Source organism: Microbacterium oxydans (assembly GCF_900095745.1).
Lineage (GTDB): Bacteria > Actinomycetota > Actinomycetes > Actinomycetales > Microbacteriaceae > Microbacterium > Microbacterium oxydans_B.
Map to the genome: position 1 here is coordinate 170,036 of NZ_FMIR01000017.1, position 56,390 is coordinate 226,425.

A 56,390-nucleotide genomic window follows, 5' to 3' on the forward strand; every position below is an offset into this window, starting at 1 on the left:
TCTGATACTGCTGGCGATGGGCGCACTGCTCTGGCTCGCCGGAACGCAGTTCGCCCGGCTCATCGGCGACCTGGTGTCGCAGGGCGGTCTGGAGAACACCGCCGCGGAGTTGGTGGGATGGTTGCAGACGCTCGGCTTGGATGAGGAGGCCTCGGATGCCGCGGCCTCGATCCTCGATCCGGAGACGCTGCTCGGCGTTGCGCGCAGCATCGGAGGCACCGTCCTCAGCGTCGCGACGGCCCTGTTCTTCGTCTGCGCCTACATCATCTTCATGGCGATCGATGCGGCACGCTACGGTCGTGCACCGGCTCTGTTCGGCGCGACCAAGGGCGCCGTGCTCGCGCGGATCTCGCATCTCAACTCCGGCGTCCGGCGCTATTACATCGTCAATGCCACGTTCGGCGCGATCGTCGCGGTCATCGACGGCCTGGCTCTGTGGTGGATGGGCATCCCGGCTCCGGTGGTCTGGGCGATCCTCGCTTTCGTCACGAACTTCATCCCGAACGTCGGCTTCGTCGTCGGGCTCGTCCCCCCGGCGATCCTCGCCTTCGTGGTCGGCGGCTGGCCGCTTCTGCTCGGCGTCATCGTGGTCTACAGCGTCGTCAACGTGGTGCTCCAGGTGCTCGTGCAGCCGAAGTTCGTCAGCGACGCCGTCGACCTCAGCCTCACGCTGAGCTTCTTCTCGGTCATCTTCTGGACGTTCATCATCGGGCCGCTCGGCGCGATCCTCTCCATCCCCCTCACGCTGCTCGCACGCGCTCTCGTCTTCGAGGGAGACCCCGAGGCGACGTGGGTGCGCTGGCTTTCGGGAGACCGCACAGCCGTACCTCCGGAACCTGAGCCCGAGCAGCTTCCCGTCGTGCGCACGCGACGCCGGCGCCGTGGGGGCCGCCGTGCCTGACAGGAGGCCAGCCGTGATCGCCGTAAATCACCCGGAGGAGGTTGCGCCCGAGACGTGGGCGCAGCGACCCACGCGGTGGGATCGTGAACGCGAACGCGCTCGTTCGGGGCGCTCCCGAAGGGAGACGATGTGCAACGTCCGCTCGCGGGTCTGACCAGGCGCAACTTCGTCACGGAGCTGACCGCCGGCGTCACGCTGCTCGCCATCGCCATCCCCCTGAACATCGGATATGCGCAGATCGCAGGACTCCCGCCGACCGCGGGACTCTATGCCCTGATCGTGCCGACGATCGTGTACGCCCTCGTCGTCTCCTCCCGGCAGCTGGTCGCCTCCCCCGACGCGGCGGCCGCCGCGCTGGTCGCCTCCTCGATCGGTGGACTCGCCGCTGCGGGTAGCGCCGACTACGCGACACTCGCCCTCGCGCAGGCGATCATCTGCGGCGGCATGTTCGTGCTCCTCGCCGTGTTCAAGCTCGGATTCCTGGCGAACTTCCTGTCGAAGCCGATCCTGGTCGGATTCGTCGGCGGCCTCGCGCTGGACATCATGGTCAGCCAGGTCGCCAAGATGCTCGGCGTCAAGATCGACTCCGGCAAGGAGTTCACGGGCAAGGTCGCCGACCTCATCGGAGGCTTCACGACCCTCAACGGCTGGGCCGTCTTGATCTCGGTCTGCTCGGTGGCTGTCCTGCTGCTCGGGCGCAGGTACCTGCACGCCGTCCCCTGGGCGCTGATCGTCCTCGTGGCGACGACGCTCGTGGTCGTCCTCACGGGTCTCGATCAACGCGGTGTCGACGTGCTCGGCGAGGTGCCCGCAGGCCCGCCCGTGCTCACCTGGCCGATGATCGACTGGTCGCTCTGGCTCGCGCTCGTGCCGTCCGCGATCGCGCTGACGCTGGTCACCACCGCGGAAGGACTCCTCGTCTCTCGCTCGTACTCCGAGAAGCACGGCTACCCGTTCCATGCCAACCGGGACCTGTTCGCGTTCGGCATCGCCAACGTCGCCGCGGGGGCTCAGGGCAGCTTCGCCGTCGGATCATCGACCTCACGCACGGCGGCCATGGACCAGGCCGGATCACGGACGCAGTTCCCCGCCCTGATCCTCGCCGTCGGAACGCTCCTGCTCCTCCTCTTCGGCACCGCTCTGTTGGCGGACATCCCGTCGCCCGCCATCGGCGCCATCGTCGGGGTCGCGATCATCCCACTCCTCGGGATCCGTGACTTCATCGATCTGTGGCGCAAGGACCGGTTCGAATTCCTGATCGGCGCCACGTGCTTCCTCGTCACCCTGTTCATCGGGTCCATCCCCGGCATCCTGATCGCGTTCGTGCTCGCGCTCATCAACATCGCGCGGCGCGCCTCCAATCCGGCCATCGACGTGCTCGAATCCAGCGGCGATCCGGGCGAGTCCCTGCTCGAGGACGCCCCCGCCGGAACCGTGACCGCTCCGGGGGTGATCATCATCCGCCTGGCCGCCCCGCTCTTCTTCGCGAACGGAGCAGTCTTCTCGAGCGCGGTGAAGGACGCCATCCGTTCGGCGGGCGACGGGGCCGTCCAGCACCTCGTCGTCGACATGGAGGCCGTGACCGATGTCGACGTCACGGGCGCCGAATCGTTCGCATCGCTCAAGGAGTGGCTCGCCGCCCGCTCGGTCTCGCTCGCGTTCAGCCGGGTCCGTCCCAATACGCTGCACCGACTCACCGGCCTCGGTCTCCTCGTGTCGGAGCAGGTCTACGCGACCAACCGTGCAGCAATCAGCGATCTCACCCGAACCACGCCGCGATCGCCGCGATCAGAGAGAGAAGGCCAGTGATGGGCACCGTCATCGGAGACATGCTTCCGCTTGCACTCGGCGTCGCGATCAGCCCGATACCGATCATTGCCGCGATACTCATGCTGCTCTCGCCGAGGGCACGCGTCACGAGCGTCGGTTTCCTCCTGGGCTGGCTCGTCGGCATCGTGGTCGCGGTCACCGTGTTCACGCTGCTGTCGTCGATCCTCCCCGAGGACGACCCCGACATCTCTCACCCGATCCGCGGTGTGGTGCAGCTCGTACTCGGCCTGCTTCTCTTCCTCCTCGCATTCGGACAATGGCGCAAGCGGCCGAAGGCCGGCGAAGAGGCCGCGCTGCCGAAGTGGATGAAGGCCATCGACACGATCACCTTCCCGGTCGCCCTGGGGCTCGGCTTCCTGCTGTCGGCGGTGAACCCGAAGAACCTGATCATGGCGGCCGGCGCCGGCACCGATATCGGCGCGGCGGCGCTTCCGGCCGGATCCGTCGTGCTCGTGATCGTCATCTACACGCTCATCGCCGCATCGACCGTCCTGGTCCCCGTGGTCGGCTATCTCTTCGCCGCCGATCGCCTCCGCGGACCGCTCGACGCCCTGCGCGGCTGGCTCGCCAAGGAGAACACCGTCATCATGGCCGTGCTGCTGCTCGTGATCGGAGTATCGATGATCGGCAAAGGCATCGGGAGCTTCTAGAACCGTCACCGCACGGGACGGGAAGACGGAAGAGAGGCACGGAGATGGGCGAACTGATCCTGGATCTCATTCCGGTCGCGCTCGGCGTCGTGCTGAGCCCGCTCGCGATCATGGCTCTCGTCGCGGTGCTGCTGTCGCAGAAAGCCAGGGCCAACGGGATCGCGTATCTGCTCGGGTGGTTCCTCGGCCTCGCCGGACTCATGGCGCTCTTCCTGTGGCTGTTCCCGGTGCTCCAGGTGCATCAACGCGGCGAACCGCCCCTGTGGGTGCCGCTCGTCCGCCTTCTCGTCGGTCTCTTCCTCGTCGCCTCCGCCGTCTGGGTGTACCGGAAGGGCCGGGTGCACATCCAGCGGATGGCGGCGGCTTCGACGCCCCGCGACGTCGTGGCCGCGTCACCCCAGCTCCCCGGCTGGCTGCATTCGGTGGAGTCTTTCCGCCCCGGGCGCACGTTCCTTCTCGGCATCGGGCTCTTCGTCCTGAACCCGGTCGACGCGTCCTGCGCCATCCTCGCCGCGCTCGACATCACCCTGTCCGACGTGGATCCGGCCGCGGGACTCTGGGTCGCAGCCGCCTTCGTCGTGGTGGGCACCCTCCCGATCGCTCTTCCCGTCGTGTACGTCGTCGTGCGCGGCCGCGACGCGCAGCCGCTGCTCGACCGCGTCCGCACGTGGATCGCCGGCAACACACACGTGCTCAACGCGGCTCTGCTCCTCGTGATCGGCGCTCTCCAGCTGCAGAAGGCGCTCGCGGCGCTGATCTGAGTGACCGGGAGCGTCTCCCGACGGGTCCCTCGCTGCGAGGTGACGGGGATCACCCGGATGAGCGTCGCGTTCCACCGGTGACAACAACCATCGCGCCGCAGTACTGTGCGGATACGGCATCGTTCCGACAGGCGAAGGGAACCAGCAAATGGCTCGCGACTTCCAGGGCAAGATCGAACTCGACGTGCGCGACTCCGTCGCGGATTGGGACGCCTATCGGGCGTCGACGCCACCGACAGGTGCACCGAACGTCCTGGTCGTGCTCTACGACGACACCGGCATGGCGGCGTGGTCGCCGTACGGTGGCCGGATCAACATGCCCACCATGGATCGGCTCGCGCAGAACGGCCTCACCTACTCGCAGTGGCACACGACCGCGCTCTGCTCGCCGACGCGATCGACGTTCCTGACCGGACGCAACCACCACCTCAACGGCTTCGCCACGATCTCGGAGTCGTCGACGGGTTTCCCGGGTTACAACTCCCACATCCCCGAGTCGAACGTCACCATGGCGCACGTGCTCCGCGACGCGGGGTGGTCGACGTTCTGGGTCGGCAAGAACCACAACGTGCCGATCGACGAGTGGACCGCCGGCGCCTCGAAGAAGCACTGGCCGCTGGCACAGGGCTACGACCGGTTCTACGGCTTCATCGGCGGCGAGACCAACAACTGGTATCCGTCGCTGGCCGAGGACAACCACTACATCGATCAGCCGTACCTCCCCGAGCAGGGCTACCACCTGTCGAAGGATCTGGCCGATCAGGCGCTCACGATGATCCGCGACGTCAAGCAGACCGAGCCGGACAAGCCCTGGTACCTCTGGTTCTGCCCCGGGGCCAACCACGCTCCCCATCACGCCCCGCAGGAGTACATCGACAAGTACAAGGGTCAGTTCGACGACGGCTACGAGGCCTACCGCGACTGGGTTCTCGCCAGGATGGTCGAGAAGGGCATCGTTCCGGCCGACACCGACCTGACCGCGCTGAACCCCATGGCCGACGGCACGTTCAACCCGACCGATGAGGTGCGCCCCTGGGACTCGCTGAATGCCGAGGAGAAGGCGATGTTCTCCCGCATGGCGGAGGTCTACGCGGGCTTCAGCGAGTACACGGATTCGCAGGTCGGCCGCATCGTCGACTACCTCGAAGAATCGGGTCAGCTCGACAACACGCTCATCCTGTACTGCGCCGACAACGGCGCGTCCGGCGAGGGCAGCCCGAACGGCTCGGTCAACGAGGGCAAGATCTTCGGTGGCTACCCCGACGACGAGGCGGAGAACCTTCGCCTCGTCGACAAGCTCGGCTCGCCCGACACCTACAACCACTACCCGACCGGGTGGGCCGCGGCGTTCTCCACGCCCTACAAGATGTTCAAGCGCTACACCTATCAGGGCGGCGTCTGCGATCCGCTCGTGATCCACTGGCCCGCCGGTATGAAGGCCCGCGGTGAGGTGCGCCATCAGTACCACCACTCGACGGACATCGTCCCGACGATCCTCGAGGCTTGCGGAGTGGAGTTCCCCGACGTCTACAACGGTGTCGAGCAGACGCCCCTGTCCGGCGTGTCGATGGCGTACTCGTTCGATGCCGAGCCGGAGGGGCCGACGCAGAAGCAGACGCAGTACTACGAGATGCTCGGCCAGCGCGGCATCTGGCACGAGGGCTGGAAGGCCGTCGCAGTCCACGGTCCGATGAGCGGCATCAGCAACTTCGACAAGGACGAGTGGGAGCTCTACCACACGGACGTCGACCGGGCCGAGGCGAAGAACCTCGCCGAGGAACATCCCGACAAGCTCGAAGAGCTCAAGGCGCTCTGGATGGACGAGGCGAAGACCAACAACGTGTTGCCGCTGAATGACCTGCAGATCATCGGCAACCCGAAGGACTTCGAGACGTTCATCGGGATGGAGTTCCACCAGCCGGCTCCGCCCTCGGGTCGGTTCGTCTACTACCCGAACACCAGCGAGGTCCCCGAGAGGTCTGCGGCGAACACGCACGGCGTCTCGTACAAGATCGCCGCCGAGGTCGAGTTCACGCCCGATACGGAGGGGGTCATCTTCGCGCACGGCTCCCGCTTCGGCGGGCACGCTCTCGTCGTGAAGGACGGCCAGGTGCACTACGTGTACAACTTCCTCGGTATCCCTCCGGAGGATCGGGTCTCCGCGCCCGTGCCGACGTCGGGGAAGCACATCATCGGGGTCGAATTCACGAAGGAGGGCATGGGCGAGCACCGCGAAGGCGTCGGCCCGGTGAAGCTGTACATCGATGACCAGGTGGTCGGCGAGAAGCAGATCCGCACGGTCCTCGGACACTTCTCCCTGTGCGGCGAAGGGCTCACGATCGGCCGCGACAGCGCGGACCCGGTGTCGTCGCTGTACGGCTACGGGTTCGACTTCGCCGGCGGCGAGATCACGAAGGTCGTGTTCGACATCGCCGACGACGCCTACCTCGACCTCGAGGCACATCTGGCAGCGGCCATGGCACGCGACTGACGCGGTTCCCGCCCTGACGGCGGCCGCGTGCGCTACTCGATCCCGAGGGCGTGCGCGGCCGCCGTCACGCTGTCCCGATCCGAGACGCCGAGCTTGCGGTAGATGTTGCGCACGTGGGTCTTGACGGTGTTCGGGGAGATGAACTCCTCTTGCGCGATCTGACGCAGCGTCGCGTTGCGGCTCAGCGCCAGCAGCACGATGCGTTCTCGATGCGTGAGCTCCGCGTCCATGAGCAGCCCCGCCGTGACGAGCCGCTCCCGGACAGTGTCGGCGAAGCGTGTCCGGGTACCGGCGGTCGCGCGCGCGCCCAGTAGACGCAGCACGGCGGGATCGGCCGCGGCGATACGGCGGACGTGCTCCTCCGGCTCGGCCAGCGAGAGCGCCAGGGAGAGCGAGGCCTGGGCCCGCTCGGAGTCACCGGTGTGCACATCGAGCGCGGCAGCGACCAGCCAGGCGTCCACCATCGAGGCCGGCAGCGCGCACGTCATCGAACCGTCGAGGACGGGGGCGAGCGTCTCGCGTGCGACCGCGTGCCGATGGTCGTGCAGAGCCGCGATCGCGCGGAGGACCACCAGTTCACCACTCGTGCCGAACGCGCGCTCGGTCTCGGCGATGAACTGGTCCCGCAGATTCGGCTCGCCCAGGCGGTCGAACGCGTGCACGGCGAAGGCGCCCAGCATCGCATACCAGTGCGGAGGGAGCGGCATGTCATCCCGAGGGAGGAGGGTTTCGAGGAGCGTGCCGGCCGCCTCATGCGGATCGGGGGCGGCTTCGGCGCTCAGCAGCGCCATCAGCCCTTGCAGACCTCGCGAGATCGCCGGCTCGGAGCCCGAATGGATGATCGCCTCCGCCGCGCGGAAGGTCTGCTCTGCGTCGACCGCCTGCAGACGTTCGTACGGGACCCAGTACCGCCACACCCGGGTCACCTCGTAGAAGGGATCGTCCGGCATTCCGAGTTCGCGCCATCGGGCGTCCAGTCGCGCCCCCGAGGCGAGAACGTCGCGCATCCTGCCTCGGAAGAGGGCGCTGGTGTTGAGGACGGCGGATGCCTGGAGCTCCGCCGTGATCGCGTCGACCGCTCGCGCCTGATCGGCAGCGGAGCGCGCATAGCGCTCGGCGCGGTCCAGGTGACCGACATACAACTCCCCCATCGCCGCCTGCAGGAACGCATACGTGTCGAGCTGGGTCTCTCCCGTGACGGTGTCGAACGCACGCCCGAGCCGCGCGAGGGCTTCCGTGATCCCTCCGCGGCGCACGGCCGTGTGCAGATCAAGTCCCGTCAGCCACTGACGGGTCGCCGGCGACGTGTCCTGGTCGCGTACCGTCGCGAGGACGGCTGCCGCCGCCGAGGCATCGCCGCGGGCGAGTTCCGCGGCGGCGACCAGCATCTGCACCGCGGCGTCCGACCGCAGCGGAGCGGGCATCGTCCCGATCGCCTCGATCACGGCGCAGGCGTGCCCCGTCAGGATCAGTTGCATCCCGCACCGGCGCAGAACCACGGAGATACACGCCGGATCCGAGCTCTGCGTGGCGTGTCGCAGCGCCGGAAGATGCTCCTGCTGCTCGGCGAACCATTCGGCGGTGTCCTTCTCGAGGTGGTCGATGACGGCCCGCCCCCGATCCCGCAGGCGTGCGGCGAGGAACTCCCGCAGCAGCGGGTGATAGTGGTACCAGACGGGATCGCTACCGTGCCGGCCCATCAGCACACTGAGCTGGATGAGCCTCTCCACGAGGGCGGCGGCGGGAGCACCGGGAGACAGCCGGTACGCGAGATCAAGCGAGAACGCCTCCGGGACGGACGTGACGAGGAGGAACTCGCGAAGCTCCTCATCCAGGTCGGCGAAGACTTCCTCGAGGAAGTAGTCGACCAGCGCAGGCGCATCCCCGCGGAGAGGTCTGTCGGTGATGTCGGCGTGCTGCAGCCCGGCGAGCACCATGAGGCGGAGTCCCGCGGCCCAGCCCTCGGTCCGCTGGAGAATCGTCGTGATCTCCCCCTGCGAGACCGTGATCCCGTTGGCCCGGAAGAAGGACCGCACCTCGGCGGGGGTGAACGCCAGATCGGCGTTGTCGAGCTCGAGCGCGATTCCGGCGATACGACGCCGCGCCACGCGGATCAGCCGCGTGCCGCGCCCGGAGAGGACGACGTGCGCGTTGCCGGGGACAGCCTGGACGAACGCCGACAGCATGTCGGCCAGTTCCGGTGTCCCGATCAGGTGGACGTCGTCGAAGACGACCACGATCCGTCGCGGCGTTGCCCGCAGAACCCGCGCGAGCGAGCGCGCCGAGTCGTCCGACGCCGCTCGCGGAACCGTGGCCAGGCTCTCGCGAAGCCTCCCATCCGGGATCCGTTCGAGCGCTGCGCGAAGGAGAGAGAGCTCACGGTCGCCGCGCTGGAAGGAGACCCACACCACCTCGGTGTCCGGTTCCACGTCGATCATCTCCGCCCAGCTGGCGAGGAGCCTGGTCTTGCCGGCTCCGGCCGGGGCGGTGACGAGCGTCAAGGTCCAGGGCTCGTCCATCGCGGCCGTGAGCCGGTCGAGCAGTCGTGGACGCGCGACGTCATCCTCGCCCGCCTCGGGGACGAACGTCCTCGGTGCATCGTCGTCGCCGATGCTCTCCGTCATGGGAACCCCCCGGTCCATCGTTCGACGCCAGGCCAGCAGATATCCGCAGTATGACACCGCGCAGATAAGGGCTCAAGCGCTTCCGAGAGGACGAATGTCTAGACCGAGGTCGACCTCCGTCGAAGAGCGAGCAACGACAGGAGAGACGGCACGGCTGCCCCGAAGAAGAGCGCCAGCCCGACGCCGAGAAGCGTCTCCAGTGCCCGCTCGAGGAAGCGTGCTCCGGGCTGCTCCGTGGAGTTCACCAGGATGAAGGTCAGGGCGATGAACGTCGTGAAGCCCGGGGCCACATACCAGCGGCTCCCCTGGGTAGCACACAGGGCACCGACCACGACGCCGGCCACGACGCCGATGAGGAGATCTCCCGGCGCGAGGACTGCGAAAGCGGCGGCGGCGAAAGCACCGACGAGCACCGAGATCGCCCGGCCGATGCTGCGCGATATGAGCTGCCCGCGCACGGGACGCATCACGAGCAGCACCGCCGCCGTCGCCCAGCCGACGTGCTGCAGATCGAGGAGGAAGCCCACAGCGGCGGCGATCGCAGCTGCGGCACCGAGAAGGAGCCCGTAGACCAGCATCGCCCGACCTCGCGGCACAGGGGCTGCGGGCGGCGGCGGGCCATCTCGCTCCGGCCAGAGCAGGGAGACGAGCCACGCGTACAGCGATCCCGCCACCATGCTTCCCGCGAGCCCGACGGCTGCCGATGACCAGGGGAAGCTCAGACCGATGCCGATCATCGGCAGGACGAGGATCAGCACGAGCTGCGCCAGGCGCCCATGCACCGCATTGATGCACGCGAGCACGGCCGCGCCGAAAACCGCGACGACGGCGACGGCGGGCACGGTGGCGAGCAGCGACCCCACGAGCAGCCCGATCGCACTGAGACCTCCGACGAGGAGGATGACCGCGCGACCGCGTCGCCGAGGCGGAAGCCGGAACGCCGCCGCGGGAAGAACACCGACGGCGAGAGCGAGACCGAGCGTCGGGCTGAAGGGAGTGACGACCATGGCGGGCAGGGCGAAAGCGATACCGAGACCGAACCTCGCCCACTGCCAGGTCAGGCCGGCCTGGTCATCCACCCCGACCGCCTCCCGCCGCTTCTGGGCGATGGGCGGTGGCGGCCGCCTCCATCCCCTCCCGCACGGTGTCGTGCACGCGACCGGCCGCGCGCAGCGCCGTGAACCACGGCGTGCGTCCGGCGACAGCGGCGGCCGGTTCAGGGAGCGCGGCCAGGTGAAGCTCCGTGTCGCGCTGCGCGAGCTCCCGGTCGAGGTTCTCGAGCGCCTCGAGCACGGTGATGGTCATGACCTCCTGCTGCCTCATCCCGAGCACGAGAGCCGCGACCTCCTCTTCCTCGCCGTCGACGATCTCGAGAAGCCTGCGCTCGTTGACCAGCGCATTCGCGGTGTACAGCCCGCGCTCCAGGTGGATGCCGAGCACGCCGGCGATCCTTCCCACCACGCGGATCTTCGGGACGTTCACTTCGCGCAGCACGAGGATCAGCGTCACCACGACGCCGACGGCGACGGCCGACAACAATCCCGCGGTGAGCCCGATGATCGCGACCGACAGCGCGATCCAGAAGTCGACTCGGCTGATCCGAGCCCATCGCACCAGCTCCGGGACGTTGATGAGTCCCGCGACCGCGACGAAGACCATGGCGGCCAGGGTGGCCTCGGGCATGAGACTGAGGACAGGGCCGAGGAACAGGGCGACCAGGATGGCGAGCACGACCGTGACGACCGTCGCCAGCTGGGATCGCGCCCCGGCACTCTGGTTCACCGCGCTCTGCGAGAAACCACCCGCCGCGGGCATGGTGCCGAAGAACGAGCCGACCGTGTTCGCCGCACCGGTCGCGAAGAGTTCCTGGTTGCTGTCGATCTGCGGTTCGTCCGCGGTGCGCAGGCTTCGGGCGACGGCTGCGGACTCGAGAAAGGCCATGACGGCGATCGCGAGGGCACCGGGAACGAGCGCGGTGACCTGCGCCAGGTCGGGCAATCCGGGAACGGGCAGTCCGCTCGGCACGGCGGCGATGAGACCCACTCCGAGTCGGTCGATCCCGCCGAGCCAGACCAGGAGGATGCCGCCGACCACGACGACCAGTGTTCCCGGGACCTTCGGCGCCCAGCGCTTCAGCACCACCAGCAGCACCACTGAGCCTGCCGACAGCGCGACCGTCGGCCAGTTGACGCTGCCGAACGCCTCTCCGACGGCGCCCAGCGATCGGAAGAACCCGTGCCCCGAGAAGTTGTAGGTCTCCCCCAGCAGCTTCGGCAGCTGGCCGACGGCCACCGTGGCGCCGACGCCGATCTTGAGTCCGAGCACCGTGGCGCCGCTGATGTTCTCGACGAGGGAGCCGAGTCGGCCGAGCCGGGCGAGAAGCAGTATCACCCCGACCAGCAGCGTGAGCATCATCAGGGAGCCGATCGCGTCCTCCGCACCGGCCGCCACTCCCGCGGAGACGAGCGTCGTCGCAGTCAGCGTCGCGATCGTCGACGTCGTCGAGACGCTCATCGCCCGGCTGCCTCCGAGGGCCGCATAGACCACCATCGGCACGATGCACGTGTACAGACCCACCTGGACGGGAAGGTTCGCGATCGTCGCGTACGCCATCGCCTGCGGGATCACCACGGCACCGGCGGAGAGTCCGGCGACCACGTCTCGGACGACCCATCTGGTCTGGTAACCCGCGAGCGTGCTGAACAGCCAGGACGGTCTGGTCACTGCATCCTCCTGCCTCCGTGTGATCGTCTGGCCGAGCGTACTGCGGCGGAGACTCGCCATGAACCGCATCTCACCCTGCCCGGGTGGCCCTCCAAGCTATCGAACCGTCCACTTAAGTTGTGCACAATTCAATCGCGTGCAATACTCAGTGCATGGCCATGACCGACGAGATGGTGTGCTTCTCGCTGTACTCCGCATCACGCGCGACCACGCAGGCGTACCGCACACTTCTGGCGCCCTGGGGGCTCACCTACCCGCAGTACCTCGTGCTCGCCGCGCTGTGGATCGAGGGCGAGCAGACCATCGGCTCGCTGGGTGCGGTGATGCGCCTCGACTCCGGCACACTCTCGCCCCTCGTACGCCGCCTGGAACAGGCAGGGCTCGTCACTCGGGTCCGCGGCGCGGCGGACGAGCGGGTCGTCACGGTACAGCTCACCGCGCGCGGTCAGGCGCTTCGCTCCGAGGTCGCCCCGATCCACAGCGCGGTCGCCGAAGCCGCCGGCCTGAGCGACGACGACCGTCGCCGCGAGCTCATCAGTGAATTGCACGACATCACCGAACGGCTCCAGCGCCTCACCGCAGGTCTCGCCGAGCCCGCACCCGCGGACCACACCCACTGAACCCCTCCACCCGAAAAGGATTCCCATGCGCGCACTCATCCACCCGACGTTCGGCGATCCCGAGCAGGTCCTCCGGATCGAAGACCGCCCCCTGCCCGAGCCCGGCGCCGGCCAGGTTCGTCTTCGGACGCTCCTCTCCCCCATCCACAACCACGATCTGTGGACCGTCCGCGGTACATACGGCTTCAAGCCCGAGCTCCCGGCCGCGTCGGGCACCGAGGCGCTCGGCGTCGTCGATGCTCTCGGCTCGGGCGTCGAACACCTCGCCGTCGGTCAGCGCGTCGCGACGGGCGGCACGTTCGGCGCGTGGTCGGAGTACTTCCTCGCGAACGCCGCCGGCCTGATCCCCGTTCCCGATGCACTCTCGGACGAGGACGCGGCGCAGCTGGTCTCGATGCCGTTCAGCACGATCACCCTGCTGCGTTTCCTCGACGTGAAGCCGGGCGACTGGATCGTGCAGAACGCGGCGAACGGCGCGGTCGGCCGTATGCTCGCGCAGCTCGGTGCCGCACGCGGCATCAACGTCCTCGGACTCGTCCGCCGCACGGCGGGCATCGAAGAACTCCGGACCCAGGGCATCGAGGGCGTCGTCGCCACGGATCAGGACGACTGGCGGGAGCAGGTGGCACGCATCACCGGTGGCGCACCGATCGTCGCGGGAGTCGACTCCGTCGGCGGGTCTTCGGCGGGCGACGTGCTGTCGCTCCTCGCCGAGGGCGGCACCCTCGTGGCCTTCGGGGCCATGAACTCCCCCACGATGGAGATCGCCTCCTCCGACGTCATTTTCAAGCAGGCAACCGTGAAGGGCTTCTGGGGCAGCAAGGTCATGCCCAGCCTCGACCCCGCAACCCGGGGCGAACTGTTCGGCGAGCTGGTCCAGCGCGTCAGCGATGGCACCCTGACCCTTCCGGTCGCCGGCATCTTCGACGCCGCCGACATCGGCGCGGCCGTGCAGGCGAGCAACACCGCCGGACGCATCGGAAAGGTGCTGCTGCGCTTCTGATCCACGCCTCGACATCGGGGTTCCGCACGTCGGAGCCCCGGTGCAGAGTATGGGCATGGAGATCACACTCGCCAGCCCCGCGGGGCTCGTCGTCAGTCCTGCTTTCAGCCACGTCGCCGTCGTCCCACCCGGCGCGACCACGATCTACGTCGGCGGCCAGAACGGCGTCGATTCCACGGGGGCGATCGTCTCCGCCGATGCCGCCGAGCAATCCCTGCGCGCCGTCGAGAATGCCCGCATCGCGCTGGAGTCCGCGGGCGCAGGTCTCGACGACGTGATCAGCTGGACGGTCCTGATCCATCAAGACGCCGACCTCCGCGCGGCCTACGGGGCGGTCGCCTCCAGGCTCGCGCGAGAAGGCGCACCGCCTCTGGTCACGGCGGCTCTCGTCGCCGGACTCGGTGTTCCGGGTGCGCTCATCGAGGTGAGCGCGGTGGCTGCCGTCATCCGGGGCTGATCCCCCGGGCCCGGTGCCACGTCCCGGCCGCCGACTCAGATCCTCCCTCGGACCGGCGTCCGCTCCGCCGCGTCTCCCTCGTCCGGCATCGTCATCTCCGCTCGCACGCCCAGGAGACGGACCTCCCGCTCAGTGTCGAGGGTCTCGGCGAGCGCGAGGGCGGTCGCCACGAATTCCTCCGGATCGGTCGTCGGTGCAGAGAGCTTGCGCCCGAGCGTCTTCGTCTCGAACGGCGCGTACCGCACCTTGAGATGCGCGCGGACGACGGGTCTTCCTTCGGCGGCGCAGTCATCGAAGGCCTGAACGGCGAGTTCCCGGACAGCGGTGGTGACCTGCTCGGTCGTCGTGAGGTTCTGCTGGTAGGTCGTCTCGCGGCTGTGGCTGCGTGCCACCCACGGGGTGTCGTCGACGACACTCGGCCCCCGGCCCGAGCCGAGCCCGTGATACCAGACCCCCATCCGCGGACCGAACTCCGCGACGAGCGCCTGCTCGTCGGCGTCCGCGAGTTCTCGTACCGTCGTGATCCCGTGTGCGGCCAGTCGCTTCTGCACCTTGGAGCCGACGCCCCACAGGTCACGGGTGGGCTTGTCGCCCATCACCTCGAACCAGTTATCCGCCGTCAGCCGGAAGATCCCCCGCGGCTTTCCGAACTCGGTCGCGATCTTGGCACGCACCTTGTTGTCCCCGATGCCGACGGAGCAGTGCAGCTCCGTCGCGGCCAGCACGGCCGCCTGTGCAGCGGTGGCGATCCGCTCCGGGTCCTCCGTCGTCACGCCGAGGAAGCACTCATCCCATCCGATGACCTCGAGCACCACGTCGGGCAGCGACCGGAGCGCGGCCATCACCTCGCCGGAGGCGACCGCGTACGCTTCCTGGTCCACGGGCAGGAAGACGGCGTCCTCCGGAGCCTTGCGTGCCGCGATCTTGAGAGGCATCCCCGAGCCGATGCCGTAGGCGCGCGCCTCGTAGGATGCGGTCGACACGACGGCGCGCTCCGTGGGGTCACCGCGCCCGCCCACGATCACCGGGAGTCCGGCGAGCTCCGGTCTGCGCAGCACCTCGACCGCGGCGATGAACTGATCCATGTCCACGTGCAGCACCCAGTCGGCCATGCAACGAGTGTGGCGGCTGGAAGCGCGCGTGTCACCCCGCTCCGGGCTCCCGGTCGGTCGGCGATCAGCCGATCGCGACGCCGATCGCGGTGACGACCACGGCGAGCAGGGGAAGCGTCCCCTGCATCAGTGCGGCACGCGCCTTCGCGCGGTCCGAGAGGATGAGCACCAGTGCGGCGGCGAGCATCATCGCAGTGCCGGCGAACACCAGGGTCAGTCCGACGGTGGCCGAACCGACGATCACGAGGCCGATACCGAGCAGGGTCGTGAGTGCGAGGAAGAGGTTGTAGAAGCCCTGATTGAAGGCCAGCTGCTTCATCGTGACGGCATCCGCCTCGTTGGCGACGCCGAAGATCTTCCTCGTCTCCGGCTCGGTCCACCGCAGCGACTCGAGCGCGAAGATGAAGACGTGGAACGCAGCGGCGGCTGCGGCGAGGACGAGACCGACGATGAGCATGTGCTGATTCTGTCAGACCAGGAAGATCGGCAGCAGCCCGGGGTTGTGCGCGTGCACGAGCACCGCGAACACCACGGCGTCGAACAGCAGGTGCACGGTGACGACGTAGGCGAGCGAATGGGTGCGCAGGAAGATGTAGCCCTGCAGGAGCGCGAACGGGATCGTCAACAACGGGCCCCACTCGCGGTATCCCAGCTCCCAGAGGAACGAGACGAACACGATCGCCTGCAGCAGGTTCGCGACCAGGTTCGGAAAGTGACGACGCAGCAGCGCGAACACCGTGCAGATGAAGAACAGCTCGTCCCAGATGCCCACAGCGCCGACGCCGACGAACAGCCGTGCGATGAGCTCGGGCGTGTCGACGACCGGCCAGTTCTGGTAGACGCCGCTGGTGATGAAGTAGAAGGGCAGGATCAGCCACCCCAGGATCAGCACCGCCACCAGCCATCCCCACTGCAGACGACCCCATCGACGGTGCGTGCGCCACGGGAAGCTGATGGCGCGGTCGCGGTAGACGAACCGGGAGATGACGTAGGGCACAGCGACCGCACCACCCAGCGCGAGCGTGAAACGCAGCATCGCGAGGTTGTCGAGTTCTGCGGCGAGCGGGATGATGCTGACGATCAGCAGACCGACGGCGATCAGGGAGAGGTCCCTGGTGAGCGAGGGCGGCCGATGCACGCCGATCACCCTCGCGGTCTCCCGCTGTGCGCCCATGCTCACGACCTGGTCCTCAGCCGGCCGCCCGCGTTCGAGCAGCCAGGCGATCACGATCCCCAGCGCGAGCAGCGCCCAGCCCAACCACGGGATCTCCAGCACGAAGAACGCCGGGGCAGCGGCACAGACGAGTAACGCCGGCACGAAGGCGAGGCGCAGCGTCGTCTCGCGCCGCACCTCGGTCACGCGCGCGCCCTGCGCCGGTAGACCAGATCGCGGATGTCGCGCCCCTTCGCGATGCCCTTGCGCTCGAACGCCGTCATCACCCGGCCATCGAAGCGCTCAGCCCACTCCCCGTCGAACGCGCGCTCGAACAGCGGCTCGGCGTCGAGCACCTCGCGCATCTGCAGCGCGTAGTCCTCCCAGTCGGTCGCGAGACGCAGCAGGCCGCCGTCGTTCAGCGCCCTCGCCGCGGTGTCACCGAAACCCGGCCGCACCAGGCGCCGCTTGGTGTGCTTCTTCTTGTGCCACGGATCGGGGAAGAAGATCCAGACCTCGCGGGCCGCAGCCTCGGGAAGGTATGACGACAGCACCTCCGGCGCGTTCGCCTCGACGACCCGGACGTTGCGGGCGCCCTCCCTGTCCGCATCGAGCATCGTCCGCGCGAGGCCGGCGCGGAAGACTTCGACGGCGAGGAAGTCATCATCGGGGCGGGACGAGGCCGCCGCGACGATCGCGTGTCCCTGCCCGGAGCCGATCTCCACGTAGAGGTCGGCGGCACGGCCGTACTCGGTCGCGGGATCGAGGCGGGCCTCCGGGTGCACCGAGGTCCAGGCGACGTCGCGCGGGACGTCGAGCAGGTAGTGCGGGCCGAGCTCGGTGAAGGCGCGCTCCTGCGCCTCGGACATCCGGCCGCTGCGGCGTACGAACGACACCGGCTCGTCTCGGAAGGTACGGGGTTCGGGCATGATTCCAGGGTAGTCGTCGGCGCCCCGCGCTCCCTGCGTCCGCGGTGGCGGCGTTCAACCCGCCGGGGCCGTGACGAAGTCGATGAGCTCCTCCACACGGCCGAGCAGTGCGGGTTCCAGGTCCCGGTAGGTGGTCACCTTCGAGAGGATGTGCTGCCAGGCGCGAGCGATGTCGGCCTGTGTCTCATGGGGCCACCCGAAGGCCCGGCAGATCCCGACCTTCCACTCGATCCCGCGCGGGATCTCCGGCCACTTCGCGATGCCGAGGGCACGCGGGGTGACGCACTGCCAGACGTCGATGAAGGGGTGCCCGACGATGCGGAGGTGTCGGCCGTGCGGGCCGCGCGCGATAGCCTGCGCGATCCTGGTCTCCTTGGAACCCGGCACGAGGTGGTCCACCAGCACGCCGTACCTGCGGGTGGCGCTGGGCGGCTCGGCGGTCAGCAGGTCGTCGAGCAGGTCGACTCCCTGCAGGAACTCGACGACCACACCCTCGACACGCAGATCGGCGCCCCAGACCTTCTCCACCAGCTCGGCATCGTGCCTGCCCTCGACGAGGATGCGGCTGGGCAGGGCGACGCGTGCGCGCTGATCCGCGACGACGAACGATCCGGATGCGGTGCGCCGCGGACCCTGGTCCTTCGCCGCCGGCACGACGAGGCGCACCGGTGCGCCGTCTATGAGGAACCCGCCGCCGAGCGGGAACAGCCGTCGACGGCCGACGCGGTCCTCCAGCTCGACGTTGCCGCCCTGCACGCGGGTGACCGCGCCGCAGAAGCCGTCATCGGCGACCTCGACGACGAGATCCGCCTCCGCCGCGACCTGCGGCACCTTCTTCGCGCCGCGGTCGCGCCAGCCTGTCGCCAGCACATCCGAACCGTACATGTCGTCCATGCCTTCCAGGGTATGTGCCTCCGCTGAGGGCGAACGGCGAACCCGCCGCTGGTGCTGTCGCGTGTCGGGCTCTGTGCATAGACTCATGGCATGGGGCTCGGCTGCCGGTCGGAGGGAACACGATGACGAAACGGTGGCTCACGCTGGCCGCACTCGCGCTGGCCGCCGTGGCAGGAGCGTTCACCGCGTCCGCCGCCTCCGCCACCGATCCGCTCACCCTCGATTCCGGATACGTCACCGACCAGGCCGACGTTCTCAGCGCCGATGAAGAGGCCACGGTCGAGACCAGGCTCGAGGAGCTGACCGCCAACTCGAACGCCGACCTGTTCGTGGTGCTCGTCGACGACTTCACCAATCCGAGCGACAACGTCAAATGGGCTGACACCGTCGCCGACAGCAACAACCTCGGCAGCGAGCAGTATCTCCTCGCGATCGCGGTGGACGGCCGCAGCTACTACATCTCGGCGGCGCCCGACGGGCCGGTGAGCTTCGACCAGCTCGACGCCATCGAAGACAAGATGGTCCCGCTCGCCGCCGACGGCGACTGGGTCGGGGCGATCACTCTCGCCGCCGACGAGATCCAGGGCGACGGGGGTGCCGGAGCGCTCCGTGTCACGCTGATCGTGGTGGCCGTCATCGCCGCCGCTCTGCTCATCTGGCTCATCGTCGCGCTCGTCCGACGCGCGCGGCGCAAGGCCGAGATCCGCCGACGCGGCGCGATGCCGGAGACACCCGACCCCGCTGATCCGTTCTCCACCCTCACCGACGAGCAGGTCGAGACGCAGGCCGGGCTCGCACTCGTGCAGGCCGATGACGCCATCACCTCCAGCAAGGAGGAGCTCGGCTTCGCGGTCGCACAGTTCGGCGAGGGCGCGACCGAGGAGTTCACCCGCGTCGTCGACGCGGCGAAGGCCAAGATCGCTGAGGCCTTCGACCTCAAGCAGAAGCTCGACGACGAGATCGAGGACACGATCCACGACCGTCGGGCCTGGCACATCCGCATCATCCGGATCGCCGAAGAGATCGACGATGTGCTCGACGACAACACCGAGGCCTTCGACGCCCTTCGCAAACTCGAGCAGAATGCGCCGCAGGAACTCGAGAGGGTCCGCGGCGAACGCGCGGCACTGACCCCGATCCTCGCCGCCGCCGCACCGGCTCTGTCCGCGCTGTCGGCGACGTACGACCCGGCGGCCCTGAGCACGGTCGCCGACAACCCCGCGCAGGCACAGGAGCGAGCCGACCTGGCCGACCGCTCGATCGAGGCGGCCGCCCAGGCGATCGCGGCCGGCCGATCCGGCGAAGCCGCCTTCGCGATCCGCACCGCCGAACAGTCGGTCGCACAGGCCGCCCAGCTCGCCCAGGCGGTCTCGACCTTGGGCGCCGAGCTGGCCGCCATCGAGACACAGTCGCAGGCGCTGGTCACGGAACTGCAGGCCGACCTCGCCGCGGCACAGCAGCTGCCCGACACGACCGGTGCGATCGCGGCGGCCTCCTCCGCGACCGCGCAGCAGCTCCAGCTGGCGCAGGCCGACCTCGCCAGCACGAAGCGCAATCCGCAGCGGGTGCTCGAGGCGCTCAGCGCCGCGAACGCCCAGATCGATGCGGCAATCGCCCAGGGCCGAGAAGGCGTCGAGCGCTCGCGCCGCGTGCAGCAGATGCTCGAGCCGACCCTCGCACAGGCGAATTCCGAGATCCGTGCGGCACGCGAGTTCATCGAGACCCGCCGCGGCACCGTCGGTTCGACCGCACGAACCCGGCTCGCCAACGCCGAGGCCAGTCTCACCCAGGCGTTGAACCTGCGCGCCACCGACCCCGAGGCGTCTCTGGCCGAGGCCAACCGCGCACTCGCCCTCGCCGGCCAGGCCACTTCTGCCGCGCAATCCGACGTCCAGGCGTACAACCCGCCCGGGTACGACAGCGGCTGGGGCAGCCCGTTCGGCGGATCCAACTCCTCGTCCGGCGGCTCCGGAATCGGCGGGGACATCCTCGGCGGCATCATCGGCGGACTCCTCGCCGGCGGTGGCGGCGGGTCGTCCCGTCGAAGCAGCAGCAGCGGCTGGCGCTCCTCCGGGGGCGGCGGCTTCCGCAGCTCCGGTTTCGGCGGCGGGGGATCCCGCGGCGGTGGAGGCCGCAGCGGTCGATCCGGAGGTAGACGCTTCTGATCCGCCACACAGACATTTACGCCAAGCTCTCGAAGACGCCCTCTGAAAGGAACCACGCATGACCAAGCAGTCCATCTTCGGACGTATCTCGACCCTCGTCCGCGCGAACATCAACTCCCTCCTGGACTCCGCGGAAGACCCGCAGAAGATGATCGACCAGCTCGTTCGCGACTACACGAACAGCATCGCCGACGCCGAGTCCGCGATCGCCGAGACCATCGGCAACCTGCGACTCCTCGAGCGTGACCACGAGGAAGACGTCCAGGCTGCGACCGAGTGGGGCAACAAGGCCCTCGCCGCCAGCCGCAAGGCCGACGAGATGCGCAACAGCGGCGATGCCACGGACGCCGACAAGTTCGACAACCTCGCCAAGATCGCCCTGCAGCGCCAGATCAGTGCCGAGCGCGAGGCCACCGGCGCCGAGCCTCAGATCGCCGCCCAGACCGAGATCGTCGACAAGCTCAAGAGCGGCCTCAACGGCATGAAGGACAAGCTCGTCGAGCTCAAGAACAAGCGCAGCGAGCTTCTCGCGCGCGCCAAGGTCGCGGAGGCGCAGACCAAGGTGCAGGACGCTGTCGGCTCGATCAACGTGCTCGACCCCACCAGCGAGCTGGGCCGGTTCGAAGACAAGGTCCGCCGCCAGGAGGCCATCGCTCAGGGCAAGATCGAGCTCGCGGCGTCGAGCCTCGACGCACAGTTCGAGAGCCTGGAAGACCTCGGCGAACTGACCGAGGTCGAGGCTCGTCTCGCCGAGCTCAAGGCCGGCGGCAGCGCTCCCCGTCAGGCCATCGAAGGCAACTGACACCACCAGCGGATGTCCCGGGCCACGCGTCCGGGACATCCGCGCTCTTCTTCTCGGAGGCACCCATGGTGCGATTCCTCGTCATCCCGCAGTGGCAGGGCTCGCCCGCACCGCGCGCGATGCTCCTCGTCGACGGTGCTGCCGCCATCGCGGGAGACCTTCCCCGGGCTGCGACGACCGTGCTGGAAGTGCCGGTCGAGGCGGGGGAATCCCTCGGCACCGGGGTCCGCCGCCTGAGCGCGCTGCTGCGCACACGCGAACTCACCCACGGGCACATCGACGCGGACACTGTCGTGATCGGCGGCGACTGCAGCATCACCGTCGCCGCGATAGATGCGCTCCCGGGCGGTACCGACGATCTCGCCGTCGTGTGGTGCGACGCCCACGCCGACCTCCACACGCCCGAGACCTCTCCTTCCGGAGCCTTCTCCGGAATGGCGTTGCGCGCCCTGCTCGGCGAGGGCGAGGAGCAGCTCGTCCTCTCCCCCGCGATCCGCGCCGACCGGGTGGTCACCGTGGGCGTGCGCAATCTCGACGACGCAGAGGCCGCCCCTCTTGGGGCCCTGACGAACCTCTCCGTCGATGACCTCGAACGACCCGATGCGCTGCTCGACGCGGTCCGAGCGACCGGGGCGTCGCGAGTCTGGGTCCACATCGACGTGGATGTGCTCGATCCCTCCGACTTCGCCGGCGTCTCCTCCTCCGTGCCGTTCGGGCTCTCCCCCGCGGCTCTGAGCACCGCCATCCGCGCGCTGCGCACCGAGATCCCGCTGGCCGGCGCGACGATCGCCGGCTTCGCGCCCCGAACGCCGGCCGATGCGGTCGACGACCTCGGAGCGCTGCTCCGGTTGGTCGGAGCCGTGGCATGAGCACGGCGGCGGACTGGCGTCCTGCTGCCGAAGCCGCGCTCGCCCGGGGTCGACGCTTCGACCGCCGGATCCCCGCGCTCCTGCTGCGATCGCCGATCAGTCGCCTCGGCTATGTCTGGGGCACGGCTGTCGGGTGGCTCTGGGGATCGCTCTGGAGCACCGGCCCCGTCGAGCGACGGGCCGGGCTGTGGATCTTCCGGGGCATGCCGAGCTGGACCTTCAACCGTGGTGGCGTATGCATCGGCGGGTGCTTCCTCACCGGTGACGCCCGTCCGAGCGATGCCGTCCTGCGCCACGAGGCCGTGCACAAGGCGCAGTGGCTCCGCTACGGCTTCCTGATGCCGGTGCTCTATCTGTTCGCCGGCCGGGATCCGCTGCGCAACCGCTTCGAGATCGAGGCGGGGCTGGAAGACGGCAACTACGTGCGCCGGTCGCGCTGACGCCCCGCTCGCGTGGTCAGCGGTCGGAGGGCAGCAGGCCGAAGCGCTCGGGGGTGTGGATGAGTGCGGGCGAGACCTGCAGCGCGCTCGTCAGGTGCTCGACGATGTCGGCGGTGCCCAGGTAGCCACCGAGCAGCGTGACGCGCGTCTCGATCTCGTCGTCGCACATCATCTCGTCGGCCCACGCGCAGGTCGCGCGTGCCAGGGCCTGACCGGGGGCGCAGGCGCGGCCACTGCCGGGAGCACCGGAACGCTGCTCACGCGCGAGCCACGTGACGGTCATCCGCCCCGGAGCTTCGATCACGCCGATGTCGGCGACCGAGGGCACCTCGATGAAGATCCGGCCGGACGCGCACAGCGGCAGCGTCGTCAGGAAGACCTCGAGCTCGGTGAGGGACTGTTCGTCGGCCGTCACCAGGTGGTGCGCGCGCTGACGTGCTGCGCGGCGTGCTGCGCGCGTGCTGCGAGTCTCGAGCGAGGTGTTCATGATGCCTTCATCGTACACCAAGTGAAGGCTTGCCTAACCTTGCCTCCGCCGGGAAGAGCGCGGTCCCGTTGTGCGCTACTCGGCCGGCTCGACAAGCGCAGCGGTCAACGCGGCGAGCTCCGCCTCGGTCATCCCGTTTGCCCGCAGGTAGCCCGCGGCGGAACCCCAGCGCTCATCGACCTGCTCCAGCAGACTCCGCATCACCGTAGCGGGCGACTGCGTCGCGAGGGCCACCGCATGCACCGCTTCGGGGTGCTCGGCGCGGAGGTACGCGGCGATGCGCTGCGAGCGCTCCGCCGGCAGCTGCGACTCCGTGAGCGCGTAGTCGGCGATCACGGCCTCACGATCGGCGCCGACGGCGGAGAGGGCAAGGGCCACCGTGACCCCTGTGCGGTCCTTGCCGACAGTGCAGTGCACCAGGGTGGGCGCCCCTGCTGCGATGATGCGGATGGCCTCGACCAGGCGCTCCCCACTCTCCTCCAGCAGATGCAGGTAGAGATCGTCGAGGCTCGTGTCGGCTTCGAAGAACGACCGGACCGAACCCAGGAACAGCGGGAGGTGCGTGGTGTCCGGTCCCTCGATCTCGGTGGGCTCCGCCGCCACCTCTTCGCCGTCGCGGAGGTCGACGATGTGCTGCACCTTCGCACGGAGCACGGCCGCTCCGTTCGTCGTGGCGCCCGAAAGCTGACCCGACCGCAGCAGCACGCCCGCCCGGATGCGGCCGCCAGGCGTCGGGATGCCGCCGACGTCGCGGACGTTGGTGACGCCGTCGACGTCGAGGATCGTCATGCCTGCGCCTGCGGCGTCCGAGCGGGGACCGGATAGCGTCCGGCGATAACGACGCGGTTGAACGCGTTGATGGAGACGCATGCCCAGCTGAGCGCCGCGTACTCCTTCTCGGTGAAGACGCTGCCGACGAGGTCGTACACCTCGTCGGACACGCCGTCTTCGGAGATGAAGGTGAACGCCTCGGCGAGTTCGAGGGCCGCGCGCTCGCGCTCGCTGAACACGCCACTCTCGCGCCAGGTCGGGATCTGGGTGAGCGTGTCGGTGTCGATGCCGGCGGCGACGGCGCGGTCGACGTGGATGCGGGCGCAGTATGCGCACCCGTTGAGCTGCGAGCAGTGGATCATGACGATCTCTTTGAGGCGATCGTCGATGCCGTTCGCCGCGCAGATCTGCCCGACGGTCTTCGAGAACGCATCGAGCGCCTGATAAGCGGTCGGCTCGGTCTTGGACAGGTGCACTCGCGTCTCACTCATGACTCCATGATATTCGGCGACCACCCTCCCGGCCTCTGTCCACCCCGACGCAAGGAAATGCACTGTGACATGCTGATGCATTGATTGATAAACATGTTCACAATCAACTACGGGGGCATGGTTGCCAGAATGCTCCGCCATTTCTTCTGTGTCGCTGGGGTGGAGCAGAATATGCACGTGGCGATCGACATCAGCGAGTTCAGCTATCTTCCCGCACAGGCCGAAGCGCTCGGCGTTCCGCTCCCGGAAGTGGAGCGCCTCACCCTCCCCCTCGCCGACGGACGCTCCGTGAGCGCCCTACGGTTCGGCGGAGACGCGCCGCAGGTCACGCTGCTGCACGGCGCGGGCCTGAACGCGCACACGTGGGACACGACCTCGCTCGCGCTCCAGCTGCCGCTGCTCGCGATCGACCTGGCCGGCCACGGCGACTCCTCCTGGCGCGACGACGTCGACTACACCCCGCGCACCCTCGCACGCGATGTCGCCGCGGCACTCGATGCCTGGGCGACGCAGCCGCAGGTCGTCGTCGGACAGTCGCTCGGCGGACTCACCGGCGCCGCCCTCGCCGCTTCCCGACCCGATCTGGTCTCCGAGCTCGTGATCGTCGACATCACGCCAGGGATCGACGTCACCGCCGGGCCGGCCGCGCTGCGCGAGTTCTACGCCGGCCCCACGGACTTCGCCTCTCGGGACGAACTCGTCGACAAGGCGATGTCGCTCGGCTTCGGCGGCAGCCGCCCCGAGACCGAGCGCGGTGTCTTCCTCAACACCCGCGTGCGGCCCGATGGGCGGGTGGAGTGGAAGCACCACTTCGCACACCTCGCCGCACAGGCCCTCGCCGCGCACGATCCCGGTTCGCCCACCGCCCCCTCGGTCCTTCACGAGACCGGGTGGGACGACCTGTCCGGGGTCAGCGCCCCGATCACCCTGGTCCGCGCCGCCCGCGGTTTCGTCAGCGAGGCCGATGCCGAAGACCTCCAGCGTCGTGTGCCCGCCGCCCGCGTGGTGACCCTGGACGCGACGCACAACGTGCAGGAGACCGCACCTGTCGAGCTGGCCGCCCTCATCGCCACAGCATCCGCCGTTCGCGGATTGTGACGTTCCGTTCCACACCCGACCCGCACCCCGCCACGCAACTCTAGGCTCGACACAACGGCACACAGCAACTGCCGCACCGAGAGGAAACGCCCATGTTCCGACGCACCCGACGCCTCGCGCTGATCTCCGCGCTCGCGGCCACCGCCGTCATACTCAGCGCCTGCGCGGGCTCCCCCGATCCCGGGCCCTCCGCGAGCACCGGTGAGCCCGACCCCGACGCGACCCTGCACGTGGGACTGGTGCTCGAACCCACCAACCTCGACATCCGCCACACCAGCGGTGCGGCTCTCGAACAGATCCTCATCGACAACATCTACGAGGGCCTCGTCACGCGCACGCAGGACAACGAGATCGAAGGGCGACTCGCCACGGACTACGAAGTCTCCGACGACGGGCTGACCTACACCTTCACCCTCGGCGAGGGCATCCTCTTCCACGACGGCACCGCGCTCACCTCCGCCGATGTCGTCTCCTCGTACGAGACCGTGCGCACCGACGCCACCGTGCAGGGGAACGCCGACTTCGCAGCGGTCGCGTCGATCACGGCGCCGGATGCCACCACGGTGCAGATCGTGCTCACCGAGCCGAACCAGAACTTCCTGTTCGCCCTGACGGGTCCGGCGGGGCTGGTCTTCAAGACCGGTGACACCACCGACCTGAAGTCGGCCGAGAACGGCACCGGGCCGTTCACGCTGACGCGCTGGAACAAGGGCAGCACCATCACCTTCGCCCGCAACGACGACTACTGGGGCGACCCGGCCGGCGTCGCGCAGGTCGAGTTCCAGTACATCCCAGACTTCACGGCGGGCGTCAATGCCGCCCTCGCCGGCGACGTCGAGGTGCTCACCGCCGTCGATCCCAACCTCGCGCCGCAGCTCGAGGACTCCGGCGAGTTCGCCCTGACGAAGGGCCGCACCACCGACAAGGCCACGCTGGCGTTCAACAACAAGAAGGCGCCCCTCGACGACGTCCGCGTGCGCGAGGCGCTCCGCCTGGCCATCGACCACGACGCCCTCATCGAGGCGGTCGGCGCCGGTACCACGCTGTTCGGCCCGATCCCCGAACTCGACCCCGGCTACGAAGATCTGTCGGACGTGATCTCGTACGACCCGGAGAAGGCGAAGGAGCTGCTCGCCGAAGCGGGACAGGAAGACCTGGAGCTCACGCTCACGATTCCCGCGTTCTACGGGACGACGGTGCCCAAGGTGCTGATCTCCGACTTCAAGAAGGTCGGCGTCTCCCTCGAGGTCAACTCGGTCGAGTTCCCGACCTGGCTCGAAGACGTGTACACGAACAAGGACTACGACCTCAGCTTCGTGCTGCACGTCGAGCCGCGCGACTTCGGCAACTTCGCCAACCCCGACTACTACTTCGGCTACGACAACGCCGAGGTGCAGGACCTGTACTCGAAGGCACTGGCCGAGGTGGATCCCGACAAGTCCGCCGAGCTGCTCGCGCAGGCCGCGCGCATCGTGTCGGAGGACCACGCGGCGGATTGGCTGTACAACGGCGAGACCATCACGGCCGTGGCCCCGATCGTCGCCGGCTTCCCCGAGGACTCGATCAACTCCCGGATCAACCTCGCCGGCGTGACCGTCTCCGCTGAGAAGTAGCGAGCGGTCACCCGTTCGTGATCCGCTATGCGCTCGTCCGAGGAGCCCTGCTCATCGCAGGGCTCCTCGTGTCGAGCGTGCTCATCTTCCTCACTCTGCGGGTCTTCCCGGGAGACGTGGCCCAACTGATCGCCGGCACCCAGGCCTCCCCCGCCGAGGTCGACGCGCTCCGTGAATCGCTCGGGCTGAACCAGCCGCTGCTCGCGCAGTACACGGACTGGATCGGCGGCATCTTCCGGGGCGACCTCGGCACCTCGCTGCTCTCTGGCGCCTCGGTCGGCGAAGAACTGCTGCTCAAGGCCCAGGTCACCGTGCCTCTCGGCATCATGTCGCTGCTCATCGCCGTGCTCATCGCCGTGCCGTTCGGAATCCTCGCCGCCCTCCTGCGCGGCAGACGCACCGGCACCGCCCTCAGCGTCGGCGCTCAGACGCTGGCCGCCGTGCCCGTCGTCTGGGCCGGCATGATGCTCATCGTCGTCTTCTCGGTCTGGCTCGGCTGGCTGCCGCCGCAGGGATTCCCCCGCACCGGCTGGTCCACGCCCGGGCGCGCGATCGAGTCGCTGCTGCTCCCCGCGCTGACGATCGGCGTGGTCGAGGGAGCCATGCTCATGCGCTTCGTGCGCAGCGCGACCCTGCAGGCCGCCGGACAGGACTTCGTCCGGACAGCCGCGGCGAAAGGGCTGACCCGCACGCGCGCGCTCATCCAGCACGGGATCCCGGCCGTGGGGCTCTCGATCATCACGGTGCTCGGACTCCAGGTCGCCGGGATCATCGTCGGATCCGTCATCATCGAGCAGCTTTTCACCCTCCCCGGGATCGGACGGATGCTGGTCGCCGACGTCGGTACCCGCGACCTCATCAAGGTGCAGAGCGAGCTCCTCGTCCTCACCGGCTTCGTGCTGATCGTGGGCTTCGTCGTCGACCTCCTGCACCGTGCCATCGATCCGCGACAGCGGGAGGCCGCATGATGCCGCGCTGGCTCGGCCGACTCTGGGGTACGCCGACGGGGTGCTTCGGCATCATCGTCGTCGCCGTGATCGCTCTCACGGCGATCGTGGCGCTCTTCTGGACCCCGTTCGACCCGCAGGCGTCGGACATCGGCGATCGATGGCTGCCCCCGAGCTGGCCGCACCTGCTCGGCACCGACGACACCGGCCGCGACATCCTGAGCCTGCTGATGGCGGGCGCGCGCACGACGGTCTTCGTCAGCGTCGGCGCGGGAATCGTGGCCACGCTCGTCGGCATCGCCCTGGCCGCCCTCGGCGCCCTCACCGCTCGCTGGATGCGTGAGACCGTCGCGGTGCTCGTCGACATCCTGATCGCCTTCCCCGTGCTGCTGATCGCCATGATGATCTCGTCGGTCTGGGGCGGGTCGCTCTGGGTCGTGATCTGGTCCGTGGGGATCGGCTTCGGCGTGAACATCGCCCGCGTCACCCGACCCGAGCTGCGCCGGGTGCAGCAGAGCGACTTCGTGCTCGCCGCCCGCGCCGCAGGTCTCACGCCGACGCAGAGCCTCGTGCGGCACCTGCTTCCGAACGTCGCCCCGGTCTTCATCGTGCAGCTCTCCTGGTCCATGGCCGTCGCCGTGCTCGCCGAGGCCGGCCTGTCGTACCTCGGATTCGGCGCGTCGGTGGTCGAGCCGAGCTGGGGGCTCCTGCTCGCCGATCTCCAGCGCTACATCGGCGTGCATCCGCTGTCGGTGATCTGGCCGGGGCTCGCGATCACGATCACCGTGCTCGCACTCAACCTCCTCGGCGACGGACTGCGCGAGGCGACGGATCCGACCCTGCGGCATCGCGCCGCCGAGGTCCACACACCGGGAGTTGTCGCATGAGCCTGTCCGTGCAGGATCTGGTGATCGAGATCGACGGGCGTCGCGTCGTCGACGGGATCTCGTTCGAGGTCCCCGACGGCGCACGACTCGGACTGATCGGCGAATCGGGGTCGGGCAAGTCGCTCACCGCCCTCGCTGTCCTCGGGTTGCTCCCCGACGGCGCGACGGCGAGCGGCAGCATCCGCTGGAACGGCACCGAGCTGATCGGGATGCCGGACCGGGAACTGGCAAAGCTTCGCGGTGACGACATCGGCATCGTGTTCCAGGAGCCCCGCACGGCGCTCAACCCCATCCGGACGGTGGGCCGACAGATCGCGGAGTCCATCCGCATCCACGAGGGACTCGGTCGTCGGGAAGCCCGGGAACGCGCGATCGCGGAAGCGGCACGCGTACGGCTCCCCGATCCCGAGACGATCGTGGACCGGTACCCGCACCAGCTCTCGGGCGGGCAGCGGCAGCGCGTCGCGATCGCCATGGCACTCGCCTGTCGGCCCCGACTGCTCATCGCCGACGAGCCGACAACAGCGCTCGACGTCACGATCCAGGCCGAGATCCTCTCCCTGCTGCTCGCTCTCGTCGCCGATGAGGGGATGTCGCTCGTGTTCATCACGCACGACCTCGCCGTGCTCGCGCAGGTCGCAACCGAGGGCGTGGTGCTCGAGCACGGACGCGTCGTCGAAGCGGCCCCGGTCTCGACCCTGCTGTCGACTCCTGCCTCACCGGTCACCCAGGGCCTGCTGCGCGATGCCACGGCGACTCTCTGGCGCCCGAACGGTGGTGCCGCATGAGCCTGATCGAAGCACGGGGGCTCCGCCGCGACTTCGTCGTCCCGAAGCGAACCGCATTCGAACGAACGCGCACGCAGACGGCGCTGGCGGAGACCGACATCGATGTCGTCGAGGGGTCTTCGTTGGGGATCATCGGCGAGTCGGGATCGGGGAAGTCCACGCTCGTGCGGCTGCTGCTCGGTCTCGACCGTCCCACGTCCGGGACGGTGTCGATCGACGGACGCCCCGTCGACGCCGCGGCCTCCGCGAAGTCGCTGCACTGGCTGCGGCGGGAGACCGGACTGGTCTTCCAGGATCCGTATGCCTCGCTCGACCCGCGCATGACCGCCGGTCAGATCGTGCGAGAGCCGCTGTGGGCGCTCGGCATCGAGGGGGATCACCGGGCGCGAGTACGCGAGGTGCTCGCCCAGGTCGGGCTCGAGCCCGAGATGGGCGACCGTTATCCGCACGAGTTCTCGGGCGGCCAGCGACAGCGGATCGCGCTCGCCCGGGCGATCGTGCATCGCCCCCGCATCCTCGTCGGCGACGAGCCGCTCTCCGCCCTCGACGTGACGGTGCGCGCACAGATCCTCGAGCTGCTGATCGAGCTCCGCCGCACGACCGACCTCACGCTGCTGCTGGTGTCGCACGACATCGGCGTGGTGCAAAACCTGTGCGACGCGGTCGTCGTGATGAAGGACGGCCACATCGTCGAGCGAGGTTCGACGCAGGATGTGCTGCTGCACCCCACGGAGGACTACACGAAGACGCTGCTCGCGGCGATCCCGGTGATCCCGGGCGCTCCCCCTCGCCCCTCCAGCGACTGAGCTGCCGCGGATTCTTCGGGTCGTCAGCGCGAACCGAAGAGCCTCCGCCGGCGTCCGGTGGGCTTGAGCACGCGCCGCATGTAGACGGTGCCGAGGTCGCGGCCGAACTTGTAGCCGACCCGCCCCATGCGACCGGCTTCGACGAACCCCAGCTTCTCGTGCAGCCGGATCGATGCCTCCGCCCCGCTGTCGCTGATCACCGCGACCATCTCGCGCAGACCGATCTGCTCGCAGGCATCGATGAGCGCCTGCAGCAGGGCCGCGCCGAGTCCCTTCCCGCCCGCGCCCGGACCGAGGTAGATCGAGTCCTCGACGGTGTACTTGTAGGCGTTCTTTCCGGCCCAGGGCTGCGCGAGCGCGTAGCCGATCACCACACCGGCCGGCGAGACCGCCGCGAGGAACGGCAGCTCCAGGCGGGTGAGCAGCGCGTACTTGTCGCGCCAGTACGGGATGCTGCTGCGCCGCTCGTCGAGCGTCACCGCCGAGTTGCTCACGAAATGGTTGTAGATCTCGCGGACGTGAGGGAGGTCCGCCGGACGCACCGCACGGATCGTGTACGAGAAGACCTCGGGGGCGACCTCGGGGCGGAGGTGGCGCGGGAGGACGCGGCGACGGTCCCCCGGTTCGAACTGCATGCGCCCAGCTTATTCGCGTCATCATCTCGTCCGGTAGGCGCGGTGCCCGGTGTCGGGGATGAGCCTGGAGGCGCGGTCGCCGCCCGGAACCTATCGGAGAGTGTCACCATCCTGGCCGTCGCGACGGGCTCTGGCTGACCGACGCGGGCCGGTCCCCGCCCCCGACTCTGCCCCGAGCCACCGATTCAGTGCTTCCGAGGTGCGTCGCGCTGTGCGCCGATTGCAGACACTTCCGTGCAAACGAACGGTTTCTCCGTTCCGCAATTCCGCAACGACGCGGCCACTCTCGAGCTGCCCGCCGTAAACGGTCCAGCCCGCGACGAACAGGTATCCCATATACGCCTCCTCGCGAAACCGAACGATCTCACCCTTCTCGTAGGTGCGCGTCCGCCACCAAGAGGTGACGACGATGCGATCTCCGTCTACGCGCATCCCCGTGAACGGCAGCCGGACCCAGCACCACGCGCAGATCAGCACCGAACCGGCCAGGAGGCAGATGACGAAGGGCGGCATCGTCGCGCCGATATCGACCAACGCGAGCAGCGGCAAGAGGCCGAAGAAGAACGTGGCCGGCCCGAGTCTCCTCGCTCTCTCGGCGAGAGCCTGCTCGCGTATCGACCTAGCGCGCAGCCCATTCCTCACGAGCTAGGCCGCCAGGGCGGCGCGATCCCGCGTCCGGCCCCATATCCGCGATACAGGCGCATCTGTTCGCCTCTCACTGTGACATCCACAAACGGCGTCCGCAGAAAACGAGTACGTCCACCGCGTCCGCCCGCTCGGACATACTGCAATCCGATCGCGACTCGCCGCCGCAGTTGCTCCTCCTCATCCGCCAATGACTGTCGAAGTTCATGTTCATCATCAGCCAACAAGACATCTTCGTCGATCTCGTCCAGGAAGTAAGCGTCGTCAAGACTCAAGGAATATAGATCGCTCGCAATGCAGGCGACACGATCGCCACCGAGGCGCGATCTTAGCCAAAGCCTCGCCGCTGTCTCGTCCGCCATAACAACGGAGGCGACATCGTCCTCCCCATCAACCATCGACGCCAGGAGTGAAGCTACAGCTTGGTTTGAACGCGCGACAGTCATCTCATCCACCTCCCCTGCTTCCATACTGTCCTGCCCATCGGATTGCACCTGAGGCTCCCTTGCCATGCTCTCAATGAAGATGCCACTGTTGGGTCTTCTGTCCACGCGCGGACAGATTTTTCCAGTGCTTCTCCTGCGCTCCGAGCTAGATCAGGCGTTCAGCCTCCGCAGGCTCGCCGCCCACCCGCCAGTCGATCGCGTCGGCGCCCTGCTCCGCGAGGAGGTCGTTCACACGGGAGAACGGGCGAGAACCGAAGAAGCCGCGGCTGGCGGACAGGGGTGACGGATGCGCAGAGGCGATGATGGGCGTCGAGCCCAGCATCGGCTGCAGGTTCGCGGCGTCCTTCCCCCACAGCACGGCGACGAGCGGCTGATCACGGGCGACCAGCGTCCGGATCGCGAGCTCGGTGACCTTCTCCCACCCCCAGCCGCGGTGCGAGGCGGCGGCACCCGGCCGCACGGTGAGCACGCGGTTGAGCAGGAGCACGCCCTGATCGCTCCACGCAGTGAGATCGCCATGGGGCGCCGGCGGGATACCTATGTCGCTCTCCCGCTCCTTGTAGATGTTGGAGAGGCTGCGCGGCAGCGGGCGCACATCGCGGTCCACCGCGAACGACAGTCCGATCGGGTGGCCGGGCGTCGGATACGGGTCCTGTCCGGTGATCAGCACCCGCACGTCGGCCAGCGGTCGCTGGAAGGCCCGGAGCACGTTCTCACCGGACGGCAGGTACCCGTGCCCCGCCTCCTGCTCGGCGCGGAGTCGCTCGCCGAGCTCGGTGATCGTGTCCTGAGCAGGAGCGAGCGCCTCCGCCCACCCCGCGTCGATCCGGCCGTCCGCGGCGAGCTCGGCGAGAGACGGCGCCATCGTCAGTCGATGGAGCGCACGCGCAAAGGCCCGCGCGCGAGCAGGTGCTGCGCCGACTGCGCGACCGGGCGCATCGTGATCAGGTCGAGGTTGACGTGTCCCGGCGACTCCAGCGCATACGCGATCACGTCGGCGACGTCTTCGGCGAGAAGAGGCGCTTCGACGCCCGAGTACACGGCTTCGGCGGCGACTGCGTCTCCCCCGAGACGGTTCAGCGTGAACTCCTCGGTGTGGACCATGCCGGGCGCGACCTCGACGACGCGGATCGGCTCGCCGTTGAGCTCCTGGCGGAGGACCTTCACGAGCATGCCCTCAGCGGCCTTTGCGGCGTTGTACCCGGCGCCTCCCGCATACGCCGACTGCGCGGCGGTCGAGGTCACGAAGAGCGTGTCGGCGTAGCCGTCTGCCGCAGCGGCCCGACGCAGCAGCGGGAGCAGTCCCGCCACGAGTCGCTGCGTCGCCAGCACGTTGGCGTCGAACATCCACTGCCAGTCCGCGACGGAGGCATCCTCGATGCGGTCGGTCCCCCGGGCACCACCGGCCACCTGCACGAGCGCGTGCACCGGTCCCGACGCTTCGAGTTCCGAGACCAGCGCGTCGACGGCTGCCGGGTCCGTCAGGTCGCACGCGATGGCCGAAGCCCCGGTCTCCGCGGCGAGCGCGGACAGACGGTCCTCGCGTCGGGCGACACCGACGACATCCCATCCTCGTGCCCGGAGTGCGCGCACCGTCGCCGCGCCGATTCCCGAACTCGCACCTGTCACCACTGCACGTCTGTTCACCATGCCTCCACCGTACGATGTTCCGCCGAGATTGCGGAGTCCCGCACGGGGCTGTCGCGGAACCCTCAGAACAGAGTCACGGTGCGGCTGCTCACGAAGCCGTCGGTCGGGCTGCCGGTGGAGGTCACGGTGACGCTGATGCCTGAGTTGAGCGGCGTCGGCCCGAGGATGCCGAAGCTGACGTTCGTGACGCCCTGTCCGGCGAGGCTGCCGGCGTAGACGAGCGTGTACGTGACCGTGCCGTCGCCGTTCTCCGTGGCGCCACCGGCGGTCCACGTGGGGTCCGTGACAGGGAGGCCGCCGACGGTCGGGCTCGTCCCGCCCGCATTGGCGATGACGGCCGGCACGACGTCACCGACATCCGCCCGAGCGAACGTGACCGTGACTGTGCCGCTCGTGACGTCCTCCACAGGCAGCGTCGTCGCCTGGGTGTCGTCATTGCGGAGCTGGATCGACGCCCCGTAGTACTGCGTATCCACCCAGGTGCCGCCCAGCATGGACTCGATGACGAAGCGTCCGAGCGCACCGCCCGATGCGGCAGCAGCCGGGGTCGCCACGGCGACCGCGACGATCGGGAGCGACCACGCGGCACCCGTCAGGACCGTCCGTCGCCCGACCCCCGGCGTCGATCCGTCACGGGCGCTCTCGCCACCTGCCGTGTTCGGTCCCTCATGACTGACCATCGGGACGACTCCCTCCGCGTCGCGGCGCACATCACCGCGCTTGTGTGTGCCACACGGTACTGACGCCGAACGCAGATCAGAACCCGTCTCTCACCCGCTGCCTCACCCGTCTACTCACCCGGCGATGCCTCCTCTCCCGCGTGATTCCGGGCCTCCGCCGTGTTACGTCACATTTCCCGGTTGTTGTTGACACGGGCCGATGTTCCGTACTCTCGCTGCAACGGCATCCGCCATCCGACCTTCCGACCACTCCTGGGGGAAATCATGTCCGCACCCGAGTCCTGGCGCTTCGAGACCAAGCAGATCCACTCCGGCGCCGCCCCCGACCCGGTCACGAAGGCCCGCGCCACGCCGATCTACCAGACCACGTCGTACGTGTTCGACAGCGCGGACCATGCGGCCAACCTCTTCGCCCTGGCGGAGTTCGGCAACATCTACACCCGCATCCAGAACCCGACGCAGGACGTGCTCGAGCAGCGTCTCGCCGCGCTCGAAGGCGGCACCGGCGCACTCGTGCTCGCCAGCGGCCAGGCAGCCTCGACCTTCGCGATCCTCAACATCGCTCAGGCCGGCGACCACTTCGTCGCCTCGAGCTCGATCTACGGCGGCACCTACAACCTCTTCAAGTACACCCTCGCCAAGCTCGGCATCGAGGTCACCTTCGTCGAGAACCAGGATGACGCCGAGGAGTGGCGCCGCGCGGTGCGCCCGAACACGAAGCTGTTCTTCGCGGAGACCATCGGCAACCCGCAGATCAACATCCTCGACATCCGCGCCGTCGCCGACATCGCACACGAGTCCGGCGTCCCGCTGATCGTCGACAACACGATCGCCACCCCGTACCTGATCCGTCCGTTCGAGTTCGGCGCCGACATCGTCGTGCACTCGGTCACCAAGTTCCTCGGCGGACACGGCACCACCATCGGCGGCGCCATCGTCGACGGCGGAACATTCGAGTGGTCGAAGAACGTCGACAAGTTCCCGGGCCTCACGGTTCCGGACCCCTCGTACCACGGCGCCAGCTACACCGCTGCCGTCGGCGACCCGCTCGCCTACATCATCAAGGCCCGCGTGCAGCTGCTGCGCGACCTCGGCTCGGCCATCGCGCCGCAGAGCGCCTGGAACCTCATCCAGGGCATCGAGACCCTGTCGCTGCGCATCGAGCGTCACGTGCAGAACGCGCAGGAGATCGCCGAGTGGCTCGACAGCCGTGACGACGTCGCGACCGTCAACTACTCGGGTCTGCCCTCCTCGCCCTGGTACGCCAAGGCGAACGAGTACGCCCCCAAGGGCGTCGGCGCGGTGCTGTCGTTCGAGCTCAAGGGCGGTGTCGAGGCCGGCCGCGAGTTCGTGAACAGCCTGTCGCTGTTCAGCCACCTCGCCAACATCGGCGACGTGCGCTCGCTCGTCATCCACCCCGCGTCGACCACGCACGCGCAGCTCACCCCCGAGCAGCAGCTCACCGCGGGTGTCACCCCGGGCCTCGTCCGCCTCTCCGTGGGCATCGAGAACATCGACGACCTGAAGGCCGACCTCGACCAGGCTCTCGCCGCAGCACGCGCCGTGTCGGAGGCCGCTCGCGCCTGACGTTCCTCACGCACCACGAGGATGCCTCGGACCACGCGGTCCGGGGCATCCTCGCGTTCGCGGGCGCGGGCACCACCCGGCCGACCCACAGGCGGCTCCGTCGAGAATGGGATCCCCGCTGTGAGGAGAGCATGATCGACGTCGAACACCGACCACCGCTCGCCCGACGCACCACGACGCGCCATGCCCGCTGTCTCGCGATCGCCGGCATCACCGTGCTGATCCTGCTCGTGTGCGGATGGGTTCCTGGCGTGATCGGCACCGCCGTCGCCGCCGTCCTCCCCTGGCTCGGACTCGTCCTCCTCGCACTCGTCGTCATCGCGCTCTTCCTCGCGCGGCGCGTGATCGTCCTCCTCCTGGTGCCCACGCTCCTCTGGTTCCTCGCGATGGCCCCGGCGTTCCCCGGCCTCCCGGCATCGGCCAGTGCGGAGAGTGAACTCACGATCGCCAGCCAGAACGTGCGCGCGCACTCCGGCAGCGCTGCCGCCTCCGCCACAGAGCTCGCGCAGAGCGAAGCGGATGTGATCGCCCTCACCGAACTCGACGGCGACAGCCTCTCCGCCGCGAGCGAGGTGCTCGCCGACGCGTACCCGCACTCCTACACGGTCGGCACGGTGGCACTGTGGAGTCGATACCCGCTGGCGAGCGCCGAACCGCTCACGCTCGGGCTCAGCTGGAAGCGCGCGCTCCGCGTCGAGGTGCAGAGCCCCGCGGGACCGGTCGCCGTCTACGTGCTGCACGCCGCCTCCGTGCGCCCCGGACAGCAACAGGACCGCGACACGATGCTCAACGGCATCGCCGAGCAGGTCGCCTCCGACGCAGCCACCGCACTTGTCGTCGTCGGGGACTTCAACGCACCCTCGACGGACCCGAGCCTGGCCGCGCTGCGAGCGGAAGCCGAGTGGGCACGGCCGACCGACGGAACGCTCGGGTTCACCTGGCCCGCCGCATTCCCGCTCGTCCGGATCGACCAGGTGTTCGTCCGCGGACTCGATGTCGTCGCCTCGAGCACGCTGCGCACCGGGAACAGCGACCATCTCGCCACGATGACCCGCGTCCGCTGAGTCGACCGCCCCGTCGTCCGGGCCGTCGCACGCACGGCGACACGACACCGGGTCGTAACCTGCCGCCGCCGGGTGCTCGACCAGGCGACAATGGAGGGATGGACTGGCAGACGACCTCCGAGGACACGGTGCCGTCGGCGCCCGTGACGGAGGCCGACGTGCGGCTGCTCCGTGCCCGCCCACCGGCGACGGGCGCGTGGCGCGACGGCGACCCGGTCGGCGGTAGGCGGTTCGCGGCGTTCGGCGCCTTCTCGACCGAGAGCGGCCGCGAGCTGCCGGGCATCCGCATCGCCTACGAGTCGTGGGGCGAACTGAATGCCGCTCGCGACAACGCGATCCTCGTGCTGCATGCGCTCACGGGCGACAGCCATGTGCGGGGTCCTGCAGGCTCCGGCCATCCGACCGTGGGGTGGTGGGAAGACATCACCGGCCCCGGTGCGCCGCTCGACACCGACCGCTGGTTCGTGATCGCTCCGAACATGTTGGGCGGCTGCCAGGGATCGACCGGACCGGCAAGCGTCGCCCCCGACGGCTACGAATGGGCGTCGCGCTTCCCCTACCTGACGATCCGCGACCAGGTGGCGGCGCAGGTGCGGCTCGCCGATGCGCTGGGCATCGACAGCTTTGCCGCGGTCATCGGCGGATCCATGGGCGGCATGCATGCCCTGGAGTGGGCGGTGACGCATCCCGAGCGCGTACAACGGCTGGCTGTGCTCTCCTCTCCCCCGGTGACGACGGCCGACCAGATCGCGCTGAACACCGTGCAGCTGGAGACTATCCGGATGGACCCGCGGTTCCAGGGCGGCGAGTACTACGACCTCGGAGACGGTGACGGCCCGCACCGCGGACTCGCGCTGGCACGGCGGATGGCTCTGCTGAACTACCGCAGCCCGATCGAGCTGAACCAGCGCTTCCAGCGGTCGTGGCAGTCGGATGTCTCACCTCTCGGTCACGGCGGACGCTTCGCCGTGGAGTCGTACCTCGATTTCCACGGCAACAAGTTCACCCGTCGCTTCGACGCGAACAGCTACATCACGCTCGTCGAGGCCATGAACTCGCACGATGTCGGGCGCGGGCGCGGCGGTGTCGAAGAGGCGCTGCACGCCGTCACAGCCACCACGCTCGTCCTCGGCATCGACAGCGACCGACTGTTCCCCGTCGACGGACAGCAGCGCATCGCCCGCAGCATCCGGAACGTGATCGACGGGGAGGCCGTGGTGGTCTCCAGCGACTTCGGGCACGACGGCTTCCTCATCGAGACCGAGATCGTCGGCGCGAACCTGCGGCGGCTGCTCAAGAGCTGATCCGCGTCGCTCAGCCCGGGAAGAACCGCCACGGCAGTTCGCCCGCCTCGAGACGCCCCTGCTCCCACGCGAACGCCTGCGCGGCGCCCGAACCCAGAACACGGGTCTGGAACAGTTGCACGGCGCCGCCGGACGCCAACGCGGATGGAACGTCGGTGAAGGCCGACAGCTGATGCAGCGTGATCCAGGTCGGCGGGTACAGCATCCACTCCCCGGCACCGTGCCGCGCCAGAGCCTCGGCCGGCCGGACCCAGGCGATCTCGGCCACCTCGTCTTCGGACGGTGAGGGATCGGTGGACGGCGCCTCAGCGAGGAAGAACCAGGTGCGGATGCGCGTGGGCGCCTCGACCGGCGGATGCCACTGGGAGAACGCCACCAGCTCCTCGACGACGACCCCGACCTCTTCGAAGGTCTCTCGGATCGCGGCACGACGCGCGTCCTCGACCTCTTCGTCACCGTCACGCCGATCGGCCGGCTCGACCTTGCCGCCGGGGAAGACCCACGCGCCCGCGAATGATCCACGATCGGGACGCCGCATCAGCAGCACTTCGAAGCCGGGGTCGGCTGCGCGCAGCAGCACGACCGTGCCGGCGACGAGCAAGGACGAATCGGGCGTGATCACCCCGTCACTCTACGATGCGACGCGTTCCCTGGCCGCGGGCCGACGCGCGTCCACGCGGTAGGACAGCAGGGCGATCAGCAATCCCGCCACGGCGAGCGCGGCACCGGTCCATGCGGGCGCCGTGAATCCCCAGCCTGCCGCGATCACGAGCCCACCGAGGAAAGCGCCCAGGCTGTTCCCGATGTTGAGGGCGGAGTGGTTCATCGCCGCGGCGATCGACTGGTTGTCTTCGGCCACATCCATCAGACGCGTCTGGATCGTCGGGCTCAGCACCGACGACACGAACCCGACCACGAAGACCAGCAGCCCCAGCGTCACGATCCAGAAGGCCAGCACCGCGAGGAGGCCGAGGACGACGACGAGCGCCGCGAGTCCGTAGAGCAGGGTGCGGCGCAGGTCGATGTCTGCCAGGTGGCCGCCGACGAGATTTCCCGCGGTCATGCCGAGGCCCATGAGCACCAGGACGATGGGCACCGCCCAGTCCGGCGACCCGGCGACCTCGGTCACGAGGGGCGCGATGTAGCTGTAGACGGCGAAGAAGCCACCGAAACCGATCGCACCGACGCCGAGTGTGAACCACACCTGCGGGATGCGGAAGACCCGGAGTTCCTGGCGCATCGTGCGTCCGGGATCACCGGGGTGCTGCGGCACGAAAACCGCGATGAAGACCGTCGCCAGCGCGAACACGATCGCGACGACGGCGAACGCCGCGCGCCATCCCCACACCTGTCCGAGGAACGTGCCGAGCGGCACGCCGACCACGTTGGCGACCGTCAGTCCCGTGAGGATGAATGCCACGCCCTTGGCACGGTTCCCCGGCCCCATGACGTCGGCCGCGACCAGGGCGCCGATGCCGAAGTACGCGCCATGCGGGAGCCCTGCCAGGAACCGGGAGGCGGCGACCAGTTCGAACGTGGGCAGGATGACTGTGAGCGCGTTGAAGACCGTCAGCGCGAGGGCCAGCACGATCATGACCCGGTGCCGCGGGAAGCGAGCGACGAATCCGGCGATGGTCGGCGCACCGACCACCACACCCAGCGCGTACAGCGAGATCAGCCAACCGGCCTGGCTCAGCGCGTCTTCCTGGCTGGTGGCCCAGAGCGAGGGCAGCAGGTCGGCGGCGATGTTGGGCAGCAGACCCATGACCACGAACTCGGTCATGCCGATGCCGAAGCTGCCGATGGCGAGAGAGAGGAGCGCCCACTTCGCCGCACCCCTCGATTCAGTCGAGGGATTCACCGGTACAGCCTAGCGGCCGTCCGACGCCACGCCGTCCGTGCTCGTCCGCTCACGCAACATGAAGACGTCGACCTCGTCCTGCCGCTCGAGAACGAACCCGTGGCGTTCATAGAGCGCCCGGGCAGGGCTGCCCTGGAGCACGTTGAGCCGATGGAGCACGTCGTCGTCCAGCAGCATGGTCAGGATGCGTCCTCCGACGCCGCGCCCCTGGTGCGAAGGAGCGATGTAGAAGTGCTCCAGCCAGCGCGACCCGCCTTCGTCACGGAGCGCGACGGAGCCGACGTCCTGTCCGTCCACGACAATGATGTGCGTCTCCGTCGGCGCGAACGCGTCCCGGAATCGCTGCCGCACCCGCGCATCGTCATAGCGACCGAGCCGCGTCAGATCAGACCGGAGCACAATCGCCCGCAGCTCGGCGATCCACTCGACGTCGTCGTCGACAGCCGGACGTGTCCGGACCTCGGCAGGAGCGCGCCGATCAGTCATCCGACTCCTCGATCGCTGCCTCGAGGCGCTCGATCTTCGCGTCGAGCTCGCCCGAGTACCCGGGGCGGATGTCGGCCTTGAGCACGAGCGACACCCGCGAGCCGAACGGCATGACCGCCTCGGTGGCACGCTTGACGACGTCCATCACCGTGTCCCAGTCGGGACCCTCGATCTCGGTGAACATGCTCGTCGTGCGATGCGGCAGCCCCGACTCGCGCACCACGCGCACAGCCGCGGCCACCGCGTCGTGCACGGAGGCATCGGTTCGCTCGGTTCCTTCGGCGGGTGTGCCGCTCGGGGCGACGGAGAAGGCGATCAGCATGGGTTCACTCCTGGAGTTTCGGATGACGGACGGGCACGCGCAGGAGAGCGCGGATGCCGAGGACGAGCAGGACGATGAGAAGGAGGTTCCGCACGGTGAGCACCGCGACGGGAAGCGCCTCGGCGCGCAGCAGGGCGTCGTAGCCGAGCGGATACACGAGACAGGTGAGCAGGCAGAGCGCGAGCACGATGACCGCGGGTGTGCGCGATCTGGCGCGATCGAGCACGATCCACAGGATCACCGGCGCGATGAGCCAGGTCTGGAATTGGGGCGAGCCGACCTTGTTGGTGACGATGAGCAGCGTCACGAGCGTGAGGGCGAGCGGAGGGAACAGCCGGGGGAAGGCGGCACCGCGCATCGCCTTCACCGCGCCGATCGCCGCGACCACCAGCACGCAGATCATCATCAGCGGAGTGAGGGCCGCGGCGACGGCATCCACTCCCGGCGCCGTCACCTGAAAGGTGAGGATCTCGAAGCTGTACTCGACGCGTGCCGCACCCGCGACAGCGAGCCAGAGGAACGGCGTCGCCGCCACCGCCTCGATCTGCAGCCCGCGCCCGGTCTGCTCGGTCAGGAACCCGAGGATCTCCGTGTCGGCGCCGAACAGCACCAGCAGCAACACGACGCCGCCCGTGACGATGATCGCGGCGAGCAGCACGCGCCACCGCGCGCGGACCGCGACGACCGCAGCCACGACGAGGGCGCCGGGCCAGATCTTGATCCAGGCGCCAGCCGTCAACAGGGCGGCGGCGATCATCGGTCGCGCGACGAGCCAGAGTCCGCCCATCACGGCGAGGGGCACGGTGATCGCGTCGATCCGGTACAGCGCGATCGGACCGAGTAGCAAGACGGCTCCACACCAGAACCAGGCAGCGACCCGCCTCGCGTGCGAGGGCGATCGCCCGATGAGTACACCGAAGGCGATCGCATCGAGGACGATGACCAGCACGGCCCAGCCGACGAGGTAGGCGCTCGAGACGCCGAGCACGGGAACCAGAGGCGCGGCGAGTCCGGCGGCGAGCAGCATGGGCACCAACGCGAGCTGGGGGTAGACCCACGTCTCGGTGATGCCGACGATCGGTCCACCGCCGAGAGCCGCCGACGCCCACGGCTCGTACACGAGAACGACATCACCCATGGGCTGGCTCGGATACACCCACCCGAGCAGAGCGGTGAGCAGGTGGACGAGGAGGAACGCGCCCCACAGGACGAGTGCCCTCGTCGTCGAGTCGCGGCTCACCCCAGGACGTCCTGGATCGCCTGCGGCAGCGCCTCCGCCACGTCCATCGCCACGATCGGGTGCCCCGGGCCGCCGGCGAGCGTCCCGGCCGCGATCCGCGCGGCATGACCATGCAGCCAGGCCCCGGCGGCGGCGACCTCGGCGAGCGTCGCTCCGGGGTTCGCGGCCGACACCGCTCCGAGCACGCCGGCGAGCACGTCTCCGGTGCCGGCCGTCGCCAGCCACCCCGTTCCCGCTTCGACGGCGATGACGGCTCCGTCGGGGTCGGCGACCAACGTCCGCGCTCCCTTGAGCAGCACGGTGCCACCGATCTTCGCGGCCACCTGCCGCGCCGCATCCGCCCGCTCGTCGTCTTCGTCGTCGTGGGGCTGCACGCGGAGGCGCTCCTGCAACCGGGTGAACTCCCGTGCGTGCGGGGTGACGAGGAACGGCGCCCGCGCTCCCGGCGCGAGGTCCAGGGCACCCGCATCGATGACCACGGGGACCGCACCGGCGAGGATCTCACGGAGCGCGACGCTCTCCGCGTCCGTGCGGTGCATCGGATCCGTGCCGGAGCCGATCACCCAGGCTCCGACGCGCGAACTGCCGATGTCCGCTCCTACGACGGTCTCGGGTCGCCGAGCCAGGACGGCGTCCGCCACCCGTTCCGCGCCCACGTACCGCACGAACCCCGCTCCGGACCGCCACGCCGCCTCGACTCCGAGCACCGCGGCGCCGGGGTATGCGGGAGATCCGGTACGCAGCGCCACGACCCCGCGGGCGTACTTGTCGTCCTCCGCCGTGGGCGCACGGAACAGGCGCGCCGTATCGCTGCGTGACCACTCCCGCACCTCGATCATGACTCCACGTTAGTGCGACGGCCCGAGACGCACGCCCGCGGGGGTAGCGTCGAACGGTGAGTCTTCTCTTCTCCCCACTGAGCATCCGATCCGTCACGTTCCGCAATCGCCTCTGGGTCTCGCCCATGTGCATGTACAGCGCCGTGGACGGCGTCGCTCAGGAGTGGCACCACGCCCACCTCGCCCAGTTCGCCTCGGGCGGCGCCGGGCTGATCGTCGCCGAGGCCACCTCGGTCGTCCCCGAGGGCCGGATCTCCCCTCGTGACCTCGGCCTCTGGAACGACGAGCAGCGTGACGCGCTCGCGCCGATCGTCCAGGCCATCCACGACCGCGGAGCGCACGCCGGCATCCAGCTCGCGCACGCGGGTCGGAAGGCCTCGACCTGGTGGCCCTGGGCTCCTCTGCGCGGCTCCGTCCCGCAGGAGGACGGCGGCTGGACGACCACCGCGCCCTCGGCCGTGGCGTTCGACGGCTTCGAGGAACCGGTCGCCCTCGACCTGGCGGGCATCGACCGTGTGGTCGAGGCCTTCGCGTCCGCCACGCGCCGCGCACTCGACGCCGGCTTCGACGTCATCGAGATCCACGGGGCGCACGGCTACCTTCTGCACCAGTTCCTGTCGCCGCTGTCGAACCTGCGCGAGGACGAGTACGGAGGCTCGCTCGAGAATCGCGCCCGGCTGCTGCTCCGCGTGGTGGACGCCGTTCGCACCACCGCCGGCACCGAAGTGCCGCTGCTCGTACGCATCTCGGCCACCGATCACGCGGACGGTGGCTTCACCCCGGAAGAGGCGACGATCGTCGGCGACTGGGCGGCACAGCACGGGGCCGACCTGATCGACGTCTCCAGCGGCGGGCTCGTTGCGCATCAGAGCATCGACGTATTCCCGGGATATCAGGTGCCTCTCGCCGAGACGGTCCGCCAGGGGGGCCGCATCCCGGTGTCCGCGGTCGGGCTCATCACCGCGTCGGCCCAGGCGGAGCAGGTGCTCGCCGACGGCGCGGCGGATGTGATCTTCGCGGGCCGGGAGTGGTTGCGTGACCCGCATTTCGCCCTCCGCGCCGCCCACGAGCTCGGTGCGGAGGTCACCTGGCCCCCGCAGTACGAACGCGCGCGCTGGCGCTGAGCGGGCGCACACGCACGAAGGCCGCCGATCCTCCCGGGTCGGCGGCCTTCGTGCGTCAGTCCGGATCAGCGTCCGCGGAAGCGACGCGTCGCGTCCTGCACCTCACCGACCAGCTCCTCCAGGATGTCCTCCAGGAACAGCACGGCGGTGGTGTTCCCCTGCGCGTCGCGCACCTTCGCGAGGTGGCGGCCCGCGCGGCGCATCACCGCGAGGGCATCCTCCAGATCCGTGTCCTCCTGCACCGGCACCATGTGGTGGATGCGCTTGGCAGGGACCGGCTGGATCATCTTCGTCTCGGCGTCCGGCCCTTCGGATGCACGCAGGATGTCCTTCAGGTGGACATACCCGATCGGTACGGCTTCGTCGTCGACGATCACGTAGCGGGAGAACCCGTAGCGTGAGACGGCCTTCTCGATGTCGTCCGGCGTGGTCGACTGCGGCAGGGTCACCAGATCGCCCAGAGGCACGGCGACGTCCCGTGCCTTCTTGTCGGTGAACTCGACCGCGGCGGCGACCGTTCCCGCGGTGTCCATCAGTAGGCCCTCACGTCGCGACTGGCTCACGATGGTCGCGACCTCGTCGAGCGTGAACGTGGAGGCCGCCTCGTTCTTCGGCTCCACCCGGAAGAGGCGCAGCACACCGTTGGCGGCGGCGTTGAGCACCCAGATCACCGGCATGAAGACCTTCGACACCCACACCAGCGGCGGAGCCAGGATCAGCACGGCACGATCCGGCACCGAGAACGCGAGGTTCTTCGGCACCATCTCGCCGAACACGACGTGCAGGAACGAGACGATCAGCAGCGCGATCGCGAACGAGACTGCGTCGACAGCACCGTCCGGCCAGCCGAGCGCATGCAGCGGCACGGCGAGCAGGTGGTGGATCGCGGGTTCCGAGACGTTCAGGATCAGGAGCGAGCAGATCGTGATGCCGAGCTGCGAGGTCGCGAGCATCAGAGTCGCGTGCTCCATCGCATACAGGGCCGTCTTCGCCGCACGCGAGCCCTGGTCGGCACGTGGCTCGATCTGCGACCGCCGAGCCGAGATCACCGCGAACTCCCCGCCGACGAAGAAGGCGTTCGCGATCAGAAGCACGACGAGCCAGGCGAGTCCTCCCCAATCGTTCATCGGGTGGCCTCCTCTCCCCCGTCGAGCGGACTCGGAACGTAGCGGACGCGATCCACGCGCCGGCCGTCCATGCGGACGACCTGGAGGATGCCGCTGTCGAGCGGCACCTCGTCGCCGACCGAGGGCACACGCTCGAGCACACTCATGACGTAGCCGCCGACCGTGTCGTACACGTCACCCTCCGGCACTTCGACGCCCGCGCGACGGCGCAGCTCATCGGGACGCAGCTCGCCGGGGAAGGTCACGCCCTCCCGGTTGCGGATGACTCCGGCCCTCGTGCGGTCATGCTCGTCGGCGACCTCGCCGACCAGCTCCTCGACGAGGTCTTCGAGCGTGACGAGCCCCGCCGTCCCGCCGTACTCATCGACGACGACGGCGAGCTGGTACCCACGAGCACGGAGCTCGGAGATCAGGGCGTCCACGTGCACGGTCTCGGGCACGCGCAGAGGCTCGGTCGCCAGAGCACCGACCGGGACCTCGGTCCGGCGATCACGCGGCACCGAGATGGCCGCCTTGAGATGCACGACACCCGTGATGTCGTCGAGATCGTCGTCGTAGACCGGGAAGCGGCTGTGCCCGGTGCGCCGTGCGAGTTGGATGACGTCGTCCACCGAGTCACCGGCGGCGATCGCGTGCATGCTCGGCCGTGCGGTCATCACGTCGGCGGCGGTCAGCCGGGAGAACATCAGGGTGCGGTCGAGCAGCGTCGCGGTGTCGGCCTCGAGCAGTCCCGCACTGGCGGAGCGTCGCACGAGCGAGGAGAGCTCCTCCGCGCTGCGGGCGCCGGAGAGCTCTTCCTTCGGCTCGATCCCCATGCTCCGCAACACGCCGTTGGCGCTGCCGTTGAGCACGACCACGGCCGGTTTGAAGACGGTCGTGAAGGCGACCTGGAAGGGGATGACGAGCTTCGCCGTCGCCAGCGGCAGGGCGAGCGCGAAGTTCTTCGGCACGAGTTCGCCGAGGATCATCGACAGCACGGTGGCCACGAGCATCGCCACGATCGTCGCGATGGGCGCGACCGCCGCCTCCGGGATGCTCCAGGCGACAAGCGTCGGACGCAGCAGGTTCGACAGCGCCGGCTCCATCGTGTAACCGGTGAGCAGCGTCGTCAGCGTGATTCCGAGCTGTGCTGCGGAGAGATGCGTGGACGTGTGCCGGAGGGCGCCGATCGTGAGCGAGAGCCGGGATTCACCTCTGGCCTGTCGCGCTTCGAGCTCGGCGCGGTCGAGGTTGACCAACGCGAACTCGCTGGCGACGAAGAGGCCGGTGCCGACCGTGAGAAGGAGCCCCACGCCCAACATGATGTAGTCCATCAGCGGTTCCTCTCCTGCGAGAGAGGCGGACAGTGGGGCGATGTTCTGCAACTGGGAGGGTCGTCCATTATGCGGACGATTGTACAGAAGACGACTGTGCTCGCGCTCGCGATCACCAGCTGACGGGAAGCGCCTTGCCCTCTTCGTACCCGGCTGCCGACTGGAGTCCGACCAGCGCGCGATCGTGGAACTCCGGCACGGACGAGGCGCCGGCATAGGTGAACGACGAGCGCACGCCCGAGGTGATCATGTCCAGCAGATCCTCCACGCCGGGCCGCAGCGGGTCGAGATAGATCTTGGACGAGGAGATGCCCTCGGCGAAGAGCTCCTTGCGAGCCCGCTCGTAGGCGTCGAGTCTGCCGAAGCGCGCCTGCACCGCCTTGGTCGACGCCATGCCCCAGGATTCCTTGAACAAGCGACCGTCGCTGTCGCGCTGCAGCTCCCCCGGCGCCTCGATCGTGCCGGCGAACCACGAGCCGACCATGACGGATGCGGCGCCGGCCGCGAGCGCGAGTGCCACGTCGCGGGGGTACCGCACGCCGCCGTCGGCCCAGACATGGGCGCCGAGCTCCTTGGCGGCCTGGGCGGTCTCGAGCACGGCGGAGAACTGGGGGCGTCCGACCGCGGTCATCATTCGTGTGGTGCACATCGCCCCGGGTCCCACGCCCACCTTGAGGATCGTCGCGCCCGCATCGACCAGGTCGGCGACGCCGTCGGCGGTGACGATGTTGCCGGCGACGATGGGCAGTCCGAGGTCGAGCTCGGCGACCGCACGCAGAGCGCGCAGCATGCCCTCCTGATGGCCGTGCGCCGTGTCGACGACCAGCACGTCGACGCCTGCTCCGGCGAGCGCCTTGGCCTTCGCCGCGACGTCGCCGTTGATGCCGACGGCCGCGGCCACAGCCAGTCTTCCGTCGGCATCGACCGCCGGACGGTACAGGGTGGAGCGCAGTGCACTGCGCGCGCTCAGGGTGCCCACGAGATGTCCGTGGTGGACCACCGTCACCATCTCGACGTCGGCGTCCGTGATGACGTCGAAGGCGTGCCGCTCCGAACCGATGTCGTCCGCGTCGATCGACGGTGTCCCGCGGTGAACGAGATCTCCGAGCTGGGCATCCGGCAGCGCGGTGGCGAGTCTTGTGGCCGGGAGCACGCCGAGGATCCGTCCGACCTCGATCGGCGCGGCGCCCTGCGCGACCACGATCCCGTGACCGACAGCGGCCGGGAGCAGGCGGAGCGCGTCCGAGACGGATGCCTCGGGCGGGAGCACGATCGGGGTGTCCCAGAGGACCGGCTGGGCTTTCACGTCACGGATCGCGGAATCGAGATCCTGCAGCGGCAGATCCTGGGGAAGCACGCCGAGCGCGCCTCGGCGGGCGAGCACCGCCGCGATTCTGGGGCCGGTCACGGAGTTCATGTTCGAGGCGACGATCGGAAGAGTCGCCGGGGTGCCGTCCAGCGGTGCCAGATCGACCTGGAGACGGCTGGTGACCCCGGATCTCCGCGGCACCAGGAAGACGTCCGAGTAGGTCAGGTCGACGGTCGGCTGCGCTCCAGAGAACTCCATGTCTCCACGGTACCCAGATCGCAGCCGTGTGGGCGCGTGGCTTCCGACGATTCCCCGAGCGAAACACGTTAGGCTTGTTGGTCGAGAGTGTGCGGATCCGAACGCATCCTGCGTCGACGTCCGCACCAGAGAGCTTCAGCGATGAAAGAGGGCGATCGAGAGTGTCGAACCAGGTGACCGGCGTCAACGGCGACGGGGGGTTCGGAGCCAATTCCTGGCTCGTCGAAGAGCTCTACGAGCAGTTCAAAGTGAACCGCGACTCCGTCGACAAGGAGTGGTGGCCGATCCTCGAGAAGTACCACTCGGATACCTCCTCATCGGCACCCGCCGCTGCGGACACGTCGGCACATCCGGTGACCGCCCCGATCCCCGTGATCGGCTCGCAGCCGGTCGCCCGCACGACCGCGAAGCCCGCGGCCGCCGCGCCGATCCCGGCACAGGCACCCAAGCCCGCACCCAAGCCCGAGTCGAAGGAGGCCGTCGAGCCCGTCGAGGAGGACAAGGTCACTCCGCTGCGCGGCCTGCCGAAGACCCTCGCCGCGAACATGGACGAGTCGCTGACCGTCCCGACCGCGACCAGCGTGCGCACCGTGCCCGCGAAGCTGATGATCGACAACCGCATCGTCATCAACAACCACATGGCGCGCACCCGCGGCGGCAAGATCAGCTTCACCCACCTCATCGGGTGGGCGCTCATCCGCACGCTCGACGAGTTCCGCAGCCAGAACGTGTTCTACGCCGAGATCGACGGCAAGCCCTCGGTGGTCGCCCCTGCGCACGTCAACCTCGGCATCGCCATCGACCTGCCCAAGCCCGACGGCACGCGCGCTCTCATGGTGCCCAGCATCAAGCGCGCCGACACGCTGTCGTTCACCGAGTACCTCAGCGCGTACGAAGACCTGGTCACCCGCGCCCGCGGCAACAAGCTCACCGCCGCTGACTTCCAGGGCACCACCGTGTCCCTCACCAACCCCGGCGGCATCGGCACCGTGCACTCCGTGCCGCGGCTGATGAAGGGCCAGGGCTGCATCATCGGTGCCGGAGCCCTCGAGTACCCCGCCGAGTTCCAGGGTGCGAGCGACAAGACGCTCAACGAGCTGGCGATCGGCAAGACGATCACGCTCACCAGCACCTACGACCACCGCGTCATCCAGGGTGCAGGCTCGGGCGAGTTCCTCAAGAAGGTGCATGAGCTGCTCATCGGCCAGCGCGGCTTCTACGACGACATCTTCGCGGCGCTCCGCATCCCGTACGCCCCCATCCGCTGGAACCCCGACATCGCGGTCGACCTCGCCGAGCGCGTCGACAAGCAGTCCCGTGTGCAGGAGCTCATCAACTCCTTCCGCGTGCGCGGCCACCTGATGGCCGACATCGACCCGCTCGAGTACCAGCAGCGCTCACACCCCGACCTCGAGATCGAGAGCCACGGGCTCACCTTCTGGGACCTGGACCGCGAGTTCGTCACCGGCGGGTTCGGCGGTCGGCGCATCGCCAAGCTCCGCGACATCCTCGGTGTGCTCCGCGACTCGTACTGCCGCACGCTCGGCATCGAGTACATGCACATCCAGGACCCGGAGCAGCGTCGCTGGTTCCAGGAGAAGGTCGAGGTCAAGTACCAGAAGCCCGGCCACGACGAGCAGCTGCGGGTCCTCCGCAAGCTCAACGAGGCCGAGGCGTTCGAGACCTTCCTGCAGACGAAGTTCGTCGGCCAGAAGCGCTTCTCGCTCGAGGGCGGCGAGTCGCTGATCCCGCTGCTCGACGAGATCCTCCAGGGCGCCGCGACTTCCGGACTCGAGGGCGCTGCGATCGGCATGGCCCACCGCGGCCGCCTCAACGTGCTGACGAACATCGCTGGCAAGACGTACGGCCAGGTGTTCCGCGAGTTCGAGGGCACCCAGACCCCCGGCAACCAGCGTGGCTCCGGCGATGTGAAGTACCACCTCGGCACCGAGGGCACCTTCGTCGCCGATGACAAGTCCGAGCTGCCGGTCTACCTCGCGGCGAACCCGTCACACCTCGAGACGGTCGACGGCGTGCTGGAAGGCATCGTCCGCGCCAAGCAGGACCGCAAGCCGATCGGCACGTTCGCCTGGCTGCCGATCCTCGTCCACGGCGACGCCGCCTTCGCCGGCCAGGGCGTCGTGGTCGAGACGCTGCAGATGTCGCAGCTGCGCGGCTACCGCACCGGCGGCACGATCCACGTCGTGGTGAACAACCAGGTCGGCTTCACGACGACCCCGAACGACGGACGCACCTCGGTGTACTCCACCGACGTGGCGAAGACCATCCAGGCACCGGTGTTCCATGTGAACGGCGACGACCCCGAGGCCGTCATCCACGTCGCACAGCTCGCGTTCGAGTACCGCGAGCGGTTCCACCGCGACGTCGTGATCGACCTCGTGTGCTACCGCCGACGCGGTCACAACGAGGGGGACGACCCCTCGATGACGCAGCCGCTGATGACCGACCTGATCCAGGCGAAGCGGTCTGTCCGCCGTCTGTACACCGAGTCGCTCGTCGGCCGTGGCGACATCACGGAGCAGGAGTACGACGAGGCCAAGGCGGACTTCCAGAACCGCCTCGAGATCGCCTTCGCCGAGACCCACGCGGCGGAGACCGGGGCGACACCGATCGCGCCGGAGCTGCCTCCGGTGGAAGACCAGGTCGGAGCGCCCGAGGTCACGGGCGTGCCGGGCGAGGTCATCCAGCTCATCGGTGACGCATTCGTGAACAAGCCCGAGGGCTTCACGGTGCATCCGAAGATCCAGCAGCTGCTGGAGAAGCGGCTCGACATGAGCCGCAACGGCGGTATCGACTGGGGCTTCGGCGAACTTCTCGCATTCGGCTCGCTTCTGGTCGAGGGCACCCCGGTGCGTCTCGCCGGACAGGATGCCCGTCGTGGCACGTTCGTCCAGCGTCACGCCACTCTGCATGACCGTGCGAACGGCCAGGAATGGCTGCCGCTGTCGAATCTGTCCGATGCGCAGGGCCGCTTCTTCGTCTACGACTCGCTCCTCAGCGAGTACGCCGCCCTCGGGTTCGAATACGGCTACTCGGTCGAAGCTCCCGAGGCACTCGTGCTCTGGGAAGCGCAGTTCGGCGACTTCGTCAACGGCGCCCAGTCCGTGATCGACGAGTACATCTCGGCGGCCGAGCAGAAGTGGGGACAGCAGTCCAGCGTGACGCTGCTCCTCCCCCACGGCTACGAGGGCCAAGGACCTGATCACTCGTCGGCGCGCATCGAGCGCTTCCTGCAGATGTGCGCGCAGGAGAACATGATCGTCTCCCGTCCGTCGACCCCGGCGTCGTACTTCCACCTGCTGCGCCGCCAGGCCTACGCCCGTCCTCGCAAGCCGCTCATCGTCTTCACCCCGAAGGCGATGCTGCGTCTGCGCGGCGCGACGAGCCCGGTTGAGGCCTTCACCCAGGGCCGGTTCGAGCCGGTGATCGACGACGACCGCGGTCTCGACCGCTCGGCCGTGAAGCGCGTCCTCGTGCACTCGGGCAAGGTGCACTGGGATCTGCGCGCCGAACTCGACAAGAACCCGAACCCCGAGGTCGCCCTCGTCCGGCTTGAGCAGCTCTACCCGACGCCGATCGACGAGCTCAAGGCCATCACCGACTCCTACCCGAACGCCGAGCTGGTGTGGGTGCAGGAGGAGCCGGAGAACCAGGGCGCATGGCCGTTCCTCGCGCTCGCCTTCGCCGACGTCCCCGGAGACCGGTCCTTCCGACCCGTCGCCCGCACGGCATCTGCGTCGCCGGCGACGGGATCCTCCAAGGTGCACGCCTCCGAGCAGGCCGCACTGATCCGTTCGGCCGTAACTCTCGGATGATCCATCGACGAGAAAGGGCGCCCCGACCGCGGTCGGGGCGCCCTTTCTCGTTCCGGTTCAGTACCAGATGTCGAGAGACGGCACCGGGAAGGCGATCAGTGCGCGATCGAGCGCCTCGACGGCCGCCGCGTCACCCGAGATGCGACCGGCACCGTGCAGAGATGCCGCGCGTACTCCCCCGGCGTACAGCGAGGACAGCGCCGACACGTCGAGCACGATGTCGGCGGTGCTGCCCTCAGCGACCTTGACCGTCGCGTCACCGGACTCGTCGATGCGCAGCCGCCAGTCGCCGTTCGCGAATCCGAGGGAGTCCTCGACGCGCAGCACCGTGTCGAGCGGAGCAGAGTAGCGTCGCGCGGTCAGCGCAGCCGGGAGATCGAGGATTCGCAGCCAGCCATGGTCATGCACCTCCTGCTTCACACCGCGGGGGTCGGCGACGAGCCACAGCAGCGGATCGTCGAGGGGACGGAGGTCGGCGACGACCTCGTCGACGAGGTCGTGCTGCAGCGCGAAACGCCACAGCGCGGCGCGCGCCTCGGCAGTCTCGGCGACGAGCAGCCGCACGTCCAGACGGAACCGCAACGTGCCGTTCGCCTCGCTCACGGCGTATGCCATGACCCCTCGGAGCACACCGTTCTCGTCGAGATAGCGCACGCCACGGGCCTGATCCCGATCGGCGGTCGGCGCGACGCCCGCATACCCCTCCCAGCGGCCGCGCCAGCCGGGGATCTGTCCGGCTGTCCGCCGACGCGCACGCTCGTGGACAGCCCCGAGGTCGGCGGCGAGAGTCTCGCGGTCGACGTACTCCAGGCGCCCCGGCGGGGTCTCGCCGCCCCACCCTGCTCGACGCGTGTCCACGGTCAGTCGCGCGACCGGGACGGCCGAGCCGAAACCGTAGCGCCCATAGATCGTCGCCTCTGTCACCGTGAGCCCGGCGACGGCGACACCGGCGGATGCTGCGGCCCGCAGCTCGCCCTCGAGGAGGGCTCTGGCGATGCCCCGGCGCCGATGGGTCGCCGCGACGGTGACGATGCTGATCGCCCACATGCCGATCTCGCCGCCTCCGGGAAGCGTGAGCGGAGTCACCCACGCGTTGGTGGTCGCGACCGGCAGCGCAGCTTCCGGTGCCGTCTTCTCGAACACGCCGATGTTGCGTCGGGCCGCGAAGGTCTTCGTGACCTGCGCGAGCATCTCGCTGCTCGGTTCGGCACCGAGGAAACCGCGGTCCACCGCACGCTGGAATGCCACGGCGCTCGCGTCATCGGTCAGATCGACGACGCGGTACTCGAGTCCGGCGGCGGCCAGTCGTTCAGTCGAGGTGGTGTCTGCGGGCACGTCCCGCGCATCGATGGAGCTCATCCATCCACACTACCGACGGGCTCGGACGCGGGGTCAGTGCTGGGCAGCCTGAGCCTCGCGCAGCCGAGCGAAAACCTGGTCGCGCAGCTGCTCGGGAGCAGTCTCCTTGCAGGCACGGGCGATGACCTCGGTGAGGGTCGTGGCCACGAGCGCCTCATCACGGCAGGACGGGCAATGCTCGAGGTGCTCACGGATCTCGGTGTGCTCGGTCTTGCACACCTCGTTGCGGAGGTACTCCTCCAGATCCTGACGCGCTTTGTCGCAGCCGCAGTCGCTCATTTCTTGCTCCTCGTCTCAGCCGCCGCGATGCCCCGCTCAGCGGCGTAATCTGCCAGCAGCTCCCGCAGCATCCGCCTGCCACGATGCAGACGGCTCATCACGGTGCCGATGGGGGTCTTCATGATGTCGGCGATCTCCTGGTACGCGAAGCCCTCGACATCGGCGAGGTACACCGCGAGCCGGAAGTCCTCCGGCACGGCCTGCAGCGCGTCCTTGACCACCGAGGCCGGCATCCGGTCGATGGCCTCCGCCTCGGCGGAGCGGCTGTGCGAAGCGGTCGTCGATTCCGCACCGCCCAGCTGCCAGTCCTCGAGCTCGTCGATCGTGCCCTGGAACGGCTCGCGCTGGCGCTTGCGGTAGATGTTGATGTACGTGTTCGTGAGGATGCGGTACAGCCACGCCTTGAGGTTGGTCCCCTGCGAGAACGTCGACCAGGAGCCATAGGCCTTGACGAACGTCTCCTGCACGAGGTCGGCGGCGTCAGCGGGGTTGCGCGTCATGCGCATCGCGGCGGCGTAGAGCTGATCCATGAAAGGGATCGCCTGCTCCTCGAACTCGCGTCGAGGGTCGCCGACGATGTCTGCGGTTGCGGTGTCATCCATCACCGGCCAGTCTAGGCCGCTGAGGTCGATCACCTCGCGCTCCAACGTCGCCGTCATGCTCTCTCCTTCGCTTTCAGGAGCCTGTCTTTCGCGACGAAGCTTCCTGCGTTTACTAAGGTGAGAACCGATGAGCGCCAACAGGTATTCCCCCTCCCGGGTGCAGGGCACCTATCCTGCGCCCACCACCGACGTGCCCGTGCACGCCGAGCTCACGATCCCGGGCTCGAAATCGCTGACGAATCGCGAGCTGATGATCGCCGCGATCGCCGACGGCCCCGGCCGACTGATCGCCCCCCTGCACTCCGACGACTCCGCGCGCATGGTGGACGCCCTGCGCGCCCTGGGCGTCGGCATCGAAGAGGTGGAAGCCGGGCACGAGTTCGGTCCCGACCTCGTGGTCACCCCGGCGAAGCTCAGCGGGGGCACGACGATCGACTGCGGCCAGGCGGGCACCGTGATGCGCTTCATCGCTCCGCTGGCGGGCCTCGCCCAGCACGACGTGCACCTCACGGCGCATGAGACCGCACTCCATCGCCCCATGGGTGGGCTGATCAGCGCCCTGCGGGACCTCGGAGTCGACATCGACGACGAGGGAACCTGGTCGCTCCCGTTCACCATCCGCGGCCACGGGCGCATCCGCGGTGGACGAGTCGAGATCGACGCATCGGCGTCGAGCCAGTTCGTCTCCGGCCTCCTGCTCGCCGCTCCTCGATTCGACGTCGGGCTCCATCTCGTGCACGTCGGCGAGCACCTGCCGAGCCTTCCGCACATCGACATGACCATCGAGGCTCTGAGCCGCCGCGGCATCCGCATCGAGCGTCCGGCCGTCGGCGAGTGGCTCGTCGAGGCCGGGGTGCCGCGCGCGAAGGAGATCGCGATCGAACCGGATCTCTCCAACGCCGCACCGTTCCTCGCCGCCGCTCTGGTGGCCGGCGGCTCCGTCTCCATCACGGGCTGGCCGGCGCACTCCACGCAGCCGGGCGCGCTGCTGCCGGACATCCTCCAGGCCACGGGAGCGCACGTGGGTCGCCACGGCGGCACCCTCACGGTGCGCGCAGGCTCCGGCATTCGCGGTCTCGACCTCGATCTCTCCGCCGCAAGCGAGCTGACTCCCACCCTCGTCGGCCTCGCCGCGTTCGCGGAGTCCCCGACGACCATCCGTGGCATCGGCCACATCCGCCTCCACGAGACCGACCGGATCGCGGCACTCATCGGCAACCTCCGCGCACTCGGCGGCGAGGCCGAGGAGCTCCCGGACGGGCTCCGCATCATCCCGCGCCCGCTGCACGGCGGCAGCTGGGCCACACACCACGATCACCGGATGGCCACGACCGGCGCACTGATCGGCCTGCGCGTTCCGGGTGTCGAGATCGACGACATCGGAACCACCGCCAAGACCCTCCCGGAGTTCACGATGCTCTGGGAGCGGATGCTGCGAGGTTGATGGTGAGCTGGCTCGACGACAGCGACGACCTCGATGACGACTTCGAGGACTTCGACGAGAGCAGCATCAGGACGCGTCCGAACCCCAAGGCGAACCGCCCGCGCACCAAGCGCCGACCCGCGCACGAGGACGCCCAGGTGGGCAGGGTCCTCGGCGTCGACCGCGGCCGGTATTCGGTTCTCCTGGACGAGAACACCCCTGACGAGCACATGATCACGACCACCAGGGCTCGGGAGCTGCGCCGCATGCCGATCGTCACGGGTGATCAGGCGCGTGTGGTCGGAGACACCTCGGGCGACGAGGGCACGCTCGCCCGCATCGTCGGCATCGTGGAACGCACCTCGCTTCTGCGTCGCAGCGCCGACGACACCGACCAGGTCGAGCGCGTCATCGTCGCGAACGCCGATCAGATGCTCGTCGTCGTCGCCGCGGCCGACCCCGAGCCGCGGGCCCGTCTCGTCGACCGCTACCTCGTCGCTGCCCTGGATGCGGGGATACGTCCTCTCCTGGTCGTCACGAAGACCGACATCGCCGACCCGTCGGAGTTCCTCACCCACTTCGACGGCCTCGACCTGCGCGTGTTCACCAGCGCTCAGGACGAGATGCCCGTCGAGGAGATCGGCGAAGCGCTCGTCGGGCACTCCACGGTCTTCGTCGGCCACTCGGG

General features: G+C 68.9%; 53 protein-coding genes (2 of these 53 running past the window's edge). 25 read left to right on the forward strand and 28 right to left on the reverse strand.

What is annotated here, in order from left to right; translation table 11 throughout:
* From BQ2383_RS11175 to BQ2383_RS11195, 5 genes are all read left to right on the forward strand, one after another.
* On the forward strand, positions 1-901 hold the 3' portion of the coding sequence (locus BQ2383_RS11175; protein ID WP_167381621.1) for an AI-2E family transporter. 239 nt of this gene lie to the left of the window's left edge; the window shows 901 of its 1,140 coding nt (coding positions 240-1,140); the start codon falls outside the window, past its left edge; its stop codon occupies positions 899-901.
* A 129-nt stretch (positions 902-1,030) separates the two neighbouring features.
* On the forward strand, positions 1,031-2,710 hold the full coding sequence (locus BQ2383_RS11180) for a SulP family inorganic anion transporter (protein ID WP_091033785.1): 1,680 nt from the start codon (positions 1,031-1,033) through the stop codon (positions 2,708-2,710).
* Positions 2,710-3,381 carry a GAP family protein gene (locus BQ2383_RS11185; RefSeq protein WP_091033788.1) on the forward strand — a complete coding sequence of 224 codons (672 nt, stop codon included), beginning with the start codon at positions 2,710-2,712 and terminating at the stop codon, positions 3,379-3,381. Before BQ2383_RS11180 ends, BQ2383_RS11185 begins: the two co-directional genes overlap by 1 nt.
* Positions 3,382-3,425: 44 nt before the next feature.
* A complete protein-coding gene (locus BQ2383_RS11190) occupies positions 3,426-4,142 on the forward strand; it encodes a GAP family protein (protein WP_091033791.1) in 717 nt (238 codons plus the stop codon).
* Positions 4,143-4,290: 148 nt separating this feature from the next.
* Positions 4,291-6,633 (forward strand): arylsulfatase, encoded by a 2,343-nt coding sequence (locus BQ2383_RS11195; protein WP_091033793.1) that lies wholly within the window; start codon positions 4,291-4,293, stop codon positions 6,631-6,633.
* Positions 6,634-6,665: 32 nt separating this feature from the next.
* On the opposite strand, the gene BQ2383_RS11200 is transcribed toward BQ2383_RS11195, so the two are convergent.
* The 3 genes from BQ2383_RS11200 to BQ2383_RS11210 form a co-directional block, all read right to left on the reverse strand.
* Positions 6,666-9,257, reverse strand: coding sequence for a LuxR C-terminal-related transcriptional regulator (locus tag BQ2383_RS11200; protein WP_167381611.1), 2,592 nt, complete (start codon positions 9,255-9,257; stop codon positions 6,666-6,668).
* A 98-nt stretch (positions 9,258-9,355) separates the two neighbouring features.
* Positions 9,356-10,336, reverse strand: coding sequence for an FUSC family protein (locus tag BQ2383_RS11205; RefSeq protein WP_244175992.1), 981 nt, complete (start codon positions 10,334-10,336; stop codon positions 9,356-9,358).
* Complete coding sequence (locus BQ2383_RS11210) at positions 10,329-11,981, reverse strand: SulP family inorganic anion transporter (protein WP_244175993.1); 1,653 nt, start codon at positions 11,979-11,981, stop codon at positions 10,329-10,331. Before BQ2383_RS11210 ends, BQ2383_RS11205 begins: the two co-directional genes overlap by 8 nt.
* Positions 11,982-12,133: 152 nt before the next feature.
* On the opposite strand from BQ2383_RS11210, the gene BQ2383_RS11215 reads away from it, so the two are divergent.
* The 3 genes from BQ2383_RS11215 to BQ2383_RS11225 are packed head-to-tail and all read left to right on the forward strand — an operon-like array spanning position 12,134 to position 14,061.
* Positions 12,134-12,601, forward strand: a complete 468-nt coding sequence (locus BQ2383_RS11215) for a MarR family winged helix-turn-helix transcriptional regulator (RefSeq protein WP_244175994.1) — start codon at positions 12,134-12,136, stop codon at positions 12,599-12,601.
* Between the two features lie 25 nt (positions 12,602-12,626).
* A complete protein-coding gene (locus tag BQ2383_RS11220) occupies positions 12,627-13,604 on the forward strand; it encodes a zinc-binding dehydrogenase (protein WP_091033799.1) in 978 nt (325 codons plus the stop codon).
* A gap of 55 nt (positions 13,605-13,659) precedes the next feature.
* Positions 13,660-14,061 (forward strand): RidA family protein, encoded by a 402-nt coding sequence (locus BQ2383_RS11225; RefSeq protein ID WP_091033802.1) that lies wholly within the window; start codon positions 13,660-13,662, stop codon positions 14,059-14,061.
* 35 nt (positions 14,062-14,096) lie between these two features.
* On the opposite strand, the gene BQ2383_RS11230 is transcribed toward BQ2383_RS11225, so the two are convergent.
* The 5 genes from BQ2383_RS11230 to BQ2383_RS11250 form a co-directional block, all read right to left on the reverse strand.
* Positions 14,097-15,173, reverse strand: a complete 1,077-nt coding sequence (locus BQ2383_RS11230; RefSeq protein WP_091033804.1) for a DNA polymerase IV — start codon at positions 15,171-15,173, stop codon at positions 14,097-14,099.
* 64 nt (positions 15,174-15,237) lie between these two features.
* Positions 15,238-15,630 carry a DUF1304 domain-containing protein gene (locus BQ2383_RS11235; RefSeq protein WP_091033807.1) on the reverse strand — a complete coding sequence of 131 codons (393 nt, stop codon included), beginning with the start codon at positions 15,628-15,630 and terminating at the stop codon, positions 15,238-15,240.
* A 12-nt stretch (positions 15,631-15,642) separates the two neighbouring features.
* A complete protein-coding gene (locus BQ2383_RS11240) occupies positions 15,643-16,533 on the reverse strand; it encodes a CPBP family intramembrane glutamic endopeptidase (protein ID WP_091033810.1) in 891 nt (296 codons plus the stop codon).
* Positions 16,530-17,255 (reverse strand): tRNA (guanosine(46)-N7)-methyltransferase TrmB, encoded by a 726-nt coding sequence (gene trmB / locus BQ2383_RS11245; RefSeq protein ID WP_091033812.1) that lies wholly within the window; start codon positions 17,253-17,255, stop codon positions 16,530-16,532. The genes BQ2383_RS11240 and trmB overlap by 4 nt, the downstream gene beginning before the upstream one ends.
* 54 nt (positions 17,256-17,309) lie before the next feature.
* Positions 17,310-18,149 (reverse strand): DUF3097 domain-containing protein, encoded by an 840-nt coding sequence (locus BQ2383_RS11250; protein WP_091033815.1) that lies wholly within the window; start codon positions 18,147-18,149, stop codon positions 17,310-17,312.
* A gap of 122 nt (positions 18,150-18,271) precedes the next feature.
* Between BQ2383_RS11250 and BQ2383_RS11255 the strand changes: the two genes are divergently transcribed.
* The 4 genes from BQ2383_RS11255 (at position 18,272) to BQ2383_RS11270 (ending at position 22,425) form a co-directional block, all read left to right on the forward strand.
* On the forward strand, positions 18,272-20,314 hold the full coding sequence (locus BQ2383_RS11255) for a TPM domain-containing protein (protein ID WP_091033817.1): 2,043 nt from the start codon (positions 18,272-18,274) through the stop codon (positions 20,312-20,314).
* A gap of 58 nt (positions 20,315-20,372) precedes the next feature.
* A complete protein-coding gene (locus BQ2383_RS11260) occupies positions 20,373-21,116 on the forward strand; it encodes a PspA/IM30 family protein (RefSeq protein ID WP_091033820.1) in 744 nt (247 codons plus the stop codon).
* Between the two features lie 65 nt (positions 21,117-21,181).
* Entirely contained in the window at positions 21,182-21,985 is an 804-nt protein-coding gene (locus tag BQ2383_RS11265; protein WP_091033823.1) for an arginase family protein, read from the forward strand.
* Positions 21,982-22,425 carry a Fe-S oxidoreductase gene (locus BQ2383_RS11270; RefSeq protein WP_091033825.1) on the forward strand — a complete coding sequence of 148 codons (444 nt, stop codon included), beginning with the start codon at positions 21,982-21,984 and terminating at the stop codon, positions 22,423-22,425. Before BQ2383_RS11265 ends, BQ2383_RS11270 begins: the two co-directional genes overlap by 4 nt.
* 16 nt (positions 22,426-22,441) lie before the next feature.
* Here the strand turns inward: BQ2383_RS11270 and BQ2383_RS11275 are convergent, their stop codons facing one another.
* The 3 genes from BQ2383_RS11275 to BQ2383_RS11285 form a co-directional block, all read right to left on the reverse strand.
* Positions 22,442-22,912, reverse strand: a complete 471-nt coding sequence (locus tag BQ2383_RS11275) for an SIP domain-containing protein (RefSeq protein WP_091034511.1) — start codon at positions 22,910-22,912, stop codon at positions 22,442-22,444.
* A 75-nt stretch (positions 22,913-22,987) separates the two neighbouring features.
* Entirely contained in the window at positions 22,988-23,701 is a 714-nt protein-coding gene (locus BQ2383_RS11280; RefSeq protein WP_091033827.1) for a tyrosine-protein phosphatase, read from the reverse strand.
* Positions 23,698-24,174, reverse strand: coding sequence for a carboxymuconolactone decarboxylase family protein (locus BQ2383_RS11285; protein WP_029261916.1), 477 nt, complete (start codon positions 24,172-24,174; stop codon positions 23,698-23,700). Before BQ2383_RS11285 ends, BQ2383_RS11280 begins: the two co-directional genes overlap by 4 nt.
* 171 nt (positions 24,175-24,345) lie before the next feature.
* On the opposite strand from BQ2383_RS11285, the gene BQ2383_RS11290 reads away from it, so the two are divergent.
* The 6 genes from BQ2383_RS11290 (at position 24,346) to BQ2383_RS11315 (ending at position 30,313) form a co-directional block, all read left to right on the forward strand.
* A complete protein-coding gene (locus tag BQ2383_RS11290; RefSeq protein WP_091033829.1) occupies positions 24,346-25,272 on the forward strand; it encodes an alpha/beta fold hydrolase in 927 nt (308 codons plus the stop codon).
* A 92-nt stretch (positions 25,273-25,364) separates the two neighbouring features.
* Complete coding sequence (locus BQ2383_RS11295; RefSeq protein WP_091033832.1) at positions 25,365-26,885, forward strand: ABC transporter substrate-binding protein; 1,521 nt, start codon at positions 25,365-25,367, stop codon at positions 26,883-26,885.
* A 17-nt stretch (positions 26,886-26,902) separates the two neighbouring features.
* Positions 26,903-27,853, forward strand: coding sequence for an ABC transporter permease (locus tag BQ2383_RS11300; RefSeq protein ID WP_091033834.1), 951 nt, complete (start codon positions 26,903-26,905; stop codon positions 27,851-27,853).
* Positions 27,850-28,719: an ABC transporter permease gene (locus BQ2383_RS11305; protein ID WP_432206340.1), complete on the forward strand. Its 870-nt coding sequence runs from the start codon at positions 27,850-27,852 to the stop codon at positions 28,717-28,719. Before BQ2383_RS11300 ends, BQ2383_RS11305 begins: the two co-directional genes overlap by 4 nt.
* Positions 28,716-29,507 (forward strand): ATP-binding cassette domain-containing protein, encoded by a 792-nt coding sequence (locus tag BQ2383_RS11310; protein ID WP_091033837.1) that lies wholly within the window; start codon positions 28,716-28,718, stop codon positions 29,505-29,507. The genes BQ2383_RS11305 and BQ2383_RS11310 overlap by 4 nt, the downstream gene beginning before the upstream one ends.
* Positions 29,504-30,313, forward strand: coding sequence for an ABC transporter ATP-binding protein (locus BQ2383_RS11315; protein WP_208617661.1), 810 nt, complete (start codon positions 29,504-29,506; stop codon positions 30,311-30,313). Before BQ2383_RS11310 ends, BQ2383_RS11315 begins: the two co-directional genes overlap by 4 nt.
* Before the next feature lie 23 nt (positions 30,314-30,336).
* Here the strand turns inward: BQ2383_RS11315 and BQ2383_RS11320 are convergent, their stop codons facing one another.
* The 5 genes from BQ2383_RS11320 to BQ2383_RS11345 form a co-directional block, all read right to left on the reverse strand.
* Positions 30,337-30,948, reverse strand: coding sequence for a GNAT family N-acetyltransferase (locus tag BQ2383_RS11320; RefSeq protein WP_091033840.1), 612 nt, complete (start codon positions 30,946-30,948; stop codon positions 30,337-30,339).
* Between the two features lie 638 nt (positions 30,949-31,586).
* On the reverse strand, positions 31,587-32,105 hold the full coding sequence (locus BQ2383_RS11330) for a hypothetical protein (protein WP_140403343.1): 519 nt from the start codon (positions 32,103-32,105) through the stop codon (positions 31,587-31,589).
* A 79-nt stretch (positions 32,106-32,184) separates the two neighbouring features.
* Positions 32,185-32,904 (reverse strand): uracil-DNA glycosylase, encoded by a 720-nt coding sequence (locus tag BQ2383_RS11335; RefSeq protein WP_091033849.1) that lies wholly within the window; start codon positions 32,902-32,904, stop codon positions 32,185-32,187.
* Between the two features lie 2 nt (positions 32,905-32,906).
* Positions 32,907-33,689: an SDR family oxidoreductase gene (locus BQ2383_RS11340; protein WP_205828797.1), complete on the reverse strand. Its 783-nt coding sequence runs from the start codon at positions 33,687-33,689 to the stop codon at positions 32,907-32,909.
* Positions 33,690-33,751: 62 nt separating this feature from the next.
* Positions 33,752-34,369 carry a hypothetical protein gene (locus BQ2383_RS11345; protein WP_091033851.1) on the reverse strand — a complete coding sequence of 206 codons (618 nt, stop codon included), beginning with the start codon at positions 34,367-34,369 and terminating at the stop codon, positions 33,752-33,754.
* Between the two features lie 264 nt (positions 34,370-34,633).
* On the opposite strand from BQ2383_RS11345, the gene BQ2383_RS11350 reads away from it, so the two are divergent.
* From BQ2383_RS11350 to metX, 3 genes are all read left to right on the forward strand, one after another.
* Positions 34,634-35,956, forward strand: coding sequence for a bifunctional o-acetylhomoserine/o-acetylserine sulfhydrylase (locus tag BQ2383_RS11350; RefSeq protein ID WP_029261929.1), 1,323 nt, complete (start codon positions 34,634-34,636; stop codon positions 35,954-35,956).
* Between the two features lie 131 nt (positions 35,957-36,087).
* On the forward strand, positions 36,088-37,020 hold the full coding sequence (locus BQ2383_RS11355; RefSeq protein WP_091033854.1) for an endonuclease/exonuclease/phosphatase family protein: 933 nt from the start codon (positions 36,088-36,090) through the stop codon (positions 37,018-37,020).
* Between the two features lie 98 nt (positions 37,021-37,118).
* Positions 37,119-38,324, forward strand: coding sequence for a homoserine O-acetyltransferase MetX (gene metX / locus BQ2383_RS11360; protein WP_091033857.1), 1,206 nt, complete (start codon positions 37,119-37,121; stop codon positions 38,322-38,324).
* Between the two features lie 10 nt (positions 38,325-38,334).
* On the opposite strand, the gene BQ2383_RS11365 is transcribed toward metX, so the two are convergent.
* Genes BQ2383_RS11365 through BQ2383_RS11390 form a run of 6 tightly spaced genes read right to left on the reverse strand, consistent with a single transcriptional unit; the run spans position 38,335 to position 43,072 of the window.
* Positions 38,335-38,946 carry an NUDIX domain-containing protein gene (locus BQ2383_RS11365; protein ID WP_091033859.1) on the reverse strand — a complete coding sequence of 204 codons (612 nt, stop codon included), beginning with the start codon at positions 38,944-38,946 and terminating at the stop codon, positions 38,335-38,337.
* A gap of 9 nt (positions 38,947-38,955) precedes the next feature.
* Positions 38,956-40,185, reverse strand: a complete 1,230-nt coding sequence (locus BQ2383_RS11370) for an MFS transporter (RefSeq protein ID WP_091033862.1) — start codon at positions 40,183-40,185, stop codon at positions 38,956-38,958.
* A gap of 9 nt (positions 40,186-40,194) precedes the next feature.
* Positions 40,195-40,671 carry a GNAT family N-acetyltransferase gene (locus BQ2383_RS11375; protein WP_091033865.1) on the reverse strand — a complete coding sequence of 159 codons (477 nt, stop codon included), beginning with the start codon at positions 40,669-40,671 and terminating at the stop codon, positions 40,195-40,197.
* Positions 40,664-40,993, reverse strand: a complete 330-nt coding sequence (locus tag BQ2383_RS11380) for a thiamine-binding protein (RefSeq protein WP_091033868.1) — start codon at positions 40,991-40,993, stop codon at positions 40,664-40,666. Before BQ2383_RS11380 ends, BQ2383_RS11375 begins: the two co-directional genes overlap by 8 nt.
* A gap of 4 nt (positions 40,994-40,997) precedes the next feature.
* Positions 40,998-42,233 (reverse strand): DUF2029 domain-containing protein, encoded by a 1,236-nt coding sequence (locus BQ2383_RS11385; protein WP_091033870.1) that lies wholly within the window; start codon positions 42,231-42,233, stop codon positions 40,998-41,000.
* Positions 42,230-43,072, reverse strand: coding sequence for an ADP-dependent NAD(P)H-hydrate dehydratase (locus BQ2383_RS11390; protein ID WP_091033873.1), 843 nt, complete (start codon positions 43,070-43,072; stop codon positions 42,230-42,232). The genes BQ2383_RS11385 and BQ2383_RS11390 overlap by 4 nt, the downstream gene beginning before the upstream one ends.
* A gap of 56 nt (positions 43,073-43,128) precedes the next feature.
* Between BQ2383_RS11390 and BQ2383_RS11395 the strand changes: the two genes are divergently transcribed.
* A complete protein-coding gene (locus tag BQ2383_RS11395) occupies positions 43,129-44,196 on the forward strand; it encodes an NADH:flavin oxidoreductase/NADH oxidase (RefSeq protein ID WP_091033875.1) in 1,068 nt (355 codons plus the stop codon).
* 65 nt (positions 44,197-44,261) lie between these two features.
* Here the strand turns inward: BQ2383_RS11395 and BQ2383_RS11400 are convergent, their stop codons facing one another.
* The 3 genes from BQ2383_RS11400 to BQ2383_RS11410 all read right to left on the reverse strand — a co-directional run bounded on the left by BQ2383_RS11400 (position 44,262) and on the right by BQ2383_RS11410 (position 48,203).
* Complete coding sequence (locus tag BQ2383_RS11400; RefSeq protein WP_029261939.1) at positions 44,262-45,323, reverse strand: hemolysin family protein; 1,062 nt, start codon at positions 45,321-45,323, stop codon at positions 44,262-44,264.
* Complete coding sequence (locus tag BQ2383_RS11405) at positions 45,320-46,636, reverse strand: hemolysin family protein (RefSeq protein ID WP_091033878.1); 1,317 nt, start codon at positions 46,634-46,636, stop codon at positions 45,320-45,322. Before BQ2383_RS11405 ends, BQ2383_RS11400 begins: the two co-directional genes overlap by 4 nt.
* A gap of 112 nt (positions 46,637-46,748) precedes the next feature.
* Entirely contained in the window at positions 46,749-48,203 is a 1,455-nt protein-coding gene (locus BQ2383_RS11410; protein WP_091033880.1) for a GuaB1 family IMP dehydrogenase-related protein, read from the reverse strand.
* A gap of 161 nt (positions 48,204-48,364) precedes the next feature.
* Here BQ2383_RS11410 and BQ2383_RS11415 point away from each other — a divergent pair, with 161 nt between their 5' ends.
* Positions 48,365-52,039 carry a multifunctional oxoglutarate decarboxylase/oxoglutarate dehydrogenase thiamine pyrophosphate-binding subunit/dihydrolipoyllysine-residue succinyltransferase subunit gene (locus BQ2383_RS11415; RefSeq protein ID WP_091033883.1) on the forward strand — a complete coding sequence of 1,225 codons (3,675 nt, stop codon included), beginning with the start codon at positions 48,365-48,367 and terminating at the stop codon, positions 52,037-52,039.
* Between the two features lie 57 nt (positions 52,040-52,096).
* Here the strand turns inward: BQ2383_RS11415 and BQ2383_RS11420 are convergent, their stop codons facing one another.
* The 3 genes from BQ2383_RS11420 to BQ2383_RS11430 are packed head-to-tail and all read right to left on the reverse strand — an operon-like array spanning position 52,097 to position 54,336.
* On the reverse strand, positions 52,097-53,398 hold the full coding sequence (locus tag BQ2383_RS11420) for a GNAT family N-acetyltransferase (RefSeq protein WP_091033885.1): 1,302 nt from the start codon (positions 53,396-53,398) through the stop codon (positions 52,097-52,099).
* 33 nt (positions 53,399-53,431) lie between these two features.
* Positions 53,432-53,677 carry a zf-HC2 domain-containing protein gene (locus tag BQ2383_RS11425; protein WP_029261944.1) on the reverse strand — a complete coding sequence of 82 codons (246 nt, stop codon included), beginning with the start codon at positions 53,675-53,677 and terminating at the stop codon, positions 53,432-53,434.
* Entirely contained in the window at positions 53,674-54,336 is a 663-nt protein-coding gene (locus tag BQ2383_RS11430) for a sigma-70 family RNA polymerase sigma factor (protein ID WP_091033888.1), read from the reverse strand. Before BQ2383_RS11430 ends, BQ2383_RS11425 begins: the two co-directional genes overlap by 4 nt.
* Positions 54,337-54,406: 70 nt before the next feature.
* On the opposite strand from BQ2383_RS11430, the gene aroA reads away from it, so the two are divergent.
* Complete coding sequence (gene aroA, locus BQ2383_RS11435; RefSeq protein ID WP_091033891.1) at positions 54,407-55,723, forward strand: 3-phosphoshikimate 1-carboxyvinyltransferase; 1,317 nt, start codon at positions 54,407-54,409, stop codon at positions 55,721-55,723.
* 2 nt (positions 55,724-55,725) lie between these two features.
* Positions 55,726-56,390 carry the 5' portion of a ribosome small subunit-dependent GTPase A gene (gene rsgA, locus BQ2383_RS11440; RefSeq protein WP_091034520.1) on the forward strand. Its footprint extends 406 nt past the window's final position, so 665 of the gene's 1,071 nt are visible here — the first part of the coding sequence; it begins with the start codon at positions 55,726-55,728; its stop codon lies beyond the right edge, outside the window.

Coding starts and splice junctions, on each gene's coding strand:
- BQ2383_RS11185 (WP_091033788.1), top strand. CDS start 2,710: ATGGGCACCGTCATCGGAGACATGCTTCCGCTTGCACTCGGCGTCGCG.
- BQ2383_RS11190 (WP_091033791.1), top strand. CDS start 3,426: ATGGGCGAACTGATCCTGGATCTCATTCCGGTCGCGCTCGGCGTCGTG.
- BQ2383_RS11195 (WP_091033793.1), top strand. CDS start 4,291: ATGGCTCGCGACTTCCAGGGCAAGATCGAACTCGACGTGCGCGACTCC.
- BQ2383_RS11200 (WP_167381611.1), bottom strand. CDS start 9,257: ATGACGGAGAGCATCGGCGACGACGATGCACCGAGGACGTTCGTCCCC.
- BQ2383_RS11215 (WP_244175994.1), top strand. CDS start 12,134: ATGGCCATGACCGACGAGATGGTGTGCTTCTCGCTGTACTCCGCATCA.
- BQ2383_RS11220 (WP_091033799.1), top strand. CDS start 12,627: ATGCGCGCACTCATCCACCCGACGTTCGGCGATCCCGAGCAGGTCCTC.
- BQ2383_RS11225 (WP_091033802.1), top strand. CDS start 13,660: ATGGAGATCACACTCGCCAGCCCCGCGGGGCTCGTCGTCAGTCCTGCT.
- BQ2383_RS11230 (WP_091033804.1), bottom strand. CDS start 15,173: ATGGCCGACTGGGTGCTGCACGTGGACATGGATCAGTTCATCGCCGCG.
- BQ2383_RS11235 (WP_091033807.1), bottom strand. CDS start 15,630: ATGCTCATCGTCGGTCTCGTCCTCGCCGCAGCCGCCGCTGCGTTCCAC.
- trmB (WP_091033812.1), bottom strand. CDS start 17,255: ATGCCCGAACCCCGTACCTTCCGAGACGAGCCGGTGTCGTTCGTACGC.
- BQ2383_RS11250 (WP_091033815.1), bottom strand. CDS start 18,149: ATGGACGACATGTACGGTTCGGATGTGCTGGCGACAGGCTGGCGCGAC.
- BQ2383_RS11255 (WP_091033817.1), top strand. CDS start 18,272: ATGACGAAACGGTGGCTCACGCTGGCCGCACTCGCGCTGGCCGCCGTG.
- BQ2383_RS11260 (WP_091033820.1), top strand. CDS start 20,373: ATGACCAAGCAGTCCATCTTCGGACGTATCTCGACCCTCGTCCGCGCG.
- BQ2383_RS11265 (WP_091033823.1), top strand. CDS start 21,182: ATGGTGCGATTCCTCGTCATCCCGCAGTGGCAGGGCTCGCCCGCACCG.
- BQ2383_RS11270 (WP_091033825.1), top strand. CDS start 21,982: ATGAGCACGGCGGCGGACTGGCGTCCTGCTGCCGAAGCCGCGCTCGCC.
- BQ2383_RS11275 (WP_091034511.1), bottom strand. CDS start 22,912: ATGAACACCTCGCTCGAGACTCGCAGCACGCGCGCAGCACGCCGCGCA.
- BQ2383_RS11280 (WP_091033827.1), bottom strand. CDS start 23,701: ATGACGATCCTCGACGTCGACGGCGTCACCAACGTCCGCGACGTCGGC.
- BQ2383_RS11285 (WP_029261916.1), bottom strand. CDS start 24,174: ATGAGTGAGACGCGAGTGCACCTGTCCAAGACCGAGCCGACCGCTTAT.
- BQ2383_RS11290 (WP_091033829.1), top strand. CDS start 24,346: ATGCACGTGGCGATCGACATCAGCGAGTTCAGCTATCTTCCCGCACAG.
- BQ2383_RS11295 (WP_091033832.1), top strand. CDS start 25,365: ATGTTCCGACGCACCCGACGCCTCGCGCTGATCTCCGCGCTCGCGGCC.
- BQ2383_RS11305 (WP_432206340.1), top strand. CDS start 27,850: ATGATGCCGCGCTGGCTCGGCCGACTCTGGGGTACGCCGACGGGGTGC.
- BQ2383_RS11310 (WP_091033837.1), top strand. CDS start 28,716: ATGAGCCTGTCCGTGCAGGATCTGGTGATCGAGATCGACGGGCGTCGC.
- BQ2383_RS11315 (WP_208617661.1), top strand. CDS start 29,504: ATGAGCCTGATCGAAGCACGGGGGCTCCGCCGCGACTTCGTCGTCCCG.
- BQ2383_RS11320 (WP_091033840.1), bottom strand. CDS start 30,948: ATGCAGTTCGAACCGGGGGACCGTCGCCGCGTCCTCCCGCGCCACCTC.
- BQ2383_RS11330 (WP_140403343.1), bottom strand. CDS start 32,105: ATGGCAAGGGAGCCTCAGGTGCAATCCGATGGGCAGGACAGTATGGAA.
- BQ2383_RS11335 (WP_091033849.1), bottom strand. CDS start 32,904: ATGGCGCCGTCTCTCGCCGAGCTCGCCGCGGACGGCCGGATCGACGCG.
- BQ2383_RS11340 (WP_205828797.1), bottom strand. CDS start 33,689: ATGGTGAACAGACGTGCAGTGGTGACAGGTGCGAGTTCGGGAATCGGC.
- BQ2383_RS11345 (WP_091033851.1), bottom strand. CDS start 34,369: ATGGTCAGTCATGAGGGACCGAACACGGCAGGTGGCGAGAGCGCCCGT.
- BQ2383_RS11350 (WP_029261929.1), top strand. CDS start 34,634: ATGTCCGCACCCGAGTCCTGGCGCTTCGAGACCAAGCAGATCCACTCC.
- BQ2383_RS11355 (WP_091033854.1), top strand. CDS start 36,088: ATGATCGACGTCGAACACCGACCACCGCTCGCCCGACGCACCACGACG.
- metX (WP_091033857.1), top strand. CDS start 37,119: ATGGACTGGCAGACGACCTCCGAGGACACGGTGCCGTCGGCGCCCGTG.
- BQ2383_RS11375 (WP_091033865.1), bottom strand. CDS start 40,671: ATGACTGATCGGCGCGCTCCTGCCGAGGTCCGGACACGTCCGGCTGTC.
- BQ2383_RS11380 (WP_091033868.1), bottom strand. CDS start 40,993: ATGCTGATCGCCTTCTCCGTCGCCCCGAGCGGCACACCCGCCGAAGGA.
- BQ2383_RS11390 (WP_091033873.1), bottom strand. CDS start 43,072: ATGATCGAGGTGCGGGAGTGGTCACGCAGCGATACGGCGCGCCTGTTC.
- BQ2383_RS11400 (WP_029261939.1), bottom strand. CDS start 45,323: ATGAACGATTGGGGAGGACTCGCCTGGCTCGTCGTGCTTCTGATCGCG.
- BQ2383_RS11405 (WP_091033878.1), bottom strand. CDS start 46,636: ATGGACTACATCATGTTGGGCGTGGGGCTCCTTCTCACGGTCGGCACC.
- BQ2383_RS11410 (WP_091033880.1), bottom strand. CDS start 48,203: ATGGAGTTCTCTGGAGCGCAGCCGACCGTCGACCTGACCTACTCGGAC.
- BQ2383_RS11420 (WP_091033885.1), bottom strand. CDS start 53,398: ATGAGCTCCATCGATGCGCGGGACGTGCCCGCAGACACCACCTCGACT.
- BQ2383_RS11425 (WP_029261944.1), bottom strand. CDS start 53,677: ATGAGCGACTGCGGCTGCGACAAAGCGCGTCAGGATCTGGAGGAGTAC.
- BQ2383_RS11430 (WP_091033888.1), bottom strand. CDS start 54,336: ATGACGGCGACGTTGGAGCGCGAGGTGATCGACCTCAGCGGCCTAGAC.
- aroA (WP_091033891.1), top strand. CDS start 54,407: ATGAGCGCCAACAGGTATTCCCCCTCCCGGGTGCAGGGCACCTATCCT.